The 56,267-nt window shown below is 70.3% G+C and carries 49 protein-coding genes and 2 tRNA genes (2 of these 51 cut by a window edge); 30 read left to right on the forward strand and 21 right to left on the reverse strand.

Going from position 1 to position 56,267, the window contains the following annotated elements; translation table 11 throughout:
- The 15 genes from QRD43_RS13765 to clsB all read left to right on the forward strand — a co-directional run.
- On the forward strand, positions 1-93 hold the 3' end of the coding sequence (locus tag QRD43_RS13765) for a hypothetical protein (RefSeq protein WP_285983039.1). The gene continues 423 nt to the left of window position 1, outside the view; only the last 93 of its 516 coding nucleotides appear in the window; the start codon falls outside the window, past its left edge; the stop codon is at positions 91-93.
- 18 nt (positions 94-111) lie between these two features.
- Positions 112-1,683 (forward strand): ubiquinone biosynthesis regulatory protein kinase UbiB, encoded by a 1,572-nt coding sequence (gene ubiB / locus QRD43_RS13770; protein ID WP_285983040.1) that lies wholly within the window; start codon positions 112-114, stop codon positions 1,681-1,683.
- Positions 1,684-1,811: 128 nt separating this feature from the next.
- Positions 1,812-3,287, forward strand: a complete 1,476-nt coding sequence (locus QRD43_RS13775) for a high affinity choline transporter 1 (RefSeq protein WP_285983041.1) — start codon at positions 1,812-1,814, stop codon at positions 3,285-3,287.
- 152 nt (positions 3,288-3,439) lie between these two features.
- Entirely contained in the window at positions 3,440-3,763 is a 324-nt protein-coding gene (locus QRD43_RS13780; RefSeq protein WP_285983042.1) for an FmdB family zinc ribbon protein, read from the forward strand.
- Positions 3,764-3,797: 34 nt separating this feature from the next.
- Positions 3,798-4,475, forward strand: coding sequence for a DUF502 domain-containing protein (locus tag QRD43_RS13785; protein WP_285983043.1), 678 nt, complete (start codon positions 3,798-3,800; stop codon positions 4,473-4,475).
- A 121-nt stretch (positions 4,476-4,596) separates the two neighbouring features.
- Positions 4,597-6,393 (forward strand): aspartate--tRNA ligase, encoded by a 1,797-nt coding sequence (aspS, locus tag QRD43_RS13790; RefSeq protein ID WP_285983044.1) that lies wholly within the window; start codon positions 4,597-4,599, stop codon positions 6,391-6,393.
- Positions 6,394-6,621: 228 nt separating this feature from the next.
- Positions 6,622-7,029 carry a hypothetical protein gene (locus tag QRD43_RS13795; protein WP_285983045.1) on the forward strand — a complete coding sequence of 136 codons (408 nt, stop codon included), beginning with the start codon at positions 6,622-6,624 and terminating at the stop codon, positions 7,027-7,029.
- Positions 7,030-7,178: 149 nt separating this feature from the next.
- Positions 7,179-7,535 carry a hypothetical protein gene (locus QRD43_RS13800; RefSeq protein ID WP_285983046.1) on the forward strand — a complete coding sequence of 119 codons (357 nt, stop codon included), beginning with the start codon at positions 7,179-7,181 and terminating at the stop codon, positions 7,533-7,535.
- Positions 7,536-7,581: 46 nt separating this feature from the next.
- Positions 7,582-8,178, forward strand: coding sequence for a transglutaminase-like domain-containing protein (locus QRD43_RS13805; RefSeq protein WP_285983047.1), 597 nt, complete (start codon positions 7,582-7,584; stop codon positions 8,176-8,178).
- Between the two features lie 45 nt (positions 8,179-8,223).
- The gene (locus QRD43_RS13810) at positions 8,224-8,715 is read left to right on the forward strand and encodes an ASCH domain-containing protein (protein ID WP_285983048.1); all 492 of its coding nucleotides are present in this window, start codon (positions 8,224-8,226) and stop codon (positions 8,713-8,715) included.
- Between the two features lie 144 nt (positions 8,716-8,859).
- Positions 8,860-9,654, forward strand: a complete 795-nt coding sequence (locus QRD43_RS13815) for a CsgG/HfaB family protein (RefSeq protein WP_285983049.1) — start codon at positions 8,860-8,862, stop codon at positions 9,652-9,654.
- A 97-nt stretch (positions 9,655-9,751) separates the two neighbouring features.
- On the forward strand, positions 9,752-10,132 hold the full coding sequence (locus QRD43_RS13820) for a tautomerase family protein (RefSeq protein ID WP_285983050.1): 381 nt from the start codon (positions 9,752-9,754) through the stop codon (positions 10,130-10,132).
- Between the two features lie 60 nt (positions 10,133-10,192).
- The gene (nudB, locus tag QRD43_RS13825) at positions 10,193-10,756 is read left to right on the forward strand and encodes a dihydroneopterin triphosphate diphosphatase (protein WP_434063876.1); all 564 of its coding nucleotides are present in this window, start codon (positions 10,193-10,195) and stop codon (positions 10,754-10,756) included.
- Complete coding sequence (locus QRD43_RS13830; RefSeq protein ID WP_285983051.1) at positions 10,756-11,580, forward strand: endonuclease/exonuclease/phosphatase family protein; 825 nt, start codon at positions 10,756-10,758, stop codon at positions 11,578-11,580. The genes nudB and QRD43_RS13830 overlap by 1 nt, the downstream gene beginning before the upstream one ends.
- 3 nt (positions 11,581-11,583) lie before the next feature.
- The gene (gene clsB / locus QRD43_RS13835; RefSeq protein ID WP_285983052.1) at positions 11,584-12,867 is read left to right on the forward strand and encodes a cardiolipin synthase ClsB; all 1,284 of its coding nucleotides are present in this window, start codon (positions 11,584-11,586) and stop codon (positions 12,865-12,867) included.
- A 25-nt stretch (positions 12,868-12,892) separates the two neighbouring features.
- On the opposite strand, the gene QRD43_RS13840 is transcribed toward clsB, so the two are convergent.
- The 6 genes from QRD43_RS13840 to hutU form a co-directional block, all read right to left on the reverse strand.
- Entirely contained in the window at positions 12,893-13,120 is a 228-nt protein-coding gene (locus QRD43_RS13840) for a hypothetical protein (protein ID WP_285983053.1), read from the reverse strand.
- A gap of 48 nt (positions 13,121-13,168) precedes the next feature.
- A complete protein-coding gene (locus QRD43_RS13845) occupies positions 13,169-13,606 on the reverse strand; it encodes a glutaredoxin family protein (protein WP_285983054.1) in 438 nt (145 codons plus the stop codon).
- Entirely contained in the window at positions 13,603-15,924 is a 2,322-nt protein-coding gene (locus tag QRD43_RS13850; RefSeq protein ID WP_342399042.1) for a TonB-dependent receptor plug domain-containing protein, read from the reverse strand. The genes QRD43_RS13845 and QRD43_RS13850 overlap by 4 nt, the downstream gene beginning before the upstream one ends.
- Before the next feature lie 22 nt (positions 15,925-15,946).
- Positions 15,947-17,032, reverse strand: a complete 1,086-nt coding sequence (locus QRD43_RS13855) for an ABC transporter substrate-binding protein (RefSeq protein WP_285983055.1) — start codon at positions 17,030-17,032, stop codon at positions 15,947-15,949.
- Positions 17,033-17,191: 159 nt separating this feature from the next.
- Positions 17,192-18,739 (reverse strand): histidine ammonia-lyase, encoded by a 1,548-nt coding sequence (hutH, locus tag QRD43_RS13860; protein WP_285983056.1) that lies wholly within the window; start codon positions 18,737-18,739, stop codon positions 17,192-17,194.
- A 78-nt stretch (positions 18,740-18,817) separates the two neighbouring features.
- Complete coding sequence (hutU, locus tag QRD43_RS13865; protein ID WP_434063877.1) at positions 18,818-20,536, reverse strand: urocanate hydratase; 1,719 nt, start codon at positions 20,534-20,536, stop codon at positions 18,818-18,820.
- Positions 20,537-20,603: 67 nt separating this feature from the next.
- Between hutU and hutC the strand changes: the two genes are divergently transcribed.
- From hutC to QRD43_RS13895, 6 genes are all read left to right on the forward strand, one after another.
- Positions 20,604-21,335, forward strand: a complete 732-nt coding sequence (gene hutC, locus QRD43_RS13870; protein ID WP_285983058.1) for a histidine utilization transcriptional repressor HutC — start codon at positions 20,604-20,606, stop codon at positions 21,333-21,335.
- On the forward strand, positions 21,332-21,889 hold the full coding sequence (locus QRD43_RS13875) for a HutD/Ves family protein (protein ID WP_285983059.1): 558 nt from the start codon (positions 21,332-21,334) through the stop codon (positions 21,887-21,889). Before hutC ends, QRD43_RS13875 begins: the two co-directional genes overlap by 4 nt.
- Positions 21,886-23,115, forward strand: a complete 1,230-nt coding sequence (hutI, locus tag QRD43_RS13880) for an imidazolonepropionase (RefSeq protein ID WP_434063878.1) — start codon at positions 21,886-21,888, stop codon at positions 23,113-23,115. The genes QRD43_RS13875 and hutI overlap by 4 nt, the downstream gene beginning before the upstream one ends.
- Positions 23,116-23,141: 26 nt before the next feature.
- On the forward strand, positions 23,142-23,942 hold the full coding sequence (gene hutG / locus QRD43_RS13885; RefSeq protein WP_285983060.1) for an N-formylglutamate deformylase: 801 nt from the start codon (positions 23,142-23,144) through the stop codon (positions 23,940-23,942).
- Positions 23,939-25,321: a formimidoylglutamate deiminase gene (locus tag QRD43_RS13890; RefSeq protein ID WP_285983061.1), complete on the forward strand. Its 1,383-nt coding sequence runs from the start codon at positions 23,939-23,941 to the stop codon at positions 25,319-25,321. Before hutG ends, QRD43_RS13890 begins: the two co-directional genes overlap by 4 nt.
- Before the next feature lie 82 nt (positions 25,322-25,403).
- Positions 25,404-26,960, forward strand: a complete 1,557-nt coding sequence (locus QRD43_RS13895; RefSeq protein ID WP_285983062.1) for a methyl-accepting chemotaxis protein — start codon at positions 25,404-25,406, stop codon at positions 26,958-26,960.
- Positions 26,961-26,992: 32 nt separating this feature from the next.
- Here QRD43_RS13895 and QRD43_RS13900 read toward each other — a convergent pair whose 3' ends face one another.
- Complete coding sequence (locus QRD43_RS13900) at positions 26,993-28,492, reverse strand: S10 family peptidase (RefSeq protein ID WP_285983063.1); 1,500 nt, start codon at positions 28,490-28,492, stop codon at positions 26,993-26,995.
- 38 nt (positions 28,493-28,530) lie between these two features.
- Between QRD43_RS13900 and QRD43_RS13905 the strand changes: the two genes are divergently transcribed.
- Positions 28,531-29,361, forward strand: coding sequence for a DUF429 domain-containing protein (locus tag QRD43_RS13905; protein WP_285983064.1), 831 nt, complete (start codon positions 28,531-28,533; stop codon positions 29,359-29,361).
- Positions 29,362-29,418: 57 nt separating this feature from the next.
- Here QRD43_RS13905 and rocF read toward each other — a convergent pair whose 3' ends face one another.
- The 9 genes from rocF to QRD43_RS13950 all read right to left on the reverse strand — a co-directional run bounded on the left by rocF (position 29,419) and on the right by QRD43_RS13950 (position 42,262).
- Positions 29,419-30,348 carry an arginase gene (gene rocF, locus QRD43_RS13910; protein WP_285983065.1) on the reverse strand — a complete coding sequence of 310 codons (930 nt, stop codon included), beginning with the start codon at positions 30,346-30,348 and terminating at the stop codon, positions 29,419-29,421.
- Positions 30,349-30,367: 19 nt separating this feature from the next.
- The gene (locus tag QRD43_RS13915) at positions 30,368-31,249 is read right to left on the reverse strand and encodes an LOG family protein (protein ID WP_285983066.1); all 882 of its coding nucleotides are present in this window, start codon (positions 31,247-31,249) and stop codon (positions 30,368-30,370) included.
- Between the two features lie 105 nt (positions 31,250-31,354).
- Entirely contained in the window at positions 31,355-32,104 is a 750-nt protein-coding gene (locus QRD43_RS13920; RefSeq protein ID WP_285983067.1) for a HesA/MoeB/ThiF family protein, read from the reverse strand.
- A gap of 97 nt (positions 32,105-32,201) precedes the next feature.
- Positions 32,202-33,638 carry a S41 family peptidase gene (locus QRD43_RS13925; protein WP_285983068.1) on the reverse strand — a complete coding sequence of 479 codons (1,437 nt, stop codon included), beginning with the start codon at positions 33,636-33,638 and terminating at the stop codon, positions 32,202-32,204.
- A 586-nt stretch (positions 33,639-34,224) separates the two neighbouring features.
- A complete protein-coding gene (locus QRD43_RS13930; RefSeq protein WP_285983069.1) occupies positions 34,225-34,614 on the reverse strand; it encodes a hypothetical protein in 390 nt (129 codons plus the stop codon).
- A gap of 218 nt (positions 34,615-34,832) precedes the next feature.
- Positions 34,833-34,907: transfer RNA gene (locus QRD43_RS13935), tRNA-Arg, on the reverse strand.
- A gap of 85 nt (positions 34,908-34,992) precedes the next feature.
- Positions 34,993-39,192 carry a translocation/assembly module TamB domain-containing protein gene (locus QRD43_RS13940; protein WP_285983070.1) on the reverse strand — a complete coding sequence of 1,400 codons (4,200 nt, stop codon included), beginning with the start codon at positions 39,190-39,192 and terminating at the stop codon, positions 34,993-34,995.
- Positions 39,189-41,078, reverse strand: a complete 1,890-nt coding sequence (locus QRD43_RS13945) for an autotransporter assembly complex protein TamA (protein ID WP_285983071.1) — start codon at positions 41,076-41,078, stop codon at positions 39,189-39,191. The genes QRD43_RS13940 and QRD43_RS13945 overlap by 4 nt, the downstream gene beginning before the upstream one ends.
- Positions 41,075-42,262, reverse strand: a complete 1,188-nt coding sequence (locus tag QRD43_RS13950; protein ID WP_285983198.1) for a vWA domain-containing protein — start codon at positions 42,260-42,262, stop codon at positions 41,075-41,077. Before QRD43_RS13950 ends, QRD43_RS13945 begins: the two co-directional genes overlap by 4 nt.
- Before the next feature lie 120 nt (positions 42,263-42,382).
- Here QRD43_RS13950 and QRD43_RS13955 point away from each other — a divergent pair, with 120 nt between their 5' ends.
- The gene (locus tag QRD43_RS13955; protein WP_285983072.1) at positions 42,383-43,678 is read left to right on the forward strand and encodes an EAL domain-containing protein; all 1,296 of its coding nucleotides are present in this window, start codon (positions 42,383-42,385) and stop codon (positions 43,676-43,678) included.
- 29 nt (positions 43,679-43,707) lie between these two features.
- Here the strand turns inward: QRD43_RS13955 and QRD43_RS13960 are convergent, their stop codons facing one another.
- Both QRD43_RS13960 and QRD43_RS13965 read right to left on the reverse strand, forming a co-directional pair.
- The gene (locus QRD43_RS13960; protein WP_285983073.1) at positions 43,708-45,750 is read right to left on the reverse strand and encodes a S9 family peptidase; all 2,043 of its coding nucleotides are present in this window, start codon (positions 45,748-45,750) and stop codon (positions 43,708-43,710) included.
- Between the two features lie 108 nt (positions 45,751-45,858).
- Complete coding sequence (locus tag QRD43_RS13965) at positions 45,859-46,701, reverse strand: AAA family ATPase (protein ID WP_285983074.1); 843 nt, start codon at positions 46,699-46,701, stop codon at positions 45,859-45,861.
- An 88-nt stretch (positions 46,702-46,789) separates the two neighbouring features.
- Here QRD43_RS13965 and QRD43_RS13970 point away from each other — a divergent pair, with 88 nt between their 5' ends.
- The 4 genes from QRD43_RS13970 (at position 46,790) to QRD43_RS13985 (ending at position 52,198) form a co-directional block, all read left to right on the forward strand.
- Entirely contained in the window at positions 46,790-47,431 is a 642-nt protein-coding gene (locus QRD43_RS13970) for a c-type cytochrome (RefSeq protein WP_285983075.1), read from the forward strand.
- Between the two features lie 139 nt (positions 47,432-47,570).
- Positions 47,571-48,836 (forward strand): cyclic di-GMP phosphodiesterase, encoded by a 1,266-nt coding sequence (locus tag QRD43_RS13975; protein ID WP_285983076.1) that lies wholly within the window; start codon positions 47,571-47,573, stop codon positions 48,834-48,836.
- 143 nt (positions 48,837-48,979) lie between these two features.
- A complete protein-coding gene (locus tag QRD43_RS13980; protein WP_285983077.1) occupies positions 48,980-50,959 on the forward strand; it encodes a hypothetical protein in 1,980 nt (659 codons plus the stop codon).
- Between the two features lie 117 nt (positions 50,960-51,076).
- The gene (locus tag QRD43_RS13985; RefSeq protein WP_285983078.1) at positions 51,077-52,198 is read left to right on the forward strand and encodes a DUF484 family protein; all 1,122 of its coding nucleotides are present in this window, start codon (positions 51,077-51,079) and stop codon (positions 52,196-52,198) included.
- A 34-nt stretch (positions 52,199-52,232) separates the two neighbouring features.
- Here the strand turns inward: QRD43_RS13985 and QRD43_RS13990 are convergent, their stop codons facing one another.
- The 3 genes from QRD43_RS13990 to QRD43_RS14000 form a co-directional block, all read right to left on the reverse strand.
- Positions 52,233-52,739 carry a hypothetical protein gene (locus QRD43_RS13990; RefSeq protein ID WP_285983079.1) on the reverse strand — a complete coding sequence of 169 codons (507 nt, stop codon included), beginning with the start codon at positions 52,737-52,739 and terminating at the stop codon, positions 52,233-52,235.
- Positions 52,740-52,823: 84 nt separating this feature from the next.
- Positions 52,824-52,913, reverse strand: a tRNA-Ser gene (locus tag QRD43_RS13995).
- 73 nt (positions 52,914-52,986) lie between these two features.
- Positions 52,987-53,814, reverse strand: a complete 828-nt coding sequence (locus QRD43_RS14000) for a symmetrical bis(5'-nucleosyl)-tetraphosphatase (protein WP_285983080.1) — start codon at positions 53,812-53,814, stop codon at positions 52,987-52,989.
- Between the two features lie 114 nt (positions 53,815-53,928).
- Between QRD43_RS14000 and QRD43_RS14005 the strand changes: the two genes are divergently transcribed.
- The 3 genes from QRD43_RS14005 to QRD43_RS14015 form a co-directional block, all read left to right on the forward strand.
- The gene (locus QRD43_RS14005; protein ID WP_285983081.1) at positions 53,929-55,230 is read left to right on the forward strand and encodes a hemolysin family protein; all 1,302 of its coding nucleotides are present in this window, start codon (positions 53,929-53,931) and stop codon (positions 55,228-55,230) included.
- Positions 55,227-55,973 carry a SapC family protein gene (locus tag QRD43_RS14010; RefSeq protein ID WP_285983082.1) on the forward strand — a complete coding sequence of 249 codons (747 nt, stop codon included), beginning with the start codon at positions 55,227-55,229 and terminating at the stop codon, positions 55,971-55,973. Before QRD43_RS14005 ends, QRD43_RS14010 begins: the two co-directional genes overlap by 4 nt.
- A gap of 212 nt (positions 55,974-56,185) precedes the next feature.
- Positions 56,186-56,267, forward strand: partial view of an amidase gene (locus QRD43_RS14015; protein WP_342399043.1) — the 5' portion only. The gene runs 1,529 nt beyond the window's last position; only the first 82 of its 1,611 coding nucleotides appear in the window; it begins with the start codon at positions 56,186-56,188; its stop codon lies off the right edge, out of view.

Here is a 56,267-nt window from a genome sequence, read left to right on the forward strand (position 1 = left end):
CGCCAGCTGGCCCGCTGGAGCCAGGCGGCGGCCCAGGCCTGTGGCGCCTTCGCGCGCGGCGCGGCCGGGTTCGTGAAGTCCCGCGGCGGCTGATCCAGGAACAACGCCCCGATGCGCTACTTCGCCCGCCTGCTGGTCATCAGCTGGACCATCTTCAAGTACGGCCTGGACGAGCTGGCGCTGTCCGGCTTCCGCCGCCACCGGCTGCTGGGCCTGCTGCACCGCCTCGTGTCCGTGGGCCGGGCCTGGGAATTGCCGCGCGGCGTGCGTCTGCGCCTGGCGCTGGAGCATCTGGGGCCGATCTTCGTCAAGTTCGGCCAGGTGCTGTCCACCCGGCGGGACCTGGTGCCCGACGACATGGTCGAGGAGCTGGCCAAGCTGCAGGACCGCGTGCCGCCCTTCCCGGCGGCGCAGTCCCGGGCCCTGGTGGAGAAGGCCTTCGGCAAACCCATCGAGGAGCTCTTCGCGACCTTCGAGGCCGAGCCGGTGGCCAGCGCCTCCATCGCCCAGGTGCACTTCGCCACGCTGAAGGACGGCCGCGAGGTCGCCGTCAAGGTGCTGCGCCCGGGCATGCTGGACGTCATCGAGGACGACCTCGCCCTGTTGCGCACGCTGGCGGGCTGGGTGGAGCGCTTCTCGGCCGACGGCCGGCGCCTGAAGCCCCGCGAGGTGGTGGCCGAGTTCAACAACTACCTGCACGACGAGCTGGATCTCGTGCGCGAGGCGGCCAACGCCACGCAGTTGCGCCGCAACATGGACGGCCTGGGCCTGGTCCTCGTGCCGGAGATGATCTGGGAGCTCTGCACCCAGCAGGTCATCGTGATGCAGCGCATGCACGGCGTGCCCATCTCGCAGATCCAGCGCCTGCGCGAGGCGGGGGTGGACATCCCCAAGCTGGCGCGCGACGGCGTCACCATCTTCTTCACCCAGGTCTTCCGCGACGGCTTCTTCCACGCGGACATGCACCCGGGCAACATCCAGGTGAGCCTCGATCCCGCCACCTTCGGGCGCTACATCGCCCTGGACTTCGGCATCATCGGCACGCTCACCGAGGTCGACAAGGAATACCTGGCGCAGAACTTCATCGCCTTCTTCCGCCGCGACTACAAGCGCGTGGCCGAGCTGCACATCGAGTCCGGCTGGGTGCCGGCCTCCACCCGGGTGGATGAGCTCGAGGGGGCCGTGCGTGCGGTCTGCGAACCGCACTTCGATCGCCCGCTCAAGGACATCTCGCTGGGCCAGGTGCTGATGCGCCTGTTCCAGACGTCCCGCCGCTTCAATGTCGAGATCCAGCCGCAGCTGGTGCTGCTGCAGAAGACGCTGCTGAACATCGAGGGCCTCGGTCGCCAGCTGGACCCGGAGCTGGACCTCTGGGCGACCGCCAAGCCCTTCCTCGAGCGCTGGATGAACGAGCAGGTGGGCTGGCGCGCGCTGCTCAACGGCATCAAGAAGGAGGCGCCGCGCTATGCGCAGTTCTTCCCGGAGTTCCCTCGCCTGCTGCATGACGCCCTCAAGCGCCAGGGCCAGTCCACCGACGAGACGGCCCTCCTGCGGGCGATGCTGGTGGAGCAGCGGCGCACCAACCGCCTGCTGATGGGTTTCCTGCTCGCCCTGGGCGGTTTCGTGCTGGGCCTGCTGGCCACGCCCTGGCTGCTGCGCTTCTGGACTTCCCTGATGTACTGAGGGCGCGCGAGGGGCGGATTTCGCCCCTGCCTCGCGGATAATGCGCGCTTTTGAGCGCCGAACCGGCCGGATCGCGCGCATCCTCCTGGCCCCTTTTTGCCACGCCCGCCTCGCCGCGGGCCTCTGACATGAACATCACGCTGATCGTCTTCGTCGTGCTCTACCTGCTGGGCACCCTGGCCCTGGGCGTCTGGGCGGGCACCCGCATCAAGAACACGAGCGACTTCGCCATCGCCGGACGCAGCCTGCCGCTGGTCATGGTCATCACGACCACCTTCGCCACCTGGTTCGGGGCCGAGACCGTGATGGGCATCCCCGCCAAGTTCGTGCAGGGCGGCCTGAATGCCATCGTGGAGGACCCCTTCGGCGCCGGCACCTGCCTGATCCTGGTGGGCGCCTTCTTCGCGACCAAGCTGTACCGCCAGAACCTGCTGACCATCGGCGACTTCTACCGCCAGCGCTACGGCAAGGGCGTGGAGGTGTTCTGTTCGACGGCCATCATCCTGAGCTATCTGGGCTGGGTGGCGGCGCAGATCACGGCCCTGGGCCTCGTGTTCTCGGTGCTGACCAACGGCGCCATGAGTGAGACCGCCGGCATGATCGTCGGCACGCTGGCCGTGCTGATCTACGTGGTGATCGGCGGCTTCCTGGCCGTGGCCTGGACGGACTTCATCCAGATGATCGTGCTCGTGGTGGGGCTCTCGGTGATCGCCGTGTTCTCGGCCGACCTCGCCGGCGGCGCCGACAAGGTCCTGGACCTGGCCCGCAGCAAGGACCTGTTCAAGTTCATGCCCGAGCCCAAGTTCACCGACGTCGCCATGTTCATCGGCGCCGCCGTGACCATGATGCTGGGCTCCATCCCGCAGCAGGACGTGTTCCAGCGCGTGATGTCCGCCAAGGACGAGAAGACGGCGCGCAACGGCGCCATGATCGGCGGTGCGAGCTACATCCTCTTCGCCGCCGTGCCCATGTTCATCGTGGCCAGCGCCGTGGTGGTGATGGGCCAGCAGGCCCTGGACATCGCCCGCGACGACTACCAGAAGCTGCTCCCCATGTTCGTGCTGGAGCGCATGCCCCTGGTGATGCAGATCCTCTTCTTCGGCGCGCTGCTGTCGGCCATCAAGAGCACGTCGTCGGCCACGCTGCTGGCGCCCTCGACCAGCTTCGTCGAGAACATCCTCAAGAACCTGCGCCCGCACATGGGCGACAAGCAGCAGCTGCTGTCCATGCGCCTGACCATCATCATCTTCGCGGGCCTCGTGCTGGCCTATGCCATCGCGATGAAGGGCACCTCGATCTACGAGCTGGTGTCCTCGGCCTACCAGGTGACGCTGGTCGGCGCCTTCGTGCCGCTGGTCTTCGGCCTGTACTGGAGCCGGGCGACGACGCAGGGCGCCATCTTCTCCCTGGTGGGCGGCATCGGCGTGTGGATCGCCTTCCTGCCCCAGGTCAGCCTGCTGGGCGAGCTCTTCCCGGGCCAGCTGGCCGGCCTGCTGACGGGCGTCGTGGCGATGATCGTCGGCTCGCTGGCGCCGCAATGGCTGAAGAACCGCCACGAGCACAAGCACCACGTCAAGGGCCTGCCGGACGAGGCCCAGGCCTGAATCGGCGGTGGATTCGGGGTCCGAACGGGCCTTGAATCCGCGGCAAAGGCCCGCATCTGGGCGTCGCGGCCAGGCTTCCGGCCCGTCCGCAGGGTGGGGGTCGCCTGCCGGCCCCTATAATTTCGCCTTTTCGATCAACAGCTTAGAACATCATGCCGATCTACGCTTACCGCTGTGGTTCATGCGGTCACGCCAAGGACGTGCTGCAAAAGCTCTCTGACGCACCGCTGAGCACCTGCCCGGCCTGTGGCGCCGAGGCCTTCCAGAAGCAGATCACCGCAGCCGGCTTCCAGCTCAAGGGCTCGGGCTGGTATGTGACCGACTTCAAGGGAGGCAGCGGCGGCAGTACGGCCACGGCCACGTCGCCCGCGGCGGCGCCGGCCGCAAGCGAGGCTGCGTCCGGTGCCAGCAGCAGCACCGACAGCGGCTCCAGCAGCGGCGGCACGGCCTGCGGCGGCTCCTGCGCCTGCCACTGAGCGGCAGCTCCAGCACCTCATCACAGGGAACCCAGTGAGAAAGTACATCATCGCCGGCCTTCTGGTCTGGCTCCCCTTGGCGATCACCCTCTGGGTCCTGAACCAGGTCCTGGGCGTCGTCAATGGCGTCTTTCACTCGCTGATCGGAGCCCTGAAGGTCATCCTGCCGGTCTCGACGCATGACCTGCTGACGGCCCTGGCCAATGTGCCGGGCCTCGGCGTCGTGATTCTTGCCGTCGGCCTCTTCCTCACCGGCATGTTCGTGGCGAACATGTTCGGCCAGTGGTGGCTGCGCCAGTGGGACAAGCTGCTGTCCAGCATTCCCATCGTCAAGAGCATCTACAGCTCGGTCAAGCAGGTCTCCGACACGCTCTTCTCGAGCAGCGGCAACGCCTTCCGCGAGGCCGTGCTCGTGCAGTACCCGCGCGAGGGGTCCTGGACGATCGCCTTCGTGACCGGCCAGCCCGGCGGCGAGGTGGCGAGCCAGCTGTGCGGCGAACACGTCAGCCTCTACGTGCCGACCACGCCGAACCCGACCTCGGGCTTCTTCCTGATGGTCTCCCGCGACCAGATCCGCCCGCTGGCCATGAGCGTGGACGAGGCCCTGAAGTACATCATCTCGATGGGCGTCGTGGCCCCCTCGGCCGCCGAGCCCGGCAGCCCCGGCCCTTGCGGCGACGCCCACCCCGGCGATCGAAATCAGCCGGGTTGAGCACCGGGCACGTGCTCAATCCTGAGGGCTTCCCGCCCGTTCCAGCGCCATCTCGAATGAACCAGCCGGCCGCCTCCCTTCGACCCCGCGGCCGCTTCCACTGAATTCCCGGAGAACTCCTATGCGTACCTGCTATGCCGGCCAAGTCAGCGAAAAGCTGCTCGACCAGACCGTGACCCTGATGGGCTGGGCCCACCGTCGCCGCGACCACGGCGGCGTGATCTTCATCGACCTGCGCGACCGCGAAGGCCTGGTCCAGATCGTCTGCGACCCGGACCGCCCCGACATGTTCAAGACGGCCGAAGGCGTGCGCAACGAGTTCTGCCTGAAGATCGTCGGCAAGGTCCGCGCCCGCCCGGCCGGCACCGAGAACGCCGGCCTGGTGAGCGGCAAGGTGGAAGTGCTGTGCCATGAGCTGGAAGTGCTGAACCCCAGCGTCACGCCCCCGTTCCAGCTGGACGACGAGAACCTCTCGGAGACCACCCGCCTCACGCACCGCGTGCTGGACCTGCGCCGCCCGTACATGCAGAACAACCTGAAGCTGCGCTACCGCGTGGCCATGGAGTGCCGCAAGTACCTGGACGAGCAGGGCTTCATCGACATCGAGACCCCGATGCTCACCAAGAGCACCCCGGAAGGCGCCCGCGACTACCTCGTGCCCAGCCGCGTGCACGACGGCATGTTCTTCGCCCTGCCGCAGTCGCCCCAGCTGTTCAAGCAGCTGCTGATGGTGGCCGGCTACGACCGCTACTACCAGATCACCAAGTGCTTCCGTGACGAGGACCTGCGCGCCGACCGCCAGCCCGAGTTCACCCAGATCGATATCGAGACCTCCTTCCTGACCGAAGAGGAGATCCGCTCGATGTTCGAGGGCATGATCCGCCACGTCTTCCAGAAGGCCATGAACGTGGACCTGGGCGAGTACCCGGTGATGAAGTACGCCGACGCCATGCACCTCTACGGCTCGGACAAGCCGGACCTGCGCGTCAAGCTGCAGTTCACCGAGCTGACCGATGCCATGGGCGATGTGGACTTCAAGGTCTTCTCGACCCCTGCCACGACCCCGGGCGGCCGCGTGGTCGCCCTGCGCGTGCCCGGCGGTGCCGAGCTCTCGCGCGGCGAGATCGACAGCTACACCGAGTTCGTCAAGATCTACGGCGCCAAGGGCCTGGCCTGGATCAAGGTCAACGAAGTGGCCAAGGGCCGTGACGGCCTGCAGTCGCCCATCGTCAAGAACCTGCACGACGCGGCCATCCAGGCCATCCTGACCCGCACCGGCGCGCAGGACGGCGACATCCTCTTCTTCGGTGCCGACAAGGCCAAGATCGTCAACGACGCCATCGGCGCGCTGCGCCTGAAGGTCGGTCACAGCGAGTTCGCGAAGGCCAAGGGCCTGTTCGAGGACCGCTGGGCGCCGCTGTGGGTCGTCGACTTCCCGATGTTCGAGCATGACGAGGACGAGAGCCGCTGGAACGCCGTGCACCACCCGTTCACCGCCCCCAAGGACGGTCACGAGGACTACATGGCCACGGACCCGGGCAAGTGCATCGCCAAGGCCTACGACATGGTCCTGAACGGCTGGGAGCTGGGTGGCGGTTCGGTGCGTATCCACCGTGCCGAAGTGCAGGCCAAGGTCTTCGAGGCCCTGAACATCAGCCCGGAAGACCAGCGCATCAAGTTCGGCTTCCTGCTGGACGCCCTGCAGTACGGCGCGCCCCCGCACGGCGGCCTGGCCTTCGGCCTGGACCGTCTGGTGACGCTGATGACCAAGGCCGAGTCCATCCGCGACGTGATCGCCTTCCCCAAGACCCAGCGTGCCCAGTGCCTGCTGACCGGCGCTCCCTCCAACGTGGACGAGAAGCAGCTGCGCGAGCTGCACATCCGTCTGCGCAATGCGGCGGCCGCGACCGGCGCTTGAGGATCTGGCGGATGCCCGGCGCATCCGCCGCGCACCAAGAGGGCAGCTTCGGCTGCCCTTTTTCATGGCCGCATGCATCCTGCGGTTTGTGGGCCGCCTGACACGCTGGGAGACATGGGCCCGGCAAGCTCCGTCGTGGGGGATTCGTGGACGTCGATGGGCGCTGTCTCGGCACGTTACCCAGCCTGAACTTTGGTACGCTGCACGGTCGAAATTACGTTAGGCCCCATGAAGAGTCTCGCAAAGATGGTCGCGCTTCTTCCGCTTGCGGTAGCGCTCTTCCTTGGGAACGCTTATGGGTCCATGTCGTTTGCAGGCCTTCTGTTTCCTCGGGTCACGCCTCGGCCCTACATGGAAATGGTCAGTTCTGCCGCGGTGGGCGCCATCGTCGGCGGCATGCTGGTCGCCTATCCCCTCGTCAGGTTGTTCCCGTCGCGGTACTTGGCCGCCGCGCTCCTCGTGTCATCGCCCCTTATGGCTCTTCGCCTCAGCGACCTTCTTGCCTACGCCGCGACGACCCAGACCGCCACGGTCATCATGTCTGCCGTCGAACTCACGCTGGTCCCGGCCGGTGCCGTCCTGGCCACTGGCTTGCTCGCCAGGTTCTTTCCGCCCGCGCTGCCAGATATGGCCTAAGTCGTCAGCTCAAGCCGACTCACGCCGGCCAACCGCCGCTCGCCGCTCCGCTTCAACGTCAAGACCTGACCCCGCGATTCCAGATGCGCAACGGCGCCACCCCCACTCAACGCGATCCGCAACTGCACTTCAAGCTCACGCCCCACCCCATGCGATCCCTCCTCCTCACGCTGCCCCTGCTTCTCGCCACCGGCTCCGCGTTCGCGCAAGGCGACGCCGACGCGCGGGCGTACACGCGCCAGGACCTGTTCGTGGCCTGTCTTGCCGGCTATGTCGGCGCCGCGGTGCCCCGTGGTGACACGCCGGACTACGACGAGTCCCTGCGGCTCGCGACGCAGATCCTCGCGGAGGTGTACCAGTTCTGCCCGGCACCGGCGCCGCAGGTCACGGCCCGGCACTTCACGGACCCGGATGCGCCGCTGCATCGCTGGATGCTCTCGGTGACCCGCGAGCTGGTCGTGCTGGCCCGGCAAGGGGCGTCTGCGCAGATGCTGGGCAAGTGGTAGGGGTGTCGGCGGGATCCCGTCGGCCTGCCAGCGCATACTGCCGCCCATGCACCGCTACCTCCATGCCAGCCCCGTCATCGATTTCCATCACGCCGAGGTCATGGCCGTCGCGCAGTCCCTGACCGAGGGGGCCGACTCCGCGCTTGAGCGGGTCCGGCGGTGTTTCGAGTTTGTCCGGGACGAGATCCGCCACAGCTCGGACTTCCAGCTCAACCCGGTGACCTGCAAGGCCTCGGACGTGCTGCGCCACAAGACCGGCTTCTGCTACGCCAAGAGCCACCTGCTGGCCGCGCTGCTGCGGGCCAATGGCATCCCGGCCGGGCTCTGCTATCAACGGCTGTCGGCCGATGACAGCGGGTCCCGGTTCTGCCTCCACGGCCTGAACGCGGTGCATCTGCCCGACATCGGCTGGTACCGCATCGACCCCCGTGGCGACAAGCCCGGCATCGCCACGCGCTTCTGCCCGCCCGAGGAGGTGCTGGCCTACGTGCCCAGCGGTCCGCAGGAGCGCGACTTTCCCGAGATCTGGGCGGAGCCCCTGCCGCTCATCACCGAGCTGCTGGGGCGATGCCAGACCTACGAGCAGGTGCTGGCCGCGCTGCCGGATGTCGAGGTCGTGCAGACCGGGCATGGCAAGACCTGACCCCAGCAAGCACCTCGACGCCCCTGACCCCTTCCGGAGCTGCCCATGCCCATCCCCGCCCACCTGCGCGACTACTGGCAAGCCTTCTCCGCCTCCGTGGGCGGCGTGGACGACGCGCGCTTCTTCGAGGCCTGCACCTTCGGCGACAGCCAGGCGCTCGCCGACGAGCTGGCGGCGCTCGTGCTGAAGGGCGTCAAGCGCGGGACGGCCGCCTCGGTCGGATCGTTCGAGGCGCAAGGCTTGCCGCTGCCGAAACCGGGCGACCTCAGCGTGATGCTGGATGGGTCCGGCGCGCCGGTGGGCGTGATCGAGACCCGCTCGATCGAGGTGCTGCCCTTCAAGGACGTCACGGCGGCCTTCGCGGCTGTGGAAGGGGAGGGCGACGGCTCGCTGGCGTACTGGCGGGAAGCGCATCGCGCCTACTTCACCCGGGAGGCCGATGCCGCGGGGCGAACGTTCTCCGAGGACCTGCTGGTGTGCTGCGAGTGCTTTGACCTGGTGTATCCGCACAGCGCCGGCCAGGCGGCGGGGCGCTGAACCCGGCGCCGCGTCGGGCGTCCCTGCGGCCTCGCCGGCCCCCGATCCCCGGGGGGCAAACATACATTTGGTAAAGATTTCCGCAGTTCGCCTACCGGAGAATGCGGACCCTGATCCACAAGAGATTCAACCGGGGAGCTCCACATGATCCATCGACACCTGCCCACGCTGGCCTTCGTGCTGCTGCTGGCCGCTTGCGGCAAGCAGGGCGCCAAGCTGGGAGAGGGCAGCTCCGAGATCACCGGCTCCGCCGGCGCGGCCGGCGCCCACCAGGCCAGCAAGGAGCTGGTGAAGTGCGATGCGCCGGTGGCCACGCTGGCCCTGGTCGAGAACCCCAACGGCTACACCGTCTCCGGCAGCTACGGCCTGCCCAGCTCCCCGGTGCCTTTGATCCGCCTGCTGGCGCAGCAAAGCGGCTGCTTCCGCGTGGTGGACCGCTCAGCCGGCCTCAAGGCCACGATCAAGGAGCAGGAGCTCAAGGACGCCGGCATCCTGCGCAAGGAAGGCAATACCGTGCACAAGGGCCGCGGCTACGAGGCGCAGTACAGCCTGACGCCCAGCCTGACCTTCAGCGAGCAGAACGCCGGCCGCGAGGTGGGGGGCCTCATGGCGCAGATCCCCGTGCTGAACAAGTTCGTGGCCGCCGCCGAGCAGGTCAAGCTCAAGGAAGCGCAGGTCGCCCTGCTGCTGACGGACAACGAGACCACCGAGCAGCTGGCCGCCGCCACCGGCTCCGTCCGCGTGACGGACCTGGGCATGGGCGGCCTCGTGGTCGGCAAGCTGGGCGGCGCCGGCGGCGCCGGCTGGGCCAACAGCAACGAGGGCAAGGTGATCGCCGCGGCCTTCCTGGACGCCCACAACAAGCTGGTCGTGCAGGTGCGCGAGCTGGCCGCCAAGGACCTCCCGCCGCCCGTGGCCACCAAGCACGGCAAGACCTGACCCCGCTGTCGGGCTTGGCGGGCGGTCGGCCGGCCCGGGCGCCGGGCTCGCACAATCGAGGCTCGGTCGCCCTCCTGGCGGCTGCAGGAGCCGCGCCATGCCTCTCGTGACGATCACCGTCCAAGCCCCGAAGTCCCCCGAATTCAAGCGCCAGGTGCTGGACGCCGTGCACGGCGCGCTCGTGTCCGTGGGCGTGCCGGAAGCCGACCGCTTCCAGCGCGTGCTGGAGCTCGGCCCCGACGACTTCCGCTTCGACGCCCACTACCCCGACACCGCCCGGCCGCGCGGCGAGGACTTCGTGCTGGTCGAGCTGCTGTGGTCCGTGGGGCGCAGCGTCAAGGTCAAGCGGCAGCTGCTGGCCGGGCTGGTGGCGCGCTGGGAGGCGCTGGGCCTGGATCCCGAGCAGCTGATGCTCGTGATCCAGGAGACGCAGTGGGAGAACTGGTCCTTCGCGGGCGGCCGGCAAATCCACATCTGAACGGCCGGTGTGCGGCCCCCGGCGGGACAGCCGCGCCGGGGCTGGGCTATGCTTTCGGGCATGTCTGCCAGTCCCGCCGTTTCCCCTGCACCCGACCCGGCCACTGCCCCGGTGACCGAGGCCGGGCCCCGACCGTTCAAGATCCCTGAATCCGTGCTCGTGGTGATCCACACGCCGGACCTGCAGGTGCTGATGCTGGAACGCGCCGACCGCCCTGGCTTCTGGCAGTGCGTGACCGGCTCCAAGGACCGGCCGGACGAAGCCCTGGACGCCACCGCCCGGCGCGAGGTGCAGGAGGAGACGGGCATCGAGGTCGGCACCCCCGCCGTGCCCCTGGCCGCGCTGCGTGACTGGGCGCTGGCCAATGTCTACGAGATCTATCCCGTCTGGCGCCACCGCTATGCGCCCGGCGTGACCCGCAACACCGAGCACGTCTTCGGCCTCACGGTGCCGGCCGGCACGGCGGTGCGCCTCGCGCCGCGCGAGCACCTGCAGTACCGCTGGCTGCCCTGGCGCGAGGCGGCCGACCTGTGCTTCTCGCCGTCCAACGCCGAGGCCATCCTGCATCTGGCCCGCTTCCATGAGGCCGGCGCGCAGACCTGCCCTGACGAGGAGACCCGCTGATGCGCCCCGGGGGCTTTCGCCATTCCAGCTTCGAGGCCCCGCCCGGCGCGCCCGCGGGCGATGCCGGCCCGGCCCGGCTGAAGGTCGCGACCTACAACATCCACAAGGGCGTGCGCGGCGTCGGGCCGGCCAAGCGCCTGGAGATCCACAACCTCGGCCTGGGCGTCGAGGCCCTGGATGCGGACCTCGTCTTCCTGCAGGAGGTGCGGCACTTCCACCACCGCGAGGCGCGGCAGTTCGACCACACCTTCTTCGGCTGGCCGGACGAGGGGCAGGCGGAGTTCCTCGCCCCGACGGGCTACCAGGTGGCCTACCGCACCAATGCCGTGACGCGCCATGGCGAGCACGGCAACGCGCTGCTGTCCCGCTTTCCGCTGGGGGACATCGGCCACCACGACGTCTCCGATCACCGCTTCGAGCAGCGCGGCCTCCTGCATGTGCCCGTGCGCTGGCAGGGGCAGGAGCTGCACGCCGTCGTCGCGCACCTGGGTCTGATGCACAGCAGCCGTGTGCGCCAGGTGCAGCGGCTGGCCGAGTTCATCGACGCCCACGTGCCGGCCGGCGCGCGGCTGATCGTGGCGGGGGACTTCAACGACTGGGGCGAGCGCCTCGACCCCGCCATGCGCGAGTGCGGTCTGCAGCGCGCGGAGGACCCGGCGGGGCGCCCGCGCCCGGCCACCTTCCCCTCGCGCGTGCCCGTGTTCGCGCTGGACCGCGTCTACACCCGCGGCCTCAGCTGCACCCGGCTGAAGGTGCCGCGGGGCAGCAGCTGGGCCCGCATGTCGGACCACCTGCCGCTGCTGGCCGAACTGGCCCTGGCCTGAGCCATGCCGGCCCCGGGGGACTTCGGCCACCAGCTCACCTGGCACGCGGTGCTCAGGCCGCAGTTCAGCGGCGGCAACGAGGTGCGCCTGCTGCAGGGCGGTGACGCGCTCTTCCCCGCGCAGGAGGCGGCCATCGCAGTGGCGCGGCACGAGGTCTGGCTGGCGACCTACATCTTCCATCACGACGAGGCCGGCGCGTCCCTCGTGGCGGCGCTGCGCGGGGCCGCGGCGCGTGGCGTGCGCGTGCGGGTGGTGGTGGACGGCTTCGGCTCCAAGGCGAGCCTCGGTTGGCTGAAGGAGCAGCTGGACGGCAGCGGCGTGGCGCTGGCCATCTTCCGCCCGATGGACCGCTGGTGGCGCTGGCTGCAGCCCGGTCAGCTGCGGCGGCTGCACCAGAAGCTGTGCGTCGTCGACGGCGAGCAGGCCTTCGTGGGCGGCATCAACATCATCGGCGACCGCATGGACCTGAACCACGGCGCGCTGGACGAGCCCCGCCTGGACTTCGCCTTCGGCCTGCGCGGCCCCGTGGTCGAGCCGGTGCACCAGGCGGCGCGTGCGGTCTGGACGCGCGCCTGGCTGGGCCGTGACTTCGGCGAGGAGCTGCTGGCCCTGGTGCGCAGCCCCGAGCCCCTGCAGCGCGTGCGCCGGCTCTTCGGCCGCCTGCGCATGCCCGGGCGCGAGCCGGTGGTGGCCGAGCAGGCGCTGCCGCCCGTGGCCGCGGCCTTCGTGCTGCGGGACAACCTCCGCCAGCGCCGCACCATCGAGCGGGCCTACATCGAGGCCATCCGCGGCGCGGAGCAGGCGGTGGACCTCGTCACGCCCTACTTCTATCCCGGCCGCGCCTTCCGCCGCGCGCTGCTCGGGGCGGCCCGGCGCGGCGTGCGCGTGCGCCTGCTGCTGCAGGGCAAGGTGGACTACCGCATCGCCGCGATGGCCGCCCATGCGCTGTATGCCGAGCTGCTGAGCCGCGGCATCGAGATCCACGAGTACACGCAGGCCTTCCTGCATGCCAAGGTCGCCGTCGTGGACGGGCGCTGGGCGACCGTGGGCAGCTCCAACATCGACCCGCTCTCCCTGCTGCTGAACCTCGAGTCCAACGTCGTCGTCGAGGATGAGGCGGTGGCGGGCGAGGTGGAGGCGGCCTTCGAGACGGCGCTGGCGGGCTCGGTGCGCATCGCCGACGAGCGCGCCGTGGGCACCGGCCTGCAGGCCGTGCTGCGGCGCGGGCTGGTGGCCTGGGCGGCGTATGTCTACCTGCGCGTGGCGGGGGCGACGGGGCGGTACTGACACCCCCCGGGCCGCGCGGCGGCGCTCAGGACTTGCAGACGTCCTTGCACTTGAGGCGGATCTTCTCCTCGTCCTTCTCCGTGAGCGGCTTGCCGTCCTTGCCCTCGTCCTTGGCGCGGCGCGTCAGGACCTCGACGCAGCGTTCGTAGCAGGCCTGCGCGTCCCACTCGGCGCTGGCGCTCAGCGCAAAGCTCAGGCAGGCGGTCAGGAGGATGAGGTGCCGGAGGGCGGGGCGCAGGGGTGTCATGGGCATGCGGTTCGTTGAGGGCAGGGCAGGGGGCGCACGAAGCTAGGCGCCGTGTCAGGGTGCGGGCCGCCGGGGGAGCGGCGCGATCAGCGTGTCGATGTCGGCCGGCCGGAATCCGACCAGGTGGCCGCGCCGCGTGACGAGCAGCGGCACGGCGCCGGCGGCCAGGCGCCGGTACTCGCCCAGCGCCTGCGCGTCCGTCGTGAGGTCCAGGTCATTGAAGGCGATGCCGGCCTCCTGCAGATGCCGGCGCGCCGCGGCGCAGGGCGGGCAGCTGCGGGTGCCGTAGAGCGAGACGGCCGCCGCCTTGTCGGCCAGGAGCGGGGCATGGTCGCCCGGGACCACGGCGGACACCGCGCGATTTGCGAGGCGTGCGGCGTACGTCCCGGCGTACTTCCCGGCGAGCCCTGCGAGCCCGAGGGCGGCGAGGCACAGCAGCACCGTCAGCGCCCCGCGGCGCCGCCGTGCGACGGTTGTGCCGGGGTCGCTCACGGCTTGAGCTCCAGCTGCAGGCCCAGACGCGCGAAGCCGGGGCGGCGCACCTGCCGGCGCAGCGACGCCGGCCCGTCCTCCTGCAGCCACTCTTCCGACCGGGCATCCCGCGGCCGCAGATTGCTGGCCTGCAGGCGCAGGCGCAGCTTCGGGCTGAAGGTCCACGCCAGGCTGGCGCCCAGCTCCTCCCGGCGTGAGACGAACAGTCGGCGGTTCTCGCCCGTCTGCGTCCACAGTCCCGGCGTCCAGCTGGCATCCACGCTCCACTCCAGCGGCTGCTGCTTGAGCTTCTGCCTGAGGCCCAGCTTGAGGCTCCAGGGCGACTGCTCGGCCAGATGGTTGTCCGGGCCGCTGAGCGTCTTCAGGCGCGAACGCGCCAGGTTCAGGACTCCGCGCCATTCCAACGGCTGCACGGCCGGTGACCCGGCCGCGAGCTTGCCGCGGGCCTCGATGCTGAGCCCATAGGTCCAGGCTTCGCCCAGGTTGATCGGCCGCTGCACGTAGCGCCCCTCGGGGGCCCAGGGCGTCTGCAGGAGCAGCAGCTCCTGGCCGATCACCTCGTGCAGGCGCCGGCCGAAGGCTTCGAGCGTCCACCGCTGATCGCCGTTCGTCGAGTCAAAGCTCAGGTTCGCACCCTCGGCGACCTCCGGCCGCAACGCCGGATTGCCGACGTTGTCTGCAGTGTCCGGGCTGTTGGGACCGCAGGGCAAGTGCGCGGGGCAGGGGGCCAGCGGGTTCAGCTGCGGTCGCGCGGTGAGCTGGTGGGACTCCGGCGTATTGAAGCTGCGAGCCAGGGAGAGGCGCAGGCGCTGCGCCCCCTGGGCGTCGAGCTTCCACGCGAGGTGGGCGGACGGCGAGCTGATGGCGCTGCGGCTTTGCGAGGACAGCCGCCCGTCGAGCTGCTGCCAGCGGCGCTGTTCATGGCTCAGTCCCAGGTTCAGGGCCCAGCGCGGGCCCAGCGTCCATTCGTCCTGCACAAAGGCCGTCAGGCTCTGGTTGCGGACCTCCCGCTCGGGGCCGAAGAGCGCCAGCGTGGGATCGGTCTGCCCATCCTGCTCCTGGTCCAGCGCCTGGTGCTCCTGCCACTGGAACCACGTCGCGCCGGCCTTGAACTCATGGGCGTCCGTCCAGCTGCCGCTCCAATCCAGCTTGGCGCGCAGCTGATGGCGCCGCGTCTGTTCGGTGCCTGTCCGCAGCATCGGGGGGGCATCGTCCCACGCGTCGGTGCGACGGCTGCGGCGCTCGGTCCGCATCCGGGTGGGGACGAGCTCGAGGTCCAGCTCCTGATCGGACGCCAGGGTGCGATGCCATTTGACGGGCATCTCCAGCATCTGCAGGCGGCCGGAGGCGTCGGTCCGGCTGGTGACGAGGCGGCTGCCAGGCCCAGGGTCGCCGAGCGTGGCGTCGCTGCGGCGATGGCGGGCCAAACCCGTCTGCATGAGGAAGATCGAGGGCGCGGCTTCCCACCGTTCGCTGTCGCTGCGAGGCCAGCTCCAGGTGCTGGCAGCGCTGAGCGAACCGCTGCTGTCCATGCCGCGTTCCTGCGTCTGCTGCAGGCGTTGCGAGGCGGCTGGTGATTCGCGAGACAGGGCCTCCGTCTGCATCACATCCGTCTGGCGCCGGCTCAGGGAGAGGCGGTTGGCGAGGCGCCACGTGGCGCCGTGCGGGCGGAGCGTCTGGCTCGCCGCCAGGTTCATGTCGGCCCCCACGCGGCTGCCGCCGGCGCCCACGCGCCAGCTCTCCTGGCCGCTGCTCAGACCCGAGCGGGTCACCACGTTGATCGTGCCCGCCACGCCATAAGGCCCGAACTCGGCCAGGCTGCCCTTGACGATCTCGATGCGCTCCACGTGCACCAGGTCCATCTCCAGCGGCGGCCGGCCGGCGGGCGGCGGGGCGCCGTTGATCAGGATCTGCGTGTAGCCCGGCAGGCCCAGCAGTCCCACCCGGCCGCTCCCGGAGACGGTGACGCCCGGCTCCTGTTTCAGCAGCTCCTGCACCTGCGTCTGGCCGCTGGCCTCGATGGCCTTGCGCCCGATGACGCGCTTGCCCGCCAGGACATCGCGGCGCTCGGCAGCGTCCTCGGCACGGCCATTGACTTCAACCTTCGGGAGGTCCGGACGGGGGGCGCTCCTCTTGCGCTTGCGCCACGGCGGCCGCCATGAGCAGCCCGTACAGGGACTGCAGCCCTGCAGTGCTTCTAACGGACACGGACTTGTGATGGTATTTTTTCCGGGGCGGCAGTATAGAGCGGCACGCTGGCGCAGATGGGCGGCGCCGGTGCGCGATTGATAGGGGTTTGCACGAGGCTGCGCCCTCAGCGCATGTCAGCGCATCAGCGCATCAGCGCATCAGCACCTGGGCGTCGAAGCGGTACCGCGGCTGCGCAGGGTGGAGCACGCGGCTGTAGCGGCGGAAGTCCAGCTCGGCCAGCCCCTTGCCGTGCCGGGCCAGGTAGCGCCCGGCATCCTGCTTGGAGAAGAGCATGAACATGCCCTGCTGCTGCACCAGGCCGAGGTCCTTGAAGTCCCGGCCGCGGTAGTGATCGTGGATCATCACCAGCGCCCAGGCCCCGCACAGGAAGTGGCCGCCGGCCAGGGCGCTGAGTTCGCCGCGGATGCGCGCCTGCATGGCCTCGGGCGAGGTGTTGATCGCGGAGAAGAGCAGCTGCCGTCCGGGCTCCCGCTGCAGCTGCCGTGCCGATGCCATGGCGCCGAAGGCCATCTGGTCAGAGCCCGTCCAGAGCAGGCGGGCGGTGGGGTAGGCGGACAGCAGCTCCGTCGCGACCTCGGCGGCCAGCTCTTTCCTGAAGTCCCCGAAGCCGACGCGGTCCAGCACGACGTCCGGCTGCTCCGCGACTGCACGCCGCATGCCCTCGGTCCGGGCGATGGAAACGGGCGTGGAGCGGTCCCCGGCAATGGCGATCAGGTGCAGCTTGCCGTCGGGCGCCTGCAGACGGCGGCGGCGTCCCTGCTCGATCAGTGAGCGGGCGGTGAGGTAGCCCGCCTCCTCGGCATGCGGCTCGAGGCTGCCGATCAGCAAGGGCAGCCCGTCGCGCGGGGCCCAGGCCTGGCGCTCCTGCGGCAGCAGGCCGCTGAAGGCCGCGAAGGTCTTGATGCCGGCGGCCGCCAGGATGCGGGCGCTCTCGACGAGCACGCCCTTCTCGTTGGCCACCACGACATAGTCCGGTCGCCGGGCCGGGGGGCGCGCCGCCAGCTCGCGGGCGAGCTGAAGGGCGCGGACGGGGTCGCGCTCGGCGAACTGCTGCTCGAAGGTCTGGCCCAGGCTGCGGGCGGCCTGCTGCATGGCCTCGCCGGCGCTCACCCAGTAGGTTTCGTCATGCAGGCCGGGGTTGATGAAGGCCACGCGCTGGGCATGGGCAGCCAGCGCCGTCAGGCTGCAGACGAACAGGGCAAACAGGGCACGCATGGCATCGGGACAAGGGGAGTCCGGGATTGTCCGCCGCCTGCCGCCTTGAGTTGCATCAAGTTACAGATGCGCGCCCGAGGGGTGCGCCGCACTTCACGAAAAAAGGCCCCGCCCCCCTCAGGCGAGGGGGCGGGGCCGGGGTCAGCCGTTCGGCCGGGTTCAGGGCAGGACGCGCAGCTGGCCGACGCGGCCGGCCAGGGCCGAGAGCTCGCCGCCCTCGACCAGGGCGAAGGCGCGCTCGATGTCCGGCGCCAGGTAGTGGTCCGTGGGCATGGCGCGGCAGTCGCGGCGCACCAGGGCGTGGGCCTGCTCCAGGGCGTCCGAGCTCTTCAGCGGGCGCAGGAACTCGATGCCCTGGGCCGCCGCCAGCAGCTCGATGCCGATGATGTGGGCGGTGTTGTCCAGCATCGGGCCGAGGCGGCGCGCGCCGAAGGTGGCCATCGAGACGTGGTCCTCCTGGTTCGCGCTGGTGGGCAGGGAGTCCACGCTGGCGGGGTGGGCGAGGCTCTTGTTCTCGCTGGCCAGGGCGGCGGCGGTCACGTGGGCGATCATGAAGCCCGAGTTCAGGCCGGCGTTGGCGGTCAGGAAGGGCGGCAGGCGCGAGACGCCGGCGTCGATCAGCATGGCGATGCGACGCTCGGCGATGGCGCCCACCTCGGCGATGGCGCAGGCCAGGGCATCGGCGGCCAGGGCCACCGGCTCGGCGTGGAAGTTGCCGCCCGAGACCATGGTGCTGCTGCCGTCCTCGTTGGCGAAGACCAGCGGGTTGTCGGTCACGGCATTGGCCTCGCGCAGCAGCACGTCACGCACATAGCGGGACTGGTCCAGGCAGGCGCCCATGACCTGGGGCTGGCAGCGCAGGCAGTAGGGGTCCTGCACGCGCTCGTCGCCTTCCTGGTGCGACGCGCGGATGGCGCTGCCGGCCAGCAGCTGGCGATAGGCCTTCGCGGCCTCGATCTGGCCGGGCTGGCCGCGCACCTCGTGGATGCGCGGGTCGAAGGGGCCGTCGCTGCCGCGGGCGGCATCGAGGCTCAGCGCGCCCGACACGACGGCGGCGGCATAGACGGTCTCGAAGCGCAGCAGGCCTTCCAGCGCCAGGGCGGTGGAGGTCTGCGTGCCGTTGATCAGCGCCAGGCCTTCCTTGGCCTGCAGCACCAGCGGCTGCAGACCGGCGGCCAGCAGCGCCTCGCGGGCCGGGCGGCGCTCGCCGTCCACCAGCATCTCGCCTTCACCCAACAGGGCCAGCGTCATGTGCGACAGCGGGGCCAGGTCGCCTGAGGCGCCCACCGAGCCCTGGCTCGGCACATAGGGCACGAGGCCGGCGTTGAAGACATCGATCAGGCTCTGCACGACCTCCTCGCGCACGCCCGAGAAGCCGCGGGCCAGCGAGGCGGCCTTGGTGGCCAGCATCAGGCGCACGACGCCGGGCGCCAGCGGCGCACCGACGCCCACGCAGTGCGAGCGGATCAGGTTGAACTGCAGCGTGGCGAGGTCGTCCTTGCTGATGCGCGTGGAGGCCAGCTTGCCGAAGCCGGTGTTCACGCCATACACGGCGGCATCGCCGGCGGCATGCGCCTGCACGATGGCGGCCGAGCGGCGGATGATCTCCTGTGCAGAGGCATGCAGGGCGATGCGCACGCCGCCCTGGCGGATCTGGCGCAGCTGGTCCAGCGTCAGCTGGCCGGGGGTCAATTCGAGAGTGGTCATGGTTGAAGTGTTCTGTAGATCCGGAGGAAGCCCGGGGTCAGGTCTTGCCTGCCCCGGTCCCATGTGGCCATCGGCCAGTCAGAGCATCGGCATCTTCAGGCCGCGCTCCTTGGCCGCCTGCTTCGCGATGTCGTAGCCGGCGTCGGCATGACGCATCACGCCGGTGCCCGGGTCGTTGTAGAGCACGCGGGCCAGGCGCTGGTCGGCGGCTTCCGTGCCGTCGCAGACGATGACCACACCGCTGTGCTGGGAGAAGCCCATGCCCACGCCGCCGCCGTGGTGCAGCGACACCCAGGTCGCGCCGCCTGCCGTGTTCAGCAGGGCGTTGAGCAGCGGCCAGTCGGAGACGGCGTCGGAGCCGTCCATCATCGATTCCGTCTCGCGGTTGGGGCTGGCGACGGAGCCGCTGTCCAGGTGGTCGCGGCCGATGACGATGGGCGCCTTGAGCTCGCCCTTGCGGACCATCTCGTTGAAGGCCAGGCCGGCGATGTGGCGCTGGCCCAGGCCCAGCCAGCAGATGCGGGCGGGCAGGCCCTGGAAGGCGATGCGCTCGGCGGCCATGTCCAGCCAGCGGTGCACGCGGGTCTCCTCGGGGAAGAGCTCCTTGATCTTGGCGTCGGTCTTGGCGATGTCCTCCGGATCGCCCGAGAGCGCCACCCAGCGGAAGGGGCCGCGGCCCTCGCAGAACTGCGGGCGCACGTAGGCGGGCACGAAGCCGGGGAAGTCGAAGGCGTTCTTCACGCCCTGGTCCAGGGCCACCTGGCGGATGTTGTTGCCGTAGTCGACGGTGGGCACGCCCATGGCCTGGAAGTCCAGCATGGCCTGCACGTGCACGGCGCAGCCGCGGGCGGCGGCGGCCTTCAGCGCGGCGTGCTGCGACGAGTCGGCCGCGGCGGCCTTCCACTGCTCCACGGTCCAGCCGGCGGGCAGGTAGCCGTTGATGAGGTCGTGGGCCGAGGTCTGGTCGGTGACGATGTCGGGCTTGGGCGCGGTGCCGGCCTGCACGCGCTTCACGAGCTCGGGCAGGATCTCGGCGGCATTGCCCAGCAGGGCGATGGAGATGGCCTTCTTCTCGGCGGTGTACTGGCGGATGCGGGCGATGGCGTCGTCGAGGTCCTTGGCCTGCTCGTCCACGTAGCGGGTCTGCAGGCGGAAGTCGATGCGCGACTGCTGGCATTCGATATTCAGCGACACGGCGCCGGCAAAGGTCGCGGCCAGCGGCTGCGCGCCGCCCATGCCGCCCAGGCCGGCGGTGAGCACCCAGCGGCCTTCCAGCGAGCCGCCGTAGTGCTGGCGGCCGGCCTCGGCGAAGGTCTCGTAGGTGCCCTGCACGATGCCCTGCGTGCCGATGTAGATCCAGCTGCCGGCCGTCATCTGGCCGTACATCATCAGGCCCTTGCGGTCCAGCTCGTTGAAGTGCTCCCAGGTGGCCCAGTGCGGCACGAGATTGGAGTTGGCGATCAGCACGCGCGGGGCGTCGGCATGGGTCTTGAACACGCCCACGGGCTTGCCGGACTGCACCAGCAGCGTCTCGTCCTCGTTCAGCTCGCGCAGCGTGGCCAGGATGGCGTCGAAGCACTCCCAGTTGCGCGCGGCCTTGCCGATGCCGCCGTAGACGACGAGCTCCGCCGGGTTCTCGGCGACGACCGGGTCCAGGTTGTTCTGGATCATGCGGAAGGCGGCCTCGGTAAGCCAGCTCTTGCAGTGCAGGGTGGTGCCGGTGGGGGCGCGCACGACGCGTGCTTGTGAGGACATGGGAGTCTCCTGGGTGGGGTCGTTCGATGCCGGCACGCCCATGCGGCCGGGCCTGGAATGTGGCGGACTCTAGTTGTCTATACAAGTAAAGTCAACTACCATCCCGGCCATGGCAAGTCCTGCAGTTCCTGCTTCCAGCGGCCCCGGGCCGCAGTACCTCAAGGTCAAGAACCACCTGCGCGAGGGCATCGCCAGCGGCCGCTGGGTGCCGGGCGACCTGCTGCCGTCCGAGGCCGAGCTCTCGGGCCAGTTCGGCCTCTCCCGCATGACGGTCAACCGCGCGCTGCGCGAGCTGCACCAGGAGGGCCTCGTCGAGCGCGTGCAGGGGGTGGGCAGCTTCGTGGCGCAGATCCACCGCATCTCGTCCACGCTCACGGTGCGTGACGTCCACGACGAGATTGCCGAGCGCGGCCATCGCCACGAGGCCCGCGTGGTGAGCCTCTCCCGCATCAAGGCGGACGAGGCGCAGGCCGCGCTGTTCGGCCTCAGGACCGGCGCCGCGCTGTTCCACAGCCTGATCGTCCATCTGGAGAACGGCGTGCCCATCCAGGTGGAGGACCGCCTCGTGAACCCGGCCTCGGCGCCGGGCTACCTCGAGGTCGACTTCACGCAGACCACGCCCACGCACTACCTGCTCGAGGCGGCGCCGCTGTCGGAGGCGCGCTACACCATCGAGTCCTTGCTGCCGGGCGAGCAGGACGCCAAACTCCTGGGCATCAGCCGGCGCGACCCCTGCCTGGTGGTCAAGCGGATCACCTTCAGCCGCGGTCAGCCCGTCACCCATGTGCGCCTGACCCACCCGGGCTCGCGCTACCTGCTGCAAGGGAGGTTCGAGACATGAGCTGGAGCATCATCTGCGCCGAGGACGTCAGCCCGCAGCGCTGGAAGAACGACGGCGGCTGGACGCGCGAGCTGCTGGCCTGGCCGCGTGCGGCCGACTGGTCCGTGCGTGTCAGCGTGGCCGACATCGAGGCCGACGGCCCCTTCTCGAAGTTCGAGGGCGTGGATCGCTGGTTCGCGGTGCTTCGCGGCGATGGGGTCCGGCTCTACGAGTACGAGCTCCGCACGCAGGACGAGCTGCTGCACTTCGACGGCGCGCTCGGCCCGGACTGCACGCTGATCGGCGGCACCACGCGCGACTTCAACCTGATGCACCGGCGCCGCAGCGGGCGGCTCGTCGTGACGCCCGCGGCCACGGCGATCCGGCCTGAGGGGCGCTGGGTGGGGTTGTTCACCGGCCGCGGCGGGCTGCTCGAGCACGGCGCGCGCGCCATGCCGCTGCGGCCCATGAGCCTCGCCTGGTGCGAGAGCCCGGCCAGCCAGAGCTGCGTGTTCAACGGGGGCGAGGCCGGCGAGGGCCAGGCCTGGTGGATGCAATGGAGCGAGAACGCATGAGCAAGACGACGCTGTGGACCGGAGGCCGGCTGGCCACGATGGCCGACGCCGGCCCGGACGGCTGGGGCTGGATCGAGGACGGCGCGATGCTGTCCCAGGACGGCCGCCTGCTGTGGGTGGGCGCGCGCGCCGACCTGCCGGACGACCTCGCGGGCACGGCGGACCACGTGCAGGAGCTGGCCGGCGCTGTCATCACGCCCGGCCTCATCGACTGCCACACGCACCTGGTCTACGGCGGCCAGCGGGCGCATGAGTTCGAGCTGCGCCTCAAGGGCGTGAGCTACGAGGAGATCAGCCGGGCGGGCGGTGGCATCCGCTCGTCCGTCACGGCCACGCGCGAGGCCAGCGAGCACCAGCTCTACGCACAGGCGGCGCACCGCGCGCTGGCGCTGATGGCGGAGGGCGTGACGACCCTCGAGGTGAAGTCCGGCTACGGCCTCTCCCTGGCGGCCGAGGCCAAGATGCTGCGCGTGGCGCGGCGCCTGGCCGAGCTGGGCCTGGACGTGCGCACGACCTACCTCGGCGCGCACGCCCTGCCGCCCGAGTACCAGGGGCGGGCGGACGACTACATCCAGGCCGTCTGCGACTGGCTGCCCCAGCTCAAGCGCGAGGGGCTGGTGGATGCGGTGGACGCCTTCTGCGAGGGCATCGGCTTCACGCCGGCCCAGACGCGCCGCGTCTTCGAGGCGGCGCAGGCGCTGGGGCTGCCGGTGAAGCTGCATGCCGAGCAGCTGTCGGACCAGGGCGGCACGCCGCTGGCCTGCGAGTTCGGCGCGCTGTCCTGCGATCACCTGGAGTACCTCTCGGCCGAGGGCATCGCCGCCATGAAGGCCAGCGGCACCGTGGCCGTGCTGCTGCCCGGCGCCTACTACTTCCTGCGCGAGACGAAGCTGCCGCCGGTGCAGGCGCTGCGCGAGGCGGGCGTGCCCCTCGCGATCGCCACCGACCACAACCCCGGCACCTCGCCGACGCTGTCCCTGCTGCTGATGCTCAACATGGCCTGCACGCAGTTCCGCCTGACGCCCGAGGAGGCGCTGCGCGGCGTCACCGTGAACGCGGCGCGGGCGCTGGGCCTGCGGGACCGCGGCCAGCTCGTGGCCGGCCAGCGCGCCGACTTCTGCCTGTGGGACATCGAGCATCCCAACGAGCTCGCCTACTACTTCGGCCGCAATCCGCTGCGCCAGGTCGTGCGGGGCGGCGCGCCGCGCGGCGTCGCGCGCCCCTGATCCTCCGCCTTCCTCCGAGCCTCTCCATGACCGCACCCTTCCGACTGCGCCAGGGCCGCACGCCCCTGATCATCTCCATGCCGCATGTGGGCCACGAGATCCCCGAGGACCAGCAGGCGCGCTATGTGCCGCGCGCGCTCGACAGCGAGGACACGGACTGGCACCTCGAACGGCTCTACGGCGAGATCGCCGAGGCGCTCGGCGCCAGCCTGATCGTGCCGCGCTACTCGCGCTACCTCATCGACCTGAACCGGCCGCCCGAGGACACGCCCATGTATCCCGGCGCGTCCAACACCGAGCTGTGCCCGACGCGCTTCTTCACCGGCGAGCCGCTCTACCAGGACGGGCAGGCGCCGGACGCGGCCGAGAAGGACCGCCGCCGCCAGCGCTACTGGCTGCCCTACCACCGCGCGCTCACGGCGGAGATGAACCGGGTGAAGCGCCTCCACGGCTTCGCGCTGCTCTTCGATGCGCACAGCATCCGCTCCGAGCTGCCCTGGCTCTTCGAGGGCCGGCTGCCGGACCTCAACCTCGGCACCGCCGAGGGCCGCAGCTGTGATGCCGCCATCACCGCCTCGCTCGGCGCCGTGCAGGCCGCGCAGCAGGACTACACGCAGGTCGTGAACGGCCGCTTCAAGGGCGGCTTCATCACCCGCCACTACGGCCAGCCGGCGCAAGGCTGGCACGCGGTGCAGCTGGAGATGTGCCAGTCCTGCTACATGGACGAAGCCCCGCCCTATGCCTACGACGAGGCACGGGCGGCGCGCGTGCAGCCGCTGCTGCGCACGCTGCTGTCGACCTACCTGCAGTGGAAGCCCGCGGCATGAGCGCCGGCACCCTGTTCTTCGCCCCGCAGGCCTGGGTGGATGGCCGCTGGCAGTCCGACGTGCGGCTGCGCGTGGACGACCGCGGCCACTGGGCCGCCGTGGAGGCCGGCCCGCCGTGCCCGCCCGAGGCCGTTCGCCTGGCCGGGCCGGTGCTGCCCAGTCTCGTGGATGCCCACAGCCATGCCTTCCAGCGCGCCTTCGCCGGCCTCGCCGAGCAGCGGGACAGCGACAGCGACGACTTCTGGTCCTGGCGCGACCGCATGTACGGCGTGGCCCTGCGCACCACGCCGGCGCAGCTGCAGGCCATCGCGGCACAGCTCTACCTGGAGCTGCTGCGGGGCGGCTACACGCAGGTCTGCGAGTTCCACTACCTGCAGCACACGCCCGACGGCAGCGCCTATCCGGACGAGCTCGCCATGAGTTGGGCCCTGGCGGACGCCGCGGCCGAGACGGGGCTGGGCCTCACGATGCTGCCGGTGCTCTATGCCCATGCCGGCTTCGCACACCCCGCCCTGCGCGAGGACCAGCGCCGCTTCCGCACCGATGCCGCCTGGGTCTGGCACGCCAGCCAGCGCCTCCATGCGGCCGGGCGCCCGCTGCTCAATGCGGGCGTTGCACTGCATTCGCTGCGGGCCGCCCACGCCGAGGACCTCCGGGCGCTGCAGGCGCTGGTCGGTGACGAGGACCGGCCCATCCACATCCACATCAGCGAGCAGCAGGCCGAGGTGCGGGACTGCCTGGCCGCGACCGGGCGCCGGCCCATGGCCTACCTCTGTGAGGATTTCCGGCCCGACGCGCGCTGGCACCTGGTGCATGCGACCCACAGCACGCCTGAGGAAATCGCCGCCGTCGCCGCCAGCGGTGCGAGCGCGGTGATCTGCCCGACGACCGAGGCCAATCTGGGCGACGGTCTCTGCGACCTGCGCGGCTGGCTCGCGGCGGGCGTGCCGCTGAGCCTGGGCTCGGACAGCCATGTCGGCCGCGGCTGGGTGGAGGAGCTGCGCTGGCTCGAGTACGGCCAGCGCCTGGGCCTGCAGCAGCGCAATGTCGCGGCGCAGCCCGGCGTGCAGCCGTCCACGGCGGCCCGCCTGTTCGAGGCCGTGCGCCGGGGCAGCGCGGCGCCTGCCGGCCTGCGCCAGTGGGGGCTGGAGGTGGGCGCCCGTGCCGACTTCCTCGTGCTCGACCCGGCCGCCTCCGGCCTGCGGGGTCTGCCCGCCGCGGCCACGCTCGATGGCCTGGTCTTCGCCAGCCAGGGCGAGGTGCTGCAGTCGGTCTATGTCGCCGGGCAGCGGCGCCTGCACCAGGGGCAGCATGAGCGCCAGGCCGTGATCGGCGAACGCTTTGAAGCGGCCATGGCGGAACTTTGGCGCAAGACGTGACCCCCTTGTCTGCGACAGCTCGCTTGTAAGCCGGCCCCGAGGCCGCTACGCTCGGGATTCCCATGATCGCCTAGGGGATTCCATGCTGTCGCTCAGGAATTACACGATCCGCGTCCGCTTGTACGTGCTTGCCATCCTGGCCGTGGTGGCCATGCTGGTGATAGGAGGCAACGGCCTCTGGAGCCTCGCCAGCGCCAAGCAGCAGTTCCGGCACTACGTCGGCAACGACGTCGAGACCCTCACGCAGCTGGCCAGCGTGCGCGCCGGCATCGGCAATCTGCGGCGCTACGAGAAGGACCTGCTGATCAACCTCCAGGACGCCAAGGCGGTGAGCAAGTACCGCGGCGAATGGGAGGAGACCTTCGGCAAGGTGGCGAAGGGTCTGGACGCCATCGAGCGGCTCGACATCGCCCCGGCGGTGAAGAAGATGCCCGCGGAGATGCGCAAGTCGCTCGGCGACTACCGCAGCGGCTTCCAGGGCATCATCGAGCGCATCCAGAAGGGCGAGTTCCCCGACACCGCCACGGCCAACCGCGCCACCGAGCCCATCAAGGCGCCGGTCCGCGCCCTCGACCAGCAGTTGGGCGAGATGACGAAGCTGGTCGACCAGCACGGCGAGGAGGAGGTGGTCCGCCTCGACCGCGAGGAGCAGCACATCCGCATGGCACTGACCGGTGTGATGCTGGTGAGCATCCTCATCATCGGCACCTACACCCTCTTCAACATCCGCTCCATCCTCGAGCCCCTCAGCATCGCCGTGAGCACGACGGAGCGCATCGCCCGCCAGGACCTGAGCCAGTCCATCCGCGTGAACGGCGCCGACGAGACCGCGCAGATGATGCAGGGCGTGAGCGGCATGCAGGAGGCGATCCGCGACGTGGTCTCGGGCGTGCGCAGCGCGACGGACAGCATCGCGACGGCGTCCAAGGAGGTGGCGGCCGGCAGCCATGACCTGAGCCATCGCACCGAGCAGGCGGCCTCGAACCTCGAGGAGACGGCCTCCGCGATGGAGGAGCTGACGGCCAGCGTGCGGCACAACGCGGACTCGGCCCGCCAGGCCAATGCGCTGGCGCAGGAGGCCTCGGCGGTGGCCGAGCGCGGCGGCACGGTGGTGGGCGAGGTGGTGGCGACGATGGACCGCATCAGCGCCTCCTCGCGCAAGATCAGCGACATCATCTCCGTGATCGACGGCATCGCCTTCCAGACCAACATCCTCGCGCTGAACGCGGCCGTCGAGGCGGCGCGCGCGGGCGAGCAGGGCCGGGGCTTCGCGGTGGTGGCGGCCGAGGTCCGCAACCTGGCGCAGCGCAGCGCCGAGGCGGCCAAGGAGATCAAGGGCCTCATCACCAGCAGCACCGAGAGCGTGGAATCAGGGGCGGCGCTGGTGGCGCATGCGGGCCAGACCATGCAGGAGATCACCGCCGCCATCGGGCGCGTGAGCCACATCGTCAGCGAGATCAGCCACGCCACGTCCGAGCAGAGTTCGGGTATCAACCAGATCGGCACGGCCATCTCCCAGCTGGACCAGATGACGCAGCAGAACGCGGCGCTGGTCGAGCAGTCCGCCGCCGCGGCGCAGAGCCTGCAGCACCAGGCGGACGAGCTGGCGCAGACGGTGTCGGTGTTCAAGCTGGCCTGAACGCCGCGCGGCGGGTCCCCGCCGGCGCGGGGTCAGTCCTTGCCTGCCGCCCGCCGCACGAAGGCGCGCAGCTCCTGCGCCATGCGCTCGCGGCCGAGGCGCTCGATGTACATCATGTGGCCGGCCTCGTAGTAGCTGACCTGCACGCGGTCCTGCTGCGCCTCCCGCAGCCCGAGGTGGGACAGGCTGTAGTCGCCCGCGGCGTGGGGCGTCGCGAGATCGTAGTAGCCGCTGGCCACATAGACCTGCAGTGAAGGGTTCGCCTGCATGGTGCGGCGCAGGGCGTCGCCGGCGGCGACGTAGCGGTTCTCGTAGCCCTTCCAGCCCCAGGTCTTGTACAGCGGTGCGTGGACGAGGTAGGGCGCATCGCTCTGGTAGCCGAGCTGCTCGCGCAGCAGGCGGTTGATGCCCACCGCGTAGGCGCCGGTGAGGTTGTTCATGCTGGGGTCGTCCTGCGCGTGCTCGCCGGCATCGTCACGGTCCTGGCCCGTGAAGCGGGCATCGATGCGGCCGACGGTGAGACCGCGCTCGCGCAGCAGCTCCTTGAAGAAGCGGTTGTCCTCGATGCGCAGGCCGCAGCGCTGCACGAAGGCCGGGCTCAGGCCGGTGAGCCGTGCCAGCGCCGCGCCGATGCGCGTGCGGGCCGCGGCGTCCAGGCGGCTGCCCTGCATGAGGGCGCTCCAGTACGCCCCCATCGCGAAGCGCTCGGCCTCCGCGACGACCTCCTTCAGCGGGCGCTGCTGCAGCGCCGCGGGCAGGGCCTGGTGGTACCACGCGGTGGCGGCATAGCCCGGCACGAAGAGCGCGTAGGGCAGGTCGTTGCCGTGGTCGAAGGACAGCGTCTGGTAGTCCAGCGCCATGGAGACGAGCATCACGCCGTTGAGGTCGACGTCATGGCGCTCCTGCAGCAGGCGCGCCAGGCCGGCGGCGCGCGTGGTGCCGTAGCTCTCGCCGATGAGGAACTTGGGGCTGGCCCAGCGGCCGTGGCGGCTGAGGTAGAGGCGGATGAACTCGGCGACGGCGTCCTGGTCCCGCTGGTAGTCGTGAAACTCGCTGCCCTTCTCGCCGGGGTTCATGCGGGAGTAGCCGGTGCCGACGGGGTCGATGAAGACGAGGTCCGACTCGAGCAGCAGGCTGGCGTCGTTGTCGCACAGGGCGTAGGGCGGGGCGCCGCAGTGGCCGAGGTCGTCACAGGCCACGCGCCGCGGGCCCAGCAGGCCCAGGTGCAGCCAGACGCTGCTGGAGCCGGGGCCGCCGTTGAAGCAGAAGGTGAGCGGGCGCTCGTGGGTCGGGGCGTCGCTGAGGGTGTAGGCGATGTAGAAGAGCTGGGCCTGGGCCTTGTCCTCCTGGACCTTGCCCTGCTCGTCGGTGCGCTGGGCCTCGCGCAGCGTGAGCGAGCCGACGGTGGCCTCGTAGCGCAGCGGGCGCCCCGCCAGCGTCGTCTCGTGCGGGGTCCGGACCAGGACTTCCGGGATGTCCGTGGCCGCCGCCATGGGTCGTGCCTCTGGGGCCGCAGCTTGGGAACTGACCATGCGCTCTCCCTCTACGCAATGCCGATAAAGTCGCGAGCATGCCGACTTCCGCGACCCCTGAAATCCCGCTCTTGCTGGGGCTTGACTTCTCATCCACCCCCAGCCGCCGCAAGCCCGTGGTGCTGGCCTGCGGGGAACGGCGCGGCGCCATTGTGCGCCTGCACGGCCTTGAACGATTCGCCGAGCTGGCGGCACTGCGTGAGCGTCTGTGTCAGGAGCCCGCCTGGCTCGGCGGCTTCGACCTGCCTTTCGGCCTGCCCCGCGAACTTGTGCAGAGCCTGGGCTGGCCGCAGCAGTGGCCGGCGCTGATGGACCATTTCTGCGCCCAGCCGCGCAGCGAGCTGAAGGCGCAGTTCAAGGCCTTCATGGCGCCCCGGCCCGCGGGCGGCAAGTTCGCCCATCGCGCCTGCGACGGACCGGCCGGCGCCTCGCCCAGCATGAAGTGGGTCAACCCGCCGGTGGCCTGGATGATGCATGCCGGCGTGCCCGTGCTGCGCGCCGCCGAGGCCACGTTTCCGGGGCTGTGCGCCGGGCAGCCGGCGCGGGTGGCGCTGGAGGCCTATCCGGGCTTGCTGGCTCGCGAGCTGATCCAGCGGCGCTCCTACAAGAGCGACGACACGGCCCGGCAGACGCCCGAGCGCCTGATCGCGCGCAAGGACCTCGTGGAGGCGCTGGAGCAGGGCAGGAGCCGCCTGGGCCTGCGGCTGAAGCTGAGCCATGCGCAGCGGGACGCGCTCGTCGACGACGCCAGCGGCGATGCGCTGGACGCTGTCCTGTGTCTCGTGCAGGCGGCGTGGGCGAGTGGGCAGCCGGGCTACGGCCTGCCCAAGGAGATCGATCCGGTGGAGGGCTGGATCGTCAGTGCCTGAACCGGCGAGCGTCCGGCGTGGTGCGGGCATGAGGCCGCGGCGCCACGCCTGCTCGCATCACTTGCGCATCAGCGTGGACTTGCCGAACAGCGATTCGATCAGGTCCACCGCCAGCGTGGCGGTCCGGTTCTTCTCGTCCAGGGCGGGGTTGAGCTCCATCACGTCGAGGGAGCTGAGACGGCCGGTGTCGGCAATCATCTCCATGCACAGCTGGGCCTCGCGGTAGGTCGGGCCGCCGGGCACGGTGGTGCCGACGCCCGGGGCGATCGAGGGGTCGAGGAAGTCGACGTCGAAGCTCACGTGCAGGTGGGTGTTGGCGTCCAGCGTGGCCAGGGCCAGCTCCATGGTGTGGCGCATGCCCATCTCGTCGATGTAGCGCATGTCGAAGACCTCGAGCTCCTGCTCATGCACGAAGCGCTTCTCGCCCGCGTCCACGCTGCGGATGCCGATCTGGCGCACCCATTTCGGGCTGATGGCCGGGTGCTCCTTGCTGAAGCCGCCGATCTCGATCAGCTCCTTGGGGCCGAAGCCCGCCAGACAGGCGACGGGCATGCCGTGGATGTTGCCGCTGGGGGTGAGCTCGCTGGTGTTGAAGTCGGCATGCGCGTCCAGCCACAGCACGCGCAGCTTCTTGCCCTGCTCCTTGCAGTGGCGGGCCACGGCGCTGATCGAGCCCAGGCCCAGGCAGTGGTCGCCGCCGAGCAGGATGGGCATGCGGCCGGTCTTCAGCTCCGCGTACACGGCGTCGTGCACCGCGCGGTTCCAGGCCGCGACCTCCTGCAGGTGGCGGTAGCCGTCCACCGGCGGCAGCCAGGGGTTGTAGGGGCCGGTGAGGTTGCCACGGTCCACCACCTGCACGCCATGGCTCTCGAGCGTGGGGCCGATATTGGCCACGCGCAGGGCTTCGGGGCCCATGCTGGCGCCGCGGGCGCCGGCGCCGATGTCGGTGGGCGCGCCGATGAGGGAGACGTTGCGCAGAGTGGTCATGGCATCCTCTTCTGGGGGGTCAGTCGTGGGGGGTGAGGTCGTACTCCGACTCGAGCAAGGCCCAGGCCTCCTCGGCGGAGTCGACGAAATGGAAGAGCTGCTCGTCGCCGAGGCTGATCATGCCGGTCTCGATCAGCAGCTCGAAGTTGATCAGGCGGGACCAGAAGTCGCGCCCGAACATCAGGATGGGGCGGCGGCGGCACTTGCCGGTCTGGATGAGGGTAAGCGCCTCGAAAAGCTCGTCCAGCGTGCCGAAGCCGCCGGGGAAGCACACCAGCGCCACGGAGCGCATCAGGAAGTGCATCTTGCGCAGCGCGAAATAGTGGAAGCGGAAGCACAGCTCCGGCGTGATGTAGGGGTTGGGGTGCTGCTCGTGCGGCAGCACGATGTTCAGGCCGATGCTCTTGCCGCCGACTTCATGCGCCCCGCGGTTGCCCGCTTCCATGATGCCCGGGCCGCCGCCCGTCACCACGTAGATCGGATTGCCGCGCGTCATGCTCTCGCGCGTCACGATGCTGGCAAAGCGGCGGGCTTCCTCGTAGTAGCGGCTCATCTGCAGCTGCATCTGCGCCTTGCCGAGTGTGGCGGCATCGCCCAGGGCCTGCGCCTCGCTCAGGCGGAGCTCGGCCGTGGCCTGATCCGGGATGCGGGCGCTGCCGAACATGACGATGGTGGCCTTGATGCCTTGCTCCTGCTGCACCAGCTCGGGCTTGAGCAGCTCCAGCTGCATGCGCACCGGGCGCAGCTCGTCGCGGAGCATGAAATCGTCGTCGGTGAAGGCGAGGCGGTAGGCGCTGCCGGGGCCGTCGTAGTCCGGTGCCGGGCGTGCCTGGACCTGTCGGGCTTCGTCCTTGGCCGAGGGGAAATTGCGGGCGGTGAGTTTGTTCTTGTGCTTGCTCATGCGGTCTCCCAAGGGGGCGGCGCGGGCTGAACTGTAGTGCAGCCGGGTGGAAATTTTGTTTCCTGTATTGCCGCGATTGAATGGATTTGTTGTGTGAGAAGTGGTTTATGCAGACTTGCAGCACGCACATTCGGGGTCGCGCTGCAAGAGAATCTCGCTCCAGCGCATCTGGCGGGCGTCCAGCATCTGCAGGCGGCCCGCCAGGGAGCCGGGCAGGCCGGCCAGCAGCTTCAGGCCTTCCGCCGCCTGCTGGCTGCCGATGATGCCCACCAGGGGCGCGAAGACGCCCATCAGCGCGCAGCGCACCTCCTCGAACTGCGCATCCGGCGGGAACACGCAGGCATAGCAGGGCGTCTGCCCGGAGCGGCTGTCGTAGACGCTGATCTGCCCGTCGAAGCCCACCGCGGCCCCGGAGACGAGCGGCTTGCGGTGCTTCACGCAGGCCGCGTTGACGGCGTGGCGCGTGGCGAAGTTGTCGGAGCAGTCCAGCACCACGTCGGCCGATTGCACGAGGGCGTCCAGCCGCGCCTCGTCCACCTTTTCCTGCAGGGCCTGGACATTCAGTTCGGGGTTGATCGCCTTCAGCGTGAGCGCCGCCGACGCGACCTTGGGCTGCCCGATGCGGTCCTGCCGGTGCACGATCTGGCGCTGCAGGTTCGTGAGGTCCACGGTGTCGTGGTCCACCAGGGTCAGGGTGCCGACGCCGGCCGTGGCCAGGTACAGGGCGACCGGGGAGCCCAGGCCGCCGGCGCCGATCACCAGCGCATGCCCGGCCAGGATCCGGGCCTGCCCCTCGACGCCGATCTCGTCGAGCAGGATGTGCCGCGAGTAGCGCAGCAGCTGTTCGTCATTCATGGGGCAAGCATAGCGCCCTGCCCGGGCCGCCTTGCAAAGAAAAAGACCCGCCGGCAGGGCCAGGCGGGTCGTGCGGGGCGCGGGCCCTGCGAGCGGCTTATTCGCCGGTCTTGGCCTCGGCCTTGCGCTCGGTGGCCGTCTTGGACGCGATCACGGGCTTGCCCTTGAGCTGGTTGAGGGCCTGCTGCAGCGGGAAGTCCTCGGCCGAGCCGAACTCGGGCAGCGGCTTGATCGAGTCCTTGTTCTTGGCGTACTCGGCTTCCAGCTTGGCGCGGGCTTCCTCGCGGGCCTTGGCGCGGGCGTCGTCCTTGTCCTCGGGGCCGTTCTGCAGATGCTTCTCCAGATCGGCCTCGCGCATGCGCAGGGCGGCGAAGACATTGCCCTCGGCGGTCTCGTCCAGCATGACGTCGGGCACGATGCCCTTGGCCTGGATCGAGCGGCCGCTCGGGGTGTAGTAGCGCGCGGTCGTGATCTTCAGTGCCGTTTCCGGGCTGAGCTGGCGCACGGTCTGCACCGAACCCTTGCCGAAGGTCTGGGCGCCCATGATGACGGCCCGCTTGTGGTCCTGCAGCGCGCCGGCCACGATCTCGCTGGCCGAGGCCGAGCCTTCGTTGACCAGCACCACCAGCGGGATGTTCTTGAGCGAATCGGGCAGCTTCTTCAGCGGGTCGGAGCCGCCGCGGCGCAGGTAGTACTCCGGATTGGCCTTGAAGCTGGCCTTGGACTCGGCGATCTGGCCGTTGGTCGAGACCACCTCGACGTCCTTGGGCAGGAAGGCGGAGGACACCGCCACGGCGCCTTCCAGCAGGCCGCCCGGGTCGTTGCGCAGGTCGAGCACCAGGCCCTTGAGCTTGGGATCCTGCTTGTAGATCTCCTCGACCTTCTTGACGAAGTCGTCGACCGTGCGGTCCTGGAACTGGCTCAGGCGCACCCAGGCGTAGCCGGGCTCGACGACCTTGCCGCGCACGCTCACCACCTTGATCTCCTCGCGGGTGATCGTCACGGGGAAGGAGCGGTTCTCCAGCTTGCGGAAGATGGTCAGCTGCACCTTGGTGGCGGGCTCGCCGCGCATGCGCTTCACGGCCTGGTCGAGGGTCAGGCCCTTGACGGCGGTGTCGTCGATGCGGGTGATGAGGTCGCCGCTCTTGAGGCCGGCGCGGAAGGCAGGCGAGCCCTCGATCGGCGAGACGATCTTGACCAGGCCGTCTTCCATGCCGATCTCGATGCCCACGCCGACGAACTTGCCGGAGGTGCCTTCACGGAATTCCTTGAAGCTCTTCTTGTCGAAGAACTGCGAATGCGGGTCCAGGCCGGAGACCATGCCGGCGATGGCGTCGTTGATCAGCTTCTTCTCGTCGACGGGCTCGACGTAGTCGGACTTGACCATGCCGAACACGGCGGCCAGCTGCTGCATCTCTTCCAGGGGCAGCGGCGAGAGGCTGCTCCTGGCGTTCGCCTGCAATTGCATGGTGGTCAGGGCCCCTGCCACGGCCCCGAGGGCCACCCATCCGGCGACTTTCAGTTTGGCACTCATGATGCGAGTGTTTCCTATCAGTGAGATCCAGTCAGTTCACCGCGCCTTGCGGGCGCAGCGCCCCATGAGGGGACGTTTCAAGTATAGGTCCCGCCCTGCATGCGACCGCAGGATGAGTCCGCTCCGAAACGCCTGTTTCAGGGGTTTACGCCGCCTGTGACGTGGGCTGCGCGCGACGGAGGCCTCCTGCCGACCGTCCTTCGACCGGCGGACTGCTGACTTGCCAGCAGCCATGGGGCTTTGCGCGCGCCGTCCGCGACCGGCTCGACGGCTTGGGACCCATGGTGCGCCCGGCCCGGGCGCTGTGCGGAAAGTCAGGGGAGGGCGAGCGTTGAAAACCGCACGCGCCGGGCGCGCTCAGCGCGGTCCGAGGGTGCCCACCGGGCCGGGCGGGCAGGCGCCGGCAGGATGCGTCCCAGCGCCGGTGACAGGAGGGGCCCTCGTCCTTCAGCTCCCGCATCGGGCGGCGGACGCGCCGGCCGCGCCGCTCCAGCAGCGCCCGCCGTGTGTCTCGCGCCGCCGTGCCTACCCAGCGAAGCCCGGCCAGGCCTGCGAGCGGCCGGTGGTCCGGCCGCGGGGCGGTGCCTCACCGGGAGCCGTACTTGAAGCGCCCGTGGAGCTTGTGGGTTGCCTCGACGCCCCGGGCCGCCACAAGAACGACCAGCGTGGACAGCAGGATGTTGCCGCCGCCGAGGTCGTCGCCCAGGCGGTTCATGACCGTCGTGATGAAGCCGAGGCAGGCGCAGATCATCGCGATGACCGCGGCCGAGCGGCTCCAGGTGCTGCGGATGAAGTGGGCGCACAGCGCAAAGATCACGGCGTCCACCAGGATCCAGGGCGTCAGCAGCAGGCCGGCCACCGTCTGGAGGGCTGCCACCACGAAGAAGGCCCGCGCGCAGTCGCGCGCCGCCTGTTCTGCATCCTCGCGCGTGCGCATGGGGGCCAGCAGGCCGCCTCTTCTTGTGTCTCCGGCCATGCCGGTCTCCCTCGATCTTCTGGCAAAGCTCGCGTTGTACGCGAGTGTGAGGGCGGGATCATCCGGGAAACCGAGTGCCGGCGGGAACGCGCCGTCACGGGCCTGGCCGGCGCGCCGAAGGGCGCCCCCGCCGGGGCCACCGCGCCGGACGGCCGCTCGCTTGGCGGCGTGCGTCAGGGTCGGTTGACGGATGTCTGTGGGGCTGCGGCGGGAGAGACTGGTCCCTCCGACAGGAATCGAACCTGTATTTGCCGCTTAGGAGGCGGCCGTTCTATCCATTGAACTACGGAGAGCACCGGCTTCACCGGGGGAAGCCCTGGGAAGCGGCGCGGATTGTCGCACGACTGGCTGCGGGGGCCGGCCGCTCGCAGGGGGCCGTCACTGCCAGCGCCACTGCCAGATCAGGTCCAGCGCGCTGTCCTCGCCGCTCTGGGCACGCAGGGTGAAGCGCTGGGCGATGCGGTAGATGAGCTGCCAGTTGCCGGTCGTCGCATTCAGGCCGCGTTCGTAGCCCACGTAGACGCGCTTGGAGAGCTGCTTGCCCACGCGCACGATGGCGCCGCGGGCGTCGTCCTGTGCACCTTGCGACACGGACAGCTCGTCCAGCCCCAGGTTCTTCATCAGCTTGCCCGACGTGGACTCACCCTCGCCGCTGAGCAGGGCCAGGGCGGCGCGCTGCAGCAGGGCGGTGTCGGCACGGCCGAGCTCGTCGGGGCCGCGGCCGAGCAGCAGCCAGGAGAGCTTGTCGGTCTCGGGCAGCTCGGGCTCGGAGAACAGCTTGATGCGCGGGTTCAGCGCCGTGCCGCCGACGGTCACGCCCACGCGCACATCGGTGTTCGGGCGCACGGCCAGGACGTCGAGGCGGGGGTTGTCGAGCACGCCGGTGAAGAGGATCTCGCCCTTCTCGACGGTCAGCTTCTGGCCGTAGGCGTCGTAGGTGCCGCCCTCGGTGCGCACCGTGCCCACCAGGCTCGGCTTGCCGTCCTTGTGCTGCAGCTTGAGCTGGCCCTGCAGCCGGGTGTCGAGGCCGCGGCCGCGCAGCTTCATCTGCTCGCCGAGATCGAGGTCCAGCTGCACGGCCACCTTCATCGGCGGGGCGTCGCGCCGCGCGGCCTGCTGGGCGCTCACCGGGCGGCGCACGACCACGTCCTCGTCGAGCGTGGGCGCATCGCCCTTGCTGAAGTCGAACAGGCCCTCGTCGATGCGGAAGGCGCCCTGCACGTCCACGCTGCCGGGCGTCAGGTGCACCTGGCCCTGACCGCTGGTGATGATGCGGCGGTCCAGGCGCGTGAGCAGGCCGAACTTCTCGGCCTGCAGGTCCAGGCGCAGGTCGGGCTGGGCACCGAGGCGGGCCTCGCCGCTCAGGCGCAGCTCGCCGTCGGCCGCGTGGGCGCTGAACTGCTGGAGCCGGGCGCGCGTGCCCTCGAGGGCGAGCAGGAACCGGGTGTCCCGCACGTCCACGCCCATCAGCGGATTGCGCACGGCCAGGCCTTCGCCCTGGGCTTGCCCACGCAGCTGCGGGTCGCGCAGCGTGCCGCCCAGCATGAAGCCGGCGGTCATGGCGCCGCTCACGCGCCAGCCGGCCGGGATCCAGCCGCCCCAGGTGGCGAGGTTGGCGACATTGGCCTGCACCGTGCCCTCGATCGGCGCGTCCATCGGCGGCATGAGCGCACGCGGGTCCGTGCGGGCGACGACGATGCCGCCGAATCCGCCGAGATTGCTCCCCGCCAGCGCCTGTGTCAGCGACCACACGCCCTGGCGCGCCTGCAGCCGCAGGCCGAAGTCGCTCAGGCCGAGACGCTGCACGCCGCGGTCTTCCGTGACGCTGAGGTCCCCGCTGAGCCGCTGCAGCTCAAAGGTGAGGTTCGTGCCCTGGCGGGTGTCCAGGTGCAGACGGCCGTCGACCAGCAGATCCCCGCCCCAGCCGAAGTCCGGCTGGGCCTTGGCCAGCAGCGGGGCCAGGGCCAGGGGCTCCAGCAGGGCGTCGAGCTGGAGGGTGGGCAGGGCGCTGCTGTTCTGCGGCGCCTGGTAGCGGGCCTGGCTCCAGCGGATGCGGGCCTGGCCGCCGGCGATGCTGGCGTGCCCCTCCTGCAGCTCGGCGCTGAGCAGCTCGGCGCCGGGACTCAGGGTGAGGCGGGCCTGCACGGGCTCGATCTGCAGCCACGGGTCATTGGCCGTCGTGGGCTGCGGTCGCAGGCGGGCCTGCTGCAGGCTCAGGCGCCAGTCGAGGGCCTCCTGCTGGCCGGACAGGCCGAAGGGCAGGGCATTGAGCTGGCCTTCCAGCGCCAGCTGCAGGGCGGCGCCGGGCAGCGGCGGGTCGCCCGCCGAGGTGGGCAGCGGCCGGGCCTGGCCCTGCAGCTGCAGCTGGTGTCGCGACCAGGTGCCGGACAGCTTCGCGAGCAGCCCCTCGACCTGCACACTGCGCTGCGCCTGGGTCAGGACGAGGGGGCCGGCATCGAGCGTGACGCCCAGTGGTTCGGCGGCATCCGTGCCCAGCTGCCAGCTCAGACGGCCCTGCTGCAGCTTCGCCTGCCGGCCGGGCTGTCGCATCACCAGCTGCTGCAGCGCGAGCTGACCCTGCGTGGACCAGCTCCAGCGCGAGCTCGCCCGGGCCTTGGACGGCGCAGGCAAGACCTGACCCCGCACCAGGGCATCGCCCTGCAGCCCGCCCTCGAGCGTCAGCCCTGGGGCGAGTGCTTCGAGCACCGGCGTCAGGGCGGTCAGGCGCGGCCACTGGACCTTGAGGCGGGCCTCCGGGCGCATGGCCTCCAGGCCCTGCACCTCGCCCTGCAGCTGGTTGCGCTCCTGCTCGAGGTTCAGGACCAGACGCGCCGGCTGTGCATCCCGCAGGTACTGCAGCTGGCCCTGCAGTGGCTGGCCGGCCCATTGGCTCGGCAGCAGGCGCAGGCTGGCCTCGCCCTGCGGCCACAGGCTGCCGGCGCTGCGGTGCAGCTGCGCGGAGAGCTGCAGATTGAGGCTGTGCGGGGCGCCGCTGCCGGCCGCCGGCTTCCACAGCAGGCCGGGGTCGAGCTGCTGGCTCTGGGCCTGCAGTCGGGCCTGCCAGTCACCCTGCTCCTGACGGATCCATTCGCCCTGCACGCTGGCGGAGGCCTTGCCGGCGCTCAGCTCGGCACGGTGCACGCGCACGCCCTGCTCGCCCAGCTGGGCCTTGATCTGCAGCTGGGGCGTCGCCACGGCCGGGTGCCCGGACGAGGCCAGGCGGGTGCTGATCTGGCCCTCCAGGTCGAGCCACGCGGGTGGGGCGGCGGGGGCCGGCTTCTGGCCCGGCCTGGGGGGGGACTTGGGATCCGGCGCCCGCACGGTGGCGGCCTCGCGGCGAAGGCGCAGCTGGCCGTCCAGCGCGAGCGCCAGCAGCTGGCTGTGCAAGGCGTCCAGGCGCAGGCCGTTGAGCCGCAGCTGGAGATCGGAGGCCTGCGTCGGGTTCAGCTGCCCCTGGGCCTGGAGCTGGCCGGCCGGCTGGCCGCGCGCATCGGCGACGTCCAGGGCCAGGCTGCGGATCTGCAGGGACTGCCAGTGGGCGGGCGCGAACTGCAGGTCGGCCTGGAGCTTCGCGAGCGGCAGGCGCTGGAGGTCCCAGGGGCCGCCGAGCGCGTTGCTGATCTGGACCTTGAGCGCGGCGGGTCGCTCCCAGTCCTGGGCATCCAGGTCGAGCTGGCCGCTCAGCGCCGTGCGCGGCCAGTCCGCATTCAGGGCGGCGAGGTCGAACTGCTTCAGGCTCGCCTGCAGGCCGGCCAGCGGCCAGGCCGCCTCCGGCCGCGCGCGGGCCTGAGCCTGCAGCGACTGGCCTGCGGTCTTGAAGTCGAGCTGCAGCGGGAGGTCCAGCAGCGGCCCCTGGGCCTGCAGGCGCGCCTGCCAGTCCGGGCCCTGCGGGAGCCGGCCCGTGGCGTCGAGCTGAGCCTGCAGCGGCATGCGGCCGTCGGCCTCGGCGCGCAGCGAGCCCTTGAGCTGCACGTCCTGCCAGCGCAGCGACTGCAGCTGAAGCGTGTGCACCTGCTGGCCGTGCTCGTCCGGCTGGGCCAGGGCGACGCGGGCCTGCAGCTGGCTCAGCTGCGTGCCGGCGCTGGGCAGGTCCAGCTGGCCCACGGCGAGCTCGTCGATCTTCACGGCGACGGGCAGGCGTAGATCGGTAAGCGGGGCGCTGGGGGTGTCGGAGGAGGTCCAGCGGATCTGGATGCGGTCCGCCTGCAGCCGCTCGGCGTCGATCCGGGCCCACAGCTGCGGGGAACGGTCCCAGCCCAGGCGCAGGCCCTGCCAGCGCAGGCCGTCGAACTGCAGGTGCGTGTCCCCCGGCAGGTTCAGGCGCAGCTGGCGGGCGGAGAAGTCGCCGAGCAGGCGGCCCTGGGGCGCGTCGGCGCTGATCACGTCCGGCGCCTGGCGCAGCAGCCAGGCCGTGCCGGCTTCCGTGCCCATCAGCCAGACGGTGCCCATGGCCGCCGTGCCCAGCAGGCCGCCCAGCGCCAGGCTCCAGGCGAACCAGCGTCCGAGATGGCGGCGCGGGCGCGGCGCCGGCGTCGGGGCCTCGGGGGTGGTCGGGGTCGTCGGTGCCTGCTCGCTCACAGGGCGATCCCCACGCTGAAGTGAATGCGCCACTTGCCGGTCTCGTGCGCGCGGGCGAGGTCCAGGCGCAGCGCGCCGACGGGGCTGCGCAGACGGGCACCGACGCCGTAGCCCACCACCGGCCGCAGCGCCTGCCAGCGGTCGGCGACCTGGCCGGCGTCGATGAAGGCGGCGCCCCACAGCATGGGCACGCTCTCCATCACCGGGCGGGCGATCTCGAGGCTGCCCGTCCAGAGCTTGCGGCCGCCGCTGACGGTGCCGCTGTCGTCCTTGACCAGGCCGAGGCTCTGGTAGGCGTAGCCGCGCACCGAATCGTCGCCGCCGGCCAGGTAGAGCATCTTGGACGGCAGGCCGAGGCGGTCCGCCCCCAGGATCTGGGCGAGGTCCGTGCGGGCGCTGAGGTACCAGCCGGAGGGCAGGGGGCGGAAGTACTCGATCTTGAACCGGGCCCGGGCGAAGGGGCCGCTGTCCTGGTCGGGCGCGTTGTTGTCGGCCCGGCCGGCGCCGAGCAGCAGCTGGGCGGTGTAGCCGTCGGTGGGCAGCAGCAGGCTGTCCAGGCGGCGGCGCGTCCATTGCACATTGCCGCTCCAGGCGCCGGAGCGCAGGGCCTCGCCCGGGCCGGTGCGCTCCACCGAGCGCAGCATCTCGGCGTAGGCGAGCCGCTCGTCATGCCCCGCCTCGCGCAGGCGCCCCACGCGGGCGCTCAGCGTGCGGATGTCCTTGTCGTTGTTGAGGTCCTGCTCCCATTGCAGCGAGCCGAGGTTGCGCTGCATGTCGGGCTGGGGGTGCGAGCTGAGCTCGAGCTCGGCCTTGCGCAGGAGCTGGCCCAGCTGCACCTTGCTGCGCGCGCGCATCGGCAGCCCGGCGGGCAGGCGGTGCAGGTGCTCGACGCTGGCGTTGTAGCCGTTGTTCGCGCTGTAGCCGATGCCGGTGGTGGCCTGCTGGCGCGGCGCCTCCTTCACGCGCACCCGCACCGGCACGGCCGCGGCCTGCGCGCTCTCGGGCTGGATGTCCACGGTGACGCCATCGAAGAGCTGCGTGCGCAGCAGCCGCTCCTGGAAGTCCAGCAGCGCCTGTTCGGTGTAGGGCTCTCCCGGTTCGTAGCCCGCGAGCCGCCGGACCGTGTCCTCGGACTGGTGCTGCAGGCCCTCGATCTGCAGCGCGCCCAGACGGAACAGCGGGCCGCTGTCGAGGCGCAGCGCGAGGCTGACCTGGCGGGACTCGGTGTCGACCTGCGCCTCCGTGCTGCTCCAGTGGGCCAGCGGGTAGCCCTGAGCGCGGGCGCGGCCGAGCACCGCCGACTTGGCGGAGGACCACGCCGCCTGCGTGAAGGCCCGCCCCTTCTGCAGGGGCCAGCGCTGCGCCAGGTCCGCCTGCATCGCCAGGGCGCGTGCGGCGTCCGGCTGCCCGGGCTCGGCGTGGATCTCGCCCTCGAACTGCAGGTCCAGGTCGCCCACGACGCTGCGCGGGCCCGGGTCGACGATCAGGGTCAGGTCTTGCTGGCTGTGGTCGGCATTGGCCTGGCGCTGCACTTCGACATGCGCGTCGAAGTAGCCCAGCGTCTCCAGCAGTGCGCGGGCCTGCTCCGGGGCCACGGCGGCGAGGCGGTCCAGCTCGACGGGGCTCAGGCTGTCGCTCTCGGCAATCTGCTGGAAGCGGGCCAGGTCCAGGTGGCGCGCGAGCAGCTCCTGGACCTCGCCGCTGGCGCGGATGTCGAGGCGGTAGGCCGCCTTGAGCCGCGGCGCCGCGGCGCCCTGCGTGCGGGCCTTCGCGCCCATCGCCTCCTGCAGGCCCTGCAGCGAGCCGCAGCCGCCCAGCAGCCCGAGTCCCAGAGCCAGGCACAGGCCGAGAGCCAGGCGGCGGCAGCGTCCCGTCGGCGTCCTCATTTGCTCAGCAGCCGCATCGCGGATTCCAGCCCGGTGATGGAGAGCGGGAACATGCGCTGGTGCATCAACTGCTGGATGATGGAAATGCTCTGGCGGTACTGCCAGACGCCCTGCGGTTCCGGGTTGATCCAGGCGTACTTGGGGAAGGCGTGGACGAGCCGCTGCAGCCATTCGGCGCCAGGCTCCTCGTTGTTGTACTCGACGCTGCCGCCGGGCTGCAGGATCTCGTAGGGGCTCATGGTGGCGTCGCCCACGAAGATCAGCTTGTAGTCCTTGTTGTACTTGCGGATGACGTCCCAGGTGGGCATCTTCTCGGCGAAGCGGCGGCGGTTGTTCTTCCACATGAAGTCATAGACGCAGTTGTGGAAGTAATAGAACTCGAGGTGCTTGAACTCGCTCTTGGCGGCCGAGAAGAGCTCCTCGACGCGGTGGATGTGCTCGTCCATCGTGCCGCCGACGTCCATCAGCAGCAGCACCTTCACCTTGTTGTGCCGCTCGGGGACCATGCGGATGTCCAGCATGCCGGCGTTGGCGGCGGTCTTGTGGATGGTGTCGTCGAGGTCCAGCTCGAGGTCGGAGCCCTCGCGGGCGAAGCGGCGCAGGCGGCGCAGCGCGACCTTGATGTTGCGGGTGCCGAGCTCGAGGTTGTCGTCGTAGTCCTTGTAGGCGCGCTGGTCCCAGACCTTCACGGCACTGCGGTTGCGGCCGCGGTCCTGGCCGATGCGGATGCCCTGCGGGTTGTAGCCGTAGGCGCCGAAGGGGCTGGTGCCGCCGGTGCCGATCCAGCGGTTGCCGCCCTCGTGGCGTTCCTTCTGCTCCTCCAGGCGCTGGCGCAGGGTCTCCATCAGCTGGTCCCAGCCCAGGTGCTCGATCTCGGCCTTCTGCTCGGGCGTGAGTTCCAGCTCGAGGTGCTTGCGCAGCCATTCCTCCGGCAGCTCGCGGGCGAAGTCCGTGAGCAGCTCCACCCCCTTGAAGTAGGCGGCGAAGGCGCGGTCGAACTTGTCGAAGTGCGCCTCGTCCTTCACCAGCGTCGTGCGGGCGAGGTAGTAGAAGCGGTCGACGGTGGGGCCGCCGTCCTCGGCGTCCATCACGCCGAGCTTCAGGGCCTCCAGCAGCGTGAGGTACTCCTTCACCGAGACAGGCAGCTTGGCGGCACGCAGGGTGTAGAAGAACTGGATCAGCATGGCAGGCAAGGGGAGTGTCGCGGTGATTATCCACAGAGCGGCGCTCCTTGCCGGACACGCCGCAAGCCTGACGCAAGGCAGGGGCTTAGCATCTACGGATCTTGTCGTGCTGAAGGCGCCATGAACCAGGATGTGGATCGGACGATGCAGGCCCTCTTCGCCGCCATCCAGGAGGACGGCGGGCGGTGGTCGGCGCATCACCGGGGTCTGCGCCTGAGCAGCCAGTTCCAGCCGATCTACAGCCTGCCGCACCGCCGCCCGGTGGGCTATGAGGCGCTGGCGCGCTTCACGGACGCCGGCGGGGCAAGCGTCGATCCTGCGCTCGTCTTCGCGCAGGGCCCGGACCCCTTCGAGCAGCTGCAGCTGGACCGCCTGTGCAGGCTGCTACATGTTCACAACTTTGTTACCCAGGCGGTCCCGGACTGCTGGCTCTTCCTGAACATCCATCCCGAGGTCTTCGTGCGTGCCGCGCTGGAGGCGCCGATGCTGGCGCGCGCGGTGCAGACGGTGGAGCAGCTGGGCCTGCCCATGCACCGGCTCGTGTTCGAGGTGACCGAGGAGGTGATGGCGCGCGGCGCCTACTTCGAGCAGGCGGTCGAGGCGGCCCGCGCGACGGGCTGCCTGCTGGCCCTGGACGACTTCGGCGCGGGGCATTCCAACTTCGACCGCGTGTGGCGCATGCGCCCGGAGATCGTGAAGCTGGACAAGAGCCTGCCCCAGCGCGCGCTGGCCGCGCCGCGCGTGGCCCGGATCATGTCGCAGATGGTGGCGCTGCTGCACGAGTGCGGGGCGCTGGTGCTGCAGGAGGGCATCGAAGGGCGGGACGAGATGCAGCTCGCGCTCGACGCCGACGTGGACCTGCTGCAGGGCTACGGCCTGGGCCGCCCCATGGACGATCTCCTGGAGCCCCAGACGAACCCGACCATCGACGGCTTCTGGGATCTCATCGATGTGCGCTCCCTGCAGGGGCGCGAGCGGGACGAGGAGCGCCTGCTGCCCTTCCGTGCCGCCGCGCAGGCGGCCGTCGTGCGCCTGAAGGCGGGCGAGCCGCTGGAGCAGGCCGGCCAGAGCTTTCTGTCGGTGCCGGGCGCGCAGCTGTGCTTCCTGCTCGACGAGCACGGGCTCGACCTCGGCATGCGCGTCCACCCCGATGCGCAGGACTCCTGCCCCGACCTGCGCTTCGCGCCGCTGGACGCCTCGCACCATGCGCGCTGGTCCCGCCGGCCCTATTTCCGCCGGGCCATGGCGGACATCGGCCAGCTGCAGGTCACGCGGCCCTACCTCAGCCTGCACGGCGCGCGCATGTGCGTGACGCTGTCCATCGCCTTCTGGCTCGGCCCGCACCTGCGGGTGCTCTGCGCCGATGTGGACTGGGGCGACGGCGACATCCGCCGCCCGGCCGCGGCGCCGGCCTGACCCCGCCGCGCCGCTCCTCTCGAAAGCGCTCAGCGCCCGGCGGTGCCCGCCCGGCGCGGCCGCTTCACGGCGCGACGGCCGGGATCGTGCGCCGCCAGCCACGCGAGGAACTCCTGGTACCAGAGGCGGCTGTTCTGCGGCTTCAGCACCCAGTGGTTCTCGTCGGGGAACCACAGCAGCCGGGCGTCCACGCCGCGTGCCTTGAGCGTGTTGTAGTAGGCCAGGCCCTGGGCATCCGGCACGCGGTAGTCCTGCGCGCCATGGATCACCAGCGTGGGCGTCTTCATGTGCTGTGCGAAGGCGTGCGGGCTCTGCGCGGCCACGCGGGCCGGGTCGTTCCAGTAGTACGCCCCAAGCTCCTTCGAGTGCCAGGTGTAGGCGTCGTCCGCGAACATGGCCTGCCAGTCGTAGCAGCCCGCATGGCAGACGTAGGCCTGGTAGCGGCCGGTCTTCACGTGCCCGTTCATCCACGCCACCATGTAGCCGCCGTAGCTGCCGCCGCTGGCGAAGACGCGGTCGCGCGCGATCCAGGGGTTCTTCAGCAGCCAGTCGGTGGCGGCCTCGACGTCCTGCAGCTCCAGCTCGCCCCAGCGGTGGGTGATGGCGTCCTTGAAGGCGAAGCCGAAGCCCGAGGAGCCGTGGTAGTTCACGCAGGCCACGACATAGCCCTCGGCCGCCAGCAGCTGCGCGTTCCAGCGGAAGTGCCAGCTGTCGCCGAAGGCCGCATGCGGCCCGCCGTGGATGAGGTGCAGCAGCGGGTACTTGCGCTTGGCGTCGAAGCCGGGCGGATACGTCAGCCACATCTGCACGTCGTCGCCCTGCGCGCCCCGCACCTGCACGGCCTCGACGCGCCCGATGCGCAGCGGCTGGAGCAGGGCGTCGTTGAAGGTCTCGATGCGCTGGGCGCGGGCGCTGTCCGTCACATCGTCGACGACGCTCAGGCGCGGCGGATGCGCGGCGCTGTCGTGCAGCACCACCAGCGTGCCGGCCTGCAGGTCGAAGGCCGTGGTGTTGCCGCCCTCGAACTGCGTGAAGGCTGCGCAGGTCTTGACGTCGAAGCGCCAGAGGTGGCGCCGGCCCTCGTCCTCACCGCAGAAGAGCACGCCGAGGTCGTCCTCGTCCCAGCGCAGCGGCGCCTGGACCTCGCGGTCCCAGTCTTCGGACAGCACGGCCCAGTTGCCGTGGGTGTCCAGCACCCCCAGCTGGTCCGGCATCGTGTGCTTGTGCCCGCGGTGGCAGGCCAGGAAGGCCAGGTGGTGCCCGGCGTGGCTGTAGACCGGGGCATGCAGATGCCAGCCTTCCTCCTGCAGCAGCAGGCGCACCGCGCGGCTGCGCACCTCGACCTCGGCCAGCGCGAAGCAGTGGTCGAGCTGCTTGTGCGGTGCCGGATCGCAGGCGAAGACGATGCGCCGGCCGTCGGGCGAGATGTCGAAGGCGTCGGCGTCGGGCTCGGAGCGGCTCAGCTCCCAGGCGCTGCCCTCGAAGAGGTCGCGGACCTTGCCCGTGCGCGTGTCCAGCACGTGCAGACGGGGCACGCGGTCCATGGGGATGTGGTGGTCCCAGTAGCGGTACAGGGCTTCGGAGGTCACGTAGCCGCTGGTCTTGCGCGCCAGGTGCGCCGCCCATGCCTTGGCCTGTGCGGCAGCGCCCTTGAGCTGCGGCCAGACCCAGGCGACGAAGGCGATGTGGCGGCCGTCCGGGAACCACTTGAAGGCCTCGATGCCCATGGGCACGTCGCTGACGCGGCGGGCCTCGCCGCCGTCGGGCGGGATCAGGTAGAGCTGGGCCGTCTCGTCCTTGCGACCGTCCTGCTCGCGTCGGGCCAGGAAGGCGATCTGGTCGCCCTGCGGGCTCCAGCGCGGGCTGGCGTCCTTGTCACCGGCCTGCGTCAGGCGCCGGGGATCGCCGCCCAGCGTGGAGAGCAGCCACAGGCTCGTGCGGCTGCTGTTGTCCTCCATCGCATAGCGGGTGAGGCTGGCGACGGCCTGGGCGCCGTCGGGCGACAGGCTGGGGGGGCCCAGGCGCTCGATCGCCCAGAGGGTGTCAATGCTGAAAGTCTTGCTCGCGGGCATGCGCCAGGCTCCTCGTCAGGCGGCGCGCAGGAAGGCACGCCGGCGAGCAGTGTAGGGGCGGGGAGGCGGCGCGTGCGGCGCCGCAGCCTGTACGGCGCGCCGTGGCGTTCAGCGGTTGCGGCTCTGCATGAAGACGAGCTTCTCGAAGAGGGTCAGGTCTTGCTCATTCTTGAGCAGCGCGCCCACCAGCGGCGGGATGGCGACCTTCTCGTCCTGCGCCTTGAGCGCGTCCACGGGGATGTCCTCGGCCAGCAGCAGCTTGAGCCAGTCGATCAGCTCGGAGGTGCTGGGCTTCTTCTTGAGGCCGGGCAGGTTGCGCACGTCGTAGAAGGTCTTGAGTGCCGCAGCCAGCAGCTCCTTCTTGAGTCCCGGGAAGTGCAGGTCGGCGATGCGCTGCATCGTGTCGGCCTCGGGGAACTTGATGTAGTGGAAGAAGCAGCGTCGCAGGAAGGCGTCCGGCAGCTCCTTCTCGTTGTTCGAGGTGATGAAGACCAGCGGGCGGTGCTTGGCCTTGATCATCTGCCGCGTCTCGTAGCAGTAGAACTCCATGCGATCGAGCTCGCGCAGCAGGTCGTTCGGGAATTCGATGTCGGCCTTGTCGATCTCGTCGATCAGCAGGGCCACGGGCGTTTCCGACTCGAAGGCCTGCCACAGCACGCCCTTGATGATGTAGTTGTGGATGTCCTTGACGCGCTCGTCCCCGAGCTGGCTGTCGCGCAGACGGCTCACGGCGTCATACTCGTACAGGCCCTGCTGGGCTTTGGTCGTGCTCTTGATGTGCCACTGCAACAGCGGCAGGCCGACGCTCTGGGCCACTTCCTCGGCCAGCATGGTCTTGCCGGTGCCGGGTTCGCCCTTGACGAGCAGGGGGCGCTTCAGAGTGATGGCGGCGTTCACGGCCAACATCAGGTCGGCGGTGGCGACGTACTGTTCGGAGCCTTGGAACTTCATGCTGTGGATCAATGCGGGTAAGCCTGCAAACCAGTATAAGGTCCGTCCCTATAATGCGCCCCGGTGTCAGATCAAGAACTTCGGGACCATGAAAAAACTGTTGAAGCTCACCGTCGCCGTTCTCGCTGGCCTCACCGCTGTCGGCGCCTCGGCGCAGGACGTCAAGGCGGGTGAGAAGAAGATCGCCATGTGCATCGGCTGCCACGGCATCCCCGGCTACCAGGCCACCTTCCCCGAAGTTCACAAGGTGCCGATGATCGCCGGCCAGAACGCCAAGTACATCGCCGCCGCGCTGACCGCCTACGCCAAGGGCGAGCGCAAGCACCCGACGATGCGCGGCATCGCGCAGACGCTGAGCGAGAAGGACATCGCGGACGTCTCGGCCTTCTACGAGCAGCAGGCCCAGGCGCCCGCCGCCGGTGACGCCCCGGCCGCCCCGGCCGCCGTGGCCGAGCTGCTGAACAAGGGCGCGTGCGCTTCCTGCCACGGAGCCAACTTCAGCAAGCCCATCGACGGCGCCTACCCCAAGCTGGCCGGCCAGCACGCCGACTACCTCTACGCCGCGCTGAAGTCCTACCAGACCGAAGGCAATGCCTACGTCGGCCGCGGCAACGCGATCATGGCCGGCCAGGTGAAGCAGTTCAGCCACGCGGAGCTGAAGGCCATCGCCAAGTACCTGGGTTCGCTGGGCGGCGAGCTGCGCACGGTGCCCCAGAGCAAGATGCGCTGAGGCCCGGCGCCCGCGCCGTCTCCTTCACGCCAAAGCCGCCGACCAAGGCGGCTTTTTCGTGTCCGATTTGGCTTTTCATCGGCAGGGGCACCATCGATACTGGGCGGCAGTTCCCCGGTCCGCTCCCTACCTTCCACACATGCTCAAAAGAATACCGACCCAGCAAGTCCGGCTCGGCATGTTCTTGCAGTCCATGGAGGGTTCCTGGCTGTCCCATCCCTTCTGGAAGACCAAGTTCGTGCTGCGCGAGCAGAGCGAGGTCGATGCCCTGCGCAAGAGCGGGGTGGTGGCGGTGTGGATCGATGACGAGAAGGGCCTGGACGTCGAGGGGGCCGACACCCTGAGCATGCCCTCGATGCCGGACCTGCCGCCGCAGGAGCCGCAGCCGGCCCCGGCGCCCGCGCCTGCCGCGGATCCTTCGCCCGCACCCGTGGCGCCCGCGCCGGGCGCCCGTGCGAGCCTGCATGACGAGATGGGGCGCGCCGCCCAGATCGTCGGCCGCTCGCGCGCCGCCGTCATCAACCTCTTCGGCGAGGCGCGCCTGGGCAAGGCGATCGACGCCGAGCAGTGCCTGCCGCTGGTCGAGGAGGTCGCGAACTCGGTGAGCCGCAATCCCTCGGCCCTCATCAGTCTCGCCCGGCTCAAGACCAAGGACGACTACACCTACATGCACTCGGTCGCCGTGTGCGCGCTGATGGTGTCGCTGGCCCGCCAGCTCGGATTCGGCGAGGCCCAGATGCGCGAGGCCGGTCTCGCCGGGCTCCTGCATGACGTCGGCAAGATGGCCATGCCCATCGACGTGCTCAACAAGCCCGGGCAGCTCACCGACGACGAGTTCGCCGTGATGCGCTCGCACCCGGTGCGCGGCTACGAGATGCTCATGGAGGGCGAGGCCGTGCCCGCCGCCGCGCTGGACGTCTGCCTGCACCACCACGAGAAGATGGACGGCTCGGGCTACCCCAAGAAGCTCAAGGGCGAGGAGATCTCGCTGCTCTCGCGCATGGGCGCCGTCTGCGATGTCTACGACGCCATCACCTCGACCCGGCCCTACAAGAACGCCTGGGACCCGGCCGGCTCCATCCAGCGCATGGCGCAGTGGACGGGCCACTTCGACCCCGCCGTCTTCCAGGCCTTCGTGAAGAGCGTCGGCATCTATCCCGTGGGCACGCTGGTCAAGCTGCATTCGGGGCGCCTGGCCGTGGTGATCGAGCAGAGCCCGGTGCGGCTGACGGCGCCACTGGTGCGCGTGTTCTTCTCCACCAAGTCCCAGCTGCCCATCCCGACGGAGCTGGTCAACCTCGACTTGCCGACGGCGACGGACCGCATCGTCTCCCGCGAGAACCCCGCCGACTGGGGCTTCAAGCACCTGGACGACCTCTGGATGAAGGCGCCCGGGCAGGCCTGAGGCCGTCCGCCACGCCCCGGCGGCGGTCGGTGCATCGCGCGGTTCAGGGCCATTTCGCGGCGCTTTTGAGTCCTTCGGCGGCGCCGGCCTGCCGGGATACTGGCACCCTCTGCCTTCTCCCGAGGGCCCAGCCCCTGCCGACCATGACCCGCCTTCATTCCACGTCCCCGTCCGTCGCCGCTGGCGGCCCCCGTGTTGCGCGCCTGGCGGGCGGCCTGTGGCGCTGCGCCCTGGTGCTGTCGCTGACGGCCTGCGGCAGCGGCGGCGGTGGTGGCAGCAGCAGCGACGGCGGCAGCAGCACCCCCACGCCGCCGGTGCTCAGCGGCGTCGCCGCCACCGGTGCACCGCTGGGTGGTGCGAGCGTGACGGTGCTCGATGCCAGTGGCGCCACGGTGGGCACGGGCACCACCCATCCCACCGACGGCAGCTACAAGATCACCCTCAGCGCGCAGAGCCCGCAGGCGCCGCTGCTGATCGAGGTGCGCGGCCTCAGCGCCCTCGGGGACCTGGTGCTGCTGCACTCCACCGTGCCCAAGACGGCCGGGACCATGGTGGCCAATGTGTCGCCGCTCACCGAGGGCCTGCTGGCCATGACGATGGGCGCGATGCCCGCGGCGGTGTTCAAGGACATCCCCGGCAACAGCGCCGCCGTGGGGCTGATCCCCACCCAGCTCACCGCGGCCAGCGACTTCCTCAAGACCCTCGTCAAGACCAATATCAGCGACGCCAAGATCACGGATGCCACCACGCTGGACCTGGTGGGCGACGCCACGTTCGCGGCCAACAAGGGCCCGCAGGACCTGCTGATCGAGGCGCTCCGTGCGGACCTCGGCATCAGCACGAGCGGCGTGCCGCAGCTGGTGCTCGCCAACAAGCTCAATCCAGGTGCGCCCGCGGAGGTGGTGGTGGACCTTGCGGTCCTGAAGACGGAGCTGGCCAAGGGCACGCTCGCCACGCCGCTCAACGCCGTCACCAGCACGCTCAAGGCCACCAGCGGCGCCAGCACCGTCCTGCCCAATGCCGCCCTGCTGGACGAGCTCGGGGCCGCATTGAACAAGATGCTGGCCCAGGGCCTGTCGGCGAGCGCGATCAGCACCCACAGCCTGCTCACGGCCTTCACGATCAACGACAGCCGCGACAAGGTCTCGATGGCGCTGTACTTCGCGGATCTGGCCGCGAAGAACTACCAGCTCGGCCGCTTCCAGATCGTGGCCTGCCTGGACGACGTGCTGAGCTCCGGCAACTGCACGCGCCTGCAGGTCAGCGCGCCGGTGACCGACTCCACGGGCAAGGTGCTGGACATTTTCCAGACCACGGTCAACTACCTGAAGTCGACGACGGCCGGCGTGCCCTCGTGGCGCCTCTATGGCAACGGACGCAACCTGGAGTTCAACGTCCACCCGATGGCCGTCGCGACCTTCGGCGGCGACGGCGCCCTGCAAAGCGGCAGCACCGTGAACCCGCGCGCCGGCGTGCAGCTGGACCTGCAGGCCCAGACCCTCGATGCGCCCATCACCGGCGCCCTGGAGAGCGGCGTGGTGCAGACGCCCAACGGTTTCGCCATCGCGATGGCCTATTGCGCCCGCCCCCGCATGTGCATCACGTCGGTGCCCGGCTCCACCAGCACCACCGCGACCGGGCAGGCGTCGGACTTCGCGCTGCTGCAGGACAGCGTGGGCTGGATCGGCGGCGCCGACGCGCAGCGCTCGGCCAAGTACAGCACCACCTTCACGCAGACCGGCGGCACGGCGAAGACGCAGCCGGCCTATCTGCGCGCGGCCGTCCCCATCAATCCCGCCACCAGCCGCTTCCCGATGATCGACGACCTGGCCACCACGCCGCTGCTGGGCCGCAACCTGGTCACGGGGCGCAAGTACAGCTGGGCGAAGTGGGCCGCCGCCAATCCCGACATGCGCATGCTGGGCATCCGCCTCGTGCAGGGGACGAACCCGGCCACGCCCTCGCTGCGCGAGCTCAAGCTGGCGCTGCCGGTGAGCACGGAGCAGACCCTCGGCGCCAGCATCCTGCCCGGCGGCGTCACGCCCACGGTCAGCGAGCTGTGGCTGACGGCTGCGGATTCGCAGGGGCGGCGCTACTACAGCCGCTTCGCCCTGAGCTATTGACCGGCATGCTCGCGGCGTCCGTGCGGCATCTTCACGCCGCGCGGCCCGCGGCGCAGGCGCGGGCCGCTACAGTTGGCGGATCGGCTGCCGCCGCTTCCCTCCACGGTTTCCACACGCATGCTTGAGGCGCTCCAGGCCCAGAACGACCACCTCCGCCGCCGGCTGGAGAGCCTGCTCCGGCAGGCTCGCAGCAACGAGGAGAAGCTGCGCCGTTTCGAACGGCTCGAGCACGCGCTGATCGGCGCGGGCTCGCTGCCCGACCTGCTGCGCGTGATCCTGCTGGACTACCGCGAGACCTTCGAGCTGGATGCCGTCGGCCTGTGTCTGCTGGACGCGGGCGGCGATCTCCAGCGCTGCCTCGACGAGGCCGGCGTGGACCGGGCCGCCGCCTTCCCGGGCCTTCAGCTGCTGGGCACGGCCTCCGAGCAGCCCCTGCTGCTGCAGCTGGGGCTGCGGCCGGTGCTGGGGCAGTTCCAGGCCTGGCGGCATGCCTGCCTCTTCGGACCGGATCGTGGCGCGGGGCTGGCGTCCTGCGCCGTGCTGCCGCTGGTGCGCCAGGGGCAGCTGATCGGCAGCCTGCAGTTCGCCAGCCGCGACAGTGGCCGCTACGAGGCGGATGCCGGCACGGAGTTCCTCGAACGCCTGGCCGCCATCGTGGCGATCTGCCTGGACAACGTGCTCAACCAGGAGCGCCTGCGCCAGGCCGGCATCACCGACGCACTGACCGGCCTGCACAACCGCCGCTACTTCGAGCAGCGCTGCCCGATCGAGGTCGGCGAGGCGCAGCGCCACGGCCATGGCCTGGCCTGCCTCTTCCTCGACGTGGATCATTTCAAGCGCATCAACGACACCCACGGGCACCCGGTGGGGGACGAGGTGCTGCGCCAGGTGGGCCAGCGCATCCGGCAGCAGCTGCGTGCCGGCGACACGATGGCCCGCTACGGCGGCGAGGAGTTCGTGGTCCTGCTGCCGCGCTGCCCCGATGAACACGCCCTGGAGACGGCGGAGCGCATCCGGCGGGCCCTGTGCGAGACCTGCGTCGAGCTGCCGGATGGCACGCAGCTGCCGGTGACGTTGTCGGCAGGTCTCTCGCTGCTGTCGCACCTGCTGACGAGCTCGCAGCTGCCGCTGCTGGCGGGCAGCCTCGTCGCCGCCGCGGATGCGGCGCTCTACGCCGCCAAGGCGCAGGGGCGCAACCGGATCGTGATGGGCGGGCAGGGCGCGGGGCCGGGCGCCTGAGCAGGCCACCGCCTTATCGAGGCGGGCCGGCGTGTCAGTCCATCCGGCTGAGGCCGGCTTCCCATTCCTCGACGTGCGTGCCGTGCGGGTGGACGCGCTGCCGGGCCGGCAGCAGCCGGTGGCCGAGCCAGGCGCCGAGCAGGATGGCGAGGCTGTTCTGCAGGCCCCAGAACGGCGGCATGCGGGCGGAAGTCAGCAGCGTGAAGGGCGACCACACCTTGGTGGCGTCCAGTTGCGCGAGGGCGAAGAAGCCGCCCGTGAACGTGACCACCATCGCCAGGCCCATGCCGATGCGGTACCAGAGCCAGGTCTGCCGCCGGCTGCGCTGGCGTGAGCGCAGGCTGAAGTAGGTCCAGGCCAGCGCCATCAGCAGCGAGGGCAGGGCGAGCGCGGACAGGCGCAGCACCAGCGCGAGGAGGTCGGTGCGACCGACCAGCAGCCAGCTCAGCGGGGCGGCGGCGGCGGCCATGGCGGCGGCGAGGCCACCGACGTAGACAGCGAATCCGGAAAGAAAGGCGAGGGGCCTGCGGTGGCTTTGCATGCGGGGACTGCGGCAATGCGAAGGCCGCAGGATGCGGCCTTGAGCCATGCTAGCGCCGCAGGTGCCGGGCGCCACGTGAAAACTTGGCGGAGACGGTGAGATTCGAACTCACGGAGGGGGTAAGCCCTCGGCGGTTTTCAAGACCGCTGCCTTAAACCACTCGGCCACGTCTCCTGGGGGAGGAGGCGGATTCTAGCGCCCAATCCACCCGCCGCCGCCGGCCGGGCTGCCGGGGCCGGGGCTGCACTCAGCCGGGCTTCTGCGCCTGCTCGCAGGGCACCTGCACGATCTCGCGCACGCCGCCATGGTCGTCCAGCACGGCCGCGCTCAGCGAGCCGCCCCAGACGCAGCCGGTGTCCAGCGCCAGCAGGTCCGGACGCTGCTGCAGGCCCAGCGTCGACCAGTGGCCGAAGGCGACGGGCTGGCCGGCGGTGCGGCGGTGCGGGACCTCGAACCAGGGCATGAAGCCCGCCGGCGCCTCGCCCGCGCCGTCCTTGCTCTTGAACTCGAGCTGCCCCTGCGCGGAGCAAAAGCGCAGCCGGGTCAGCACGTTCACGATGAAGCGCAGGCGCGCGGTGCCGGTCAGGCCCGGGTCCCAGCGGTCGGGTTCGTTGCCGTACATCTCGTGCAGGAAGCCCGGCAGATCGGGTCCGCGCAGCACGGCCTCGACCTCGCGGGCCCGGGCGAGGGTGTCGTCGCGATCCCATTGCGGCACGACGCCGGCATGCACCAGCAGCCAGCCTTGCGCCTCGCCGGCCAGGCGCTGGTGGCGCAGCCAGTCCAGCAGCGCCTCGCGGTCGGGGGCGTCGAGGATCTCGCGCAGGGTGTCGCTCTTGCCGGGCTTGCGGGCACCGTGCGCCGCGGCCAGCAGGTGCAGGTCATGATTGCCAAGCAGGCACGGCGCGGCATCGCCCAGGCGCTGCAGGCGGCGCAAGGTGCTCAGCGAGGCCGGGCCGCGGTTGACGAGGTCGCCCAGGCAGTGGAGGCGGTCGCGCGAGGGGGAGAAGTCCAGGGCCAGCAGGAGGCGCTCCAGCGCGTCGCAGCAGCCCTGCAGGTCACCGATGAGGTAGTTCATCACCGGGATTGTGCGGTCGGATTCGACGCGGGCATCTGCTACGCTTGCGCGCTTCGACTGGATTTATCGCGTCCGGCCCGGGTTTCCCCTTGGTCTCGGCCCGGGACGCTCTCAATGGATACCGCCCTTCTTCTCTTTCTGCTGCTGCTCAACGGGTTCTTCGCGATGTCGGAAATGGCCCTGTCGGCCAGTCGCAAGGCACGGCTGCAGGTGCTGGTGGAAGCAGGCGAATCCGGGGCGCAGGCCGCCATGGACCTGCACGACGACCCCACGAAGTTCCTCTCCACCGTCCAAATCGGCATCACCTCGATCGGGGTGCTGAACGGCATCGTCGGCGATGCCGCGTTCTCGGCGCCGCTGGCCGACTGGCTGAAGACCGTCACGCCGCTGCATGACCGCCCGGTGGAGATCACCGCCACGGCGCTGGTGGTGCTGATCATCACGGTGGTCACCATCATCTTCGGCGAGCTGGTGCCCAAGCGCCTCGGGCAGATCTACCCGGAGACGGTGGCCCGCATGGTGGCGCCGCCGATGGAGTTCCTCTCGCTGGTGGCGCGCCCGCTGGTGCGCTTCCTGAGCTTCTGCACGGAGGCCACGCTCGGCCTGATGGGTCTGCGCGGCAAGGCGCAGCGCAGCGTGACCGAGGAAGAGATCGCCGCCAGCCTGGAAGAGGGCTTGGACGCCGGCGTCATCGAGCAGCACGAGCACCAGATGGTGCGCAACGTCTTCCGCCTGGACGAGCGGCAGATCGGCTCGATGATGATTCCGCGCGCCGAGATCGCCTGGCTGGACGTGGGGGATACGCCCGAGGCCGTGCTCAAGATGCTGCAGGCGCATGGCTACAGCCGCTACCCGGTCTGCCGCGGCGGGCTGGACGACGTGCTGGGCATCGCCAGCGCCCAGGGCCTGCTCGCCCGCGTGCTGGCCGGCCAGGACCTGGCGCTGGGCGAGGAGCTGGAGCAGCCGGTCTTCGTGCCCGAGACCCTGTCCGGCATGGAGCTGCTGGAGCACTTCCGCGCCTCCAATGCGCCGCTGGTCTTCGTGGTGGACGAGTATGGCGAAGTGCAGGGCGTGATCTCTGTGCGTGATGTCTTGGAAGCCATTGCCGGGGAGTTCAACGCCCCGGGGGATGGCGATGCCTGGGCGGTGCAGCGCGAGGACGGCAGCTGGCTGATGGACGGCCTGATTCCCGTGCCCGAGCTCAAGGACCGCCTGGGCCTGAAGGAACTGCCCGAAGAGGACCGTGGGCGCTACAACACCCTGGCCGGCATGGTGATGCTGCTGCTGGGGCGACTGCCGCGCACGGCCGATGTGGTGGAGTGGAACGCCTGGAGATTCGAGGTCGTGGACCTCGATGGCAAGCGTGTGGACAAAGTGCTGGTCAGCCGACTGGCGGAAGACGGAGAGAAAGAATGAGCAACCCCCCGATGTTTGGCAGTGTCGTCCCCCTGGATCGCGAGCTGCACAAGAAGCTGCACCTGCGCACGGACCTGTCCACGGTGGACAAGATCAAGGAACTGAACTCGCTGTTCCTGACGACCGTGGAGTTCTCCGAGGCCTGCAAGGAATTCCCGATCGTCTTCGTGCGCGTCGGCGAGGCGCCCAAGGACGGCGGCAAGCAGGCCGTCGCGCCGCTGGTCGTGCTGGGTCTGAAGCCCGGCCACAACCTGTTCATCAAGGATGGCGTCTGGACGGCCGACTACGCGCCCGCCTACGTGCGCCGCTATCCCTTCATGATGGCCCACATCGATGACCAGGGGAACATGGCCCTGTGCTTCGACGACCAGTGGGCGGGCTTCTCCGAGACCGAGGGCTCGGCGCTGTTCGCCGAGGACGGCCAGGCGACCGAGTTCCTGGTCAATGCCAAGAACTTCGTCGAGAGCTACGAGCGCGAGACCGAGCGCACCCGTGCCGCCTGCCACGAGCTGGTCCAGCTGGGCATCCTGCAGGACATGCGCTTCGAGTCGAGCGACGAGGCCGGCCACAAGGTCGACGTCGACGGCTTCATGACCATCGACGAGAAGAAGCTGGCCGAGCTGGACGACGCCACCATCGTGCGCCTGCACCGCAACGGCCTGCTGGCGCTGCTGGAGATGCACCGCATCTCCCTGGGCAACATGGCCAAGCTGGCCCAGCTGCAACTGGCCCGCAAGGACTGAAACAGCATCTGACCGGATCCGGTCGGCAAGGGGCAGGGTGACCTGCCCCTTTTTTCATGGGAGGGTGGGGTCGCGCCGCCCCGGTCGGCGGGGTCGCACGTCTGTGCGACCTTGTTGCATTCGTCGGGCTTGTACCGAGGCTGCTGTCATACGCCGCTGTCAGAATCTGCCGTCCCTTATCGTTGGGGGTTGACAGGCACATGAACAACATCCTGAGCCGCCGCGGCTTCGTCGCGGGTTCCCTGCCCTTGAGCGCTGCGCTGACAGCCGCCCTGGGCGACGCCACGGCATCGC

It is taken from the genome of Roseateles subflavus (assembly GCF_030285365.1).
In the GTDB taxonomy this organism is placed as follows: Bacteria; Pseudomonadota; Gammaproteobacteria; order Burkholderiales; family Burkholderiaceae_C; genus Roseateles_B; species Roseateles_B subflavus.

Excerpts from the sequence above, each read along its gene's own strand:
- QRD43_RS13840 (WP_285983053.1), bottom strand. The coding sequence starts at position 13,120 with ATGCCCATGACACCCCTGCGCCCCGCCCTCCGGCACCTCATCCTCCTG.
- hutI (WP_434063878.1), top strand. The coding sequence starts at position 21,886 with ATGAGCAAGACGACGCTGTGGACCGGAGGCCGGCTGGCCACGATGGCC.
- QRD43_RS13990 (WP_285983079.1), bottom strand. The coding sequence starts at position 52,739 with ATGCAAAGCCACCGCAGGCCCCTCGCCTTTCTTTCCGGATTCGCTGTC.
- QRD43_RS13855 (WP_285983055.1), bottom strand. The coding sequence starts at position 17,032 with ATGCGTGCCCTGTTTGCCCTGTTCGTCTGCAGCCTGACGGCGCTGGCT.
- QRD43_RS13920 (WP_285983067.1), bottom strand. The coding sequence starts at position 32,104 with ATGAATGACGAACAGCTGCTGCGCTACTCGCGGCACATCCTGCTCGAC.
- clsB (WP_285983052.1), top strand. The coding sequence starts at position 11,584 with ATGCCGGCCCCGGGGGACTTCGGCCACCAGCTCACCTGGCACGCGGTG.
- QRD43_RS14000 (WP_285983080.1), bottom strand. The coding sequence starts at position 53,814 with ATGAACTACCTCATCGGTGACCTGCAGGGCTGCTGCGACGCGCTGGAG.
- QRD43_RS13985 (WP_285983078.1), top strand. The coding sequence starts at position 51,077 with ATGCTTGAGGCGCTCCAGGCCCAGAACGACCACCTCCGCCGCCGGCTG.
- QRD43_RS13900 (WP_285983063.1), bottom strand. The coding sequence starts at position 28,492 with ATGGTCAGTTCCCAAGCTGCGGCCCCAGAGGCACGACCCATGGCGGCG.
- QRD43_RS13810 (WP_285983048.1), top strand. The coding sequence starts at position 8,224 with ATGCCCATCCCCGCCCACCTGCGCGACTACTGGCAAGCCTTCTCCGCC.
- QRD43_RS13980 (WP_285983077.1), top strand. The coding sequence starts at position 48,980 with ATGACCCGCCTTCATTCCACGTCCCCGTCCGTCGCCGCTGGCGGCCCC.
- QRD43_RS14010 (WP_285983082.1), top strand. The coding sequence starts at position 55,227 with ATGAGCAACCCCCCGATGTTTGGCAGTGTCGTCCCCCTGGATCGCGAG.
- QRD43_RS13945 (WP_285983071.1), bottom strand. The coding sequence starts at position 41,078 with ATGAGGACGCCGACGGGACGCTGCCGCCGCCTGGCTCTCGGCCTGTGC.
- QRD43_RS13970 (WP_285983075.1), top strand. The coding sequence starts at position 46,790 with ATGAAAAAACTGTTGAAGCTCACCGTCGCCGTTCTCGCTGGCCTCACC.
- QRD43_RS13795 (WP_285983045.1), top strand. The coding sequence starts at position 6,622 with ATGAAGAGTCTCGCAAAGATGGTCGCGCTTCTTCCGCTTGCGGTAGCG.
- QRD43_RS13820 (WP_285983050.1), top strand. The coding sequence starts at position 9,752 with ATGCCTCTCGTGACGATCACCGTCCAAGCCCCGAAGTCCCCCGAATTC.
- QRD43_RS13950 (WP_285983198.1), bottom strand. The coding sequence starts at position 42,262 with ATGCTGATCCAGTTCTTCTACACCCTGCGTGCCGCCAAGCTGCCTGTC.
- QRD43_RS13780 (WP_285983042.1), top strand. The coding sequence starts at position 3,440 with ATGCCGATCTACGCTTACCGCTGTGGTTCATGCGGTCACGCCAAGGAC.
- QRD43_RS13965 (WP_285983074.1), bottom strand. The coding sequence starts at position 46,701 with ATGAAGTTCCAAGGCTCCGAACAGTACGTCGCCACCGCCGACCTGATG.
- QRD43_RS13775 (WP_285983041.1), top strand. The coding sequence starts at position 1,812 with ATGAACATCACGCTGATCGTCTTCGTCGTGCTCTACCTGCTGGGCACC.
- QRD43_RS13905 (WP_285983064.1), top strand. The coding sequence starts at position 28,531 with ATGCCGACTTCCGCGACCCCTGAAATCCCGCTCTTGCTGGGGCTTGAC.
- QRD43_RS13805 (WP_285983047.1), top strand. The coding sequence starts at position 7,582 with ATGCACCGCTACCTCCATGCCAGCCCCGTCATCGATTTCCATCACGCC.
- hutH (WP_285983056.1), bottom strand. The coding sequence starts at position 18,739 with ATGACCACTCTCGAATTGACCCCCGGCCAGCTGACGCTGGACCAGCTG.
- QRD43_RS13895 (WP_285983062.1), top strand. The coding sequence starts at position 25,404 with ATGCTGTCGCTCAGGAATTACACGATCCGCGTCCGCTTGTACGTGCTT.
- QRD43_RS13925 (WP_285983068.1), bottom strand. The coding sequence starts at position 33,638 with ATGAGTGCCAAACTGAAAGTCGCCGGATGGGTGGCCCTCGGGGCCGTG.
- rocF (WP_285983065.1), bottom strand. The coding sequence starts at position 30,348 with ATGACCACTCTGCGCAACGTCTCCCTCATCGGCGCGCCCACCGACATC.
- aspS (WP_285983044.1), top strand. The coding sequence starts at position 4,597 with ATGCGTACCTGCTATGCCGGCCAAGTCAGCGAAAAGCTGCTCGACCAG.
- QRD43_RS13875 (WP_285983059.1), top strand. The coding sequence starts at position 21,332 with ATGAGCTGGAGCATCATCTGCGCCGAGGACGTCAGCCCGCAGCGCTGG.
- hutG (WP_285983060.1), top strand. The coding sequence starts at position 23,142 with ATGACCGCACCCTTCCGACTGCGCCAGGGCCGCACGCCCCTGATCATC.
- QRD43_RS13960 (WP_285983073.1), bottom strand. The coding sequence starts at position 45,750 with ATGCCCGCGAGCAAGACTTTCAGCATTGACACCCTCTGGGCGATCGAG.
- QRD43_RS13830 (WP_285983051.1), top strand. The coding sequence starts at position 10,756 with ATGCGCCCCGGGGGCTTTCGCCATTCCAGCTTCGAGGCCCCGCCCGGC.
- QRD43_RS13800 (WP_285983046.1), top strand. The coding sequence starts at position 7,179 with ATGCGATCCCTCCTCCTCACGCTGCCCCTGCTTCTCGCCACCGGCTCC.
- QRD43_RS13930 (WP_285983069.1), bottom strand. The coding sequence starts at position 34,614 with ATGGCCGGAGACACAAGAAGAGGCGGCCTGCTGGCCCCCATGCGCACG.
- ubiB (WP_285983040.1), top strand. The coding sequence starts at position 112 with ATGCGCTACTTCGCCCGCCTGCTGGTCATCAGCTGGACCATCTTCAAG.
- QRD43_RS13975 (WP_285983076.1), top strand. The coding sequence starts at position 47,571 with ATGCTCAAAAGAATACCGACCCAGCAAGTCCGGCTCGGCATGTTCTTG.
- QRD43_RS13815 (WP_285983049.1), top strand. The coding sequence starts at position 8,860 with ATGATCCATCGACACCTGCCCACGCTGGCCTTCGTGCTGCTGCTGGCC.
- QRD43_RS14005 (WP_285983081.1), top strand. The coding sequence starts at position 53,929 with ATGGATACCGCCCTTCTTCTCTTTCTGCTGCTGCTCAACGGGTTCTTC.
- nudB (WP_434063876.1), top strand. The coding sequence starts at position 10,193 with ATGTCTGCCAGTCCCGCCGTTTCCCCTGCACCCGACCCGGCCACTGCC.
- QRD43_RS13915 (WP_285983066.1), bottom strand. The coding sequence starts at position 31,249 with ATGAGCAAGCACAAGAACAAACTCACCGCCCGCAATTTCCCCTCGGCC.
- QRD43_RS13955 (WP_285983072.1), top strand. The coding sequence starts at position 42,383 with ATGAACCAGGATGTGGATCGGACGATGCAGGCCCTCTTCGCCGCCATC.
- hutC (WP_285983058.1), top strand. The coding sequence starts at position 20,604 with ATGGCAAGTCCTGCAGTTCCTGCTTCCAGCGGCCCCGGGCCGCAGTAC.
- hutU (WP_434063877.1), bottom strand. The coding sequence starts at position 20,536 with ATGGGCGTGCCGGCATCGAACGACCCCACCCAGGAGACTCCCATGTCC.
- QRD43_RS13890 (WP_285983061.1), top strand. The coding sequence starts at position 23,939 with ATGAGCGCCGGCACCCTGTTCTTCGCCCCGCAGGCCTGGGTGGATGGC.